Genomic DNA, 57548 nt, shown 5'->3' on the forward strand with positions numbered 1-57548 from the left:
CCGCCCCCGGCGACGTCGCCGCGCTGGCCGCCGCGCTGGGCTCGCTGCTGGACGACCCGGCCGCGCTGGCCGCCGTGCGGCGCGGCGCGCTGGCCGAGCGCGAACGACTGCGCCGCTGGCGGGCGTCCGCCACCGAGTTCTCGACGATCGTCGAAGCCCTGGCCGACGACGTGCCGGCATGAGCGATGCGATCGTCCCGGACGCCCGCTTCGCCGCCGACTGGCTCGCCCTGCGCGAACCCGCCGACCACGCCGCGCGCAGCAGTGGACTGAGCGAAGCCGCAGCGGCCCGGCTGGCCGCTGCGCCGGACGACACCCTGCGGATCGTAGATCTCGGCTGCGGCAGCGGCTCGAATCTGCGCCATCTGGCACCGCGTCTGCCCGGACCCCAGCACTGGCACCTGGTCGATCACGACGCCGATCTGCTGGCCCGCGCGGCGCGCGAGTGCGCCGACCAGCGCGATCGCTCGGGGCGCCCGGTAACGATCACCACAATCGCCGCGGACCTCGACCACGATCCGGGGGCCCTGATCGCCGAAGCGCATCTGGTGACCGCCGCGGCGCTGTTGGATCTGGTCGATGCCGACTGGCTGGATCGTCTCGCGACCGCCTGTGCCGCCCACGTCGTCCCGGCGCTGATCGCGCTCAGCGTGGACGGCGATCTGGCCTTCGAGACCGACGGCGCGCCCGAGGATGATGAAGACGACGCCTTCGTCTTCGCCCGGCTCGCCGAGCACCAGCGCCGCGACAAGGGCTTCGGCGCCGCGCTCGGCACGCAGGCGCCGGCGGCGTTCGAGCGGGCCTTCCAGCGCCACGGCTGGCACGTGGCTCCGGCTGCGACCCCCTGGCGTCTCGGCCGCGACGACGCCCGGCTCGCCGCCGCCCTGATCGACGGCTGGCGCGAGGCGGCCACCGCCCAGGCCCCGGCCCGCGCGGCCCGCATCGCCGGCTGGGCGCGGCGGCGCGCGGCGGATGTCGCCGCCGGCCGGGCATGCTGCCGCGTGGGGCACCGCGACCTGCTCGCCACGCCGCCGCGGGCCGAGCCGTGACGCCGCGCCGCGCCGCCCTGCTGCGACTGAGCGTGACCGTCATCCTGCTAGGACTCGTGGCCTGGCGGCTGGATACCGCCGAGATCGCGGCGCAACTCGGCACCATCGCACCCGGCTGGGCGCTCGCGGCACTCGCGCTGACGGTGCCTCAGGTGGTCGTCTCCGCCTGGCGCTGGCGGCTGACCGCGCACGGCATCGGCCTGGATCTGCGCCTGCCGGTGGCCGTACGCGAATACTATCTGGCGACGTTTCTCAACCAGATACTGCCCGGCGGCGTGCTGGGAGACGCCACGCGGGCCTGGCGCCACGCCCGCCACAACGACAACCGCGGCGCGGTTCACGCGGTCCTGATCGAACGCCTGTCCGGACAGCTGGCCATGCTGCTGATCGCCGCCCTCGCGGTCCTTCAGGCACGGGGGCTGCGTCAGGGCGTCGCCCGTGCCTTCGAGCAGATCGACCCCTGGGCCGCCACGGGGGGATTCATCCTACTGGCCGGCGGCGGTCTGCTCACGGCGTTCCTGGTGCGCGGTTCGCGGCGCATGGCGATTCATCTGCTGAGCCTGATCGACAGTCTCGGACGCGGACTGCTGGGACGCCGCATGGTCGCGCTGCAGCTGGCGAGCTCGCTGCTCGTGGCCGCCAGTTATGTTGGCGTGTTCGTGCTCTGTGCCCAGGCGCTGGGGCTGGATCGCGGCGCGCAGTCCCTCTGGATGCTCGCGCCGCCGGTACTGCTGGCGATGGCGATCCCGCTGTCGGTCGCCGGCTGGGGCCTGCGCGAAGGCGCCGCCGCGGTCATCTGGAGTCTGGCGGGCCTGCCGGCGCAGGAGGGCGTGGCGATCTCGATCACCTATGGCCTGATCGTGCTGGTATCCAGCCTGCCGGGGCTAGTGGTGCTTGCGCGGGGTGGCCGACGGCGGGCGGCGGCCCATGCCTAGCCGGGACCGCCGAGATCCAGATCGAACAGCGTGTCGGCATCCAGCGCATGAGTGCAGCACGGCGGCCGCAGGGCGGCATCGAGCGTCTCGATCTCGGCCAGCGTCACCGCGGGCCGGCCGGAGCCGATGACCATGGGCGCGACGACCACGTGCAGCCGATCGAGCAGCCCCGCTGCCAGAAAGCGCGAGACGGTCAGTCCGCCGCCCTCCACGAGCACCCGGCGCAGCCCGCGCGCGGCCAGCGCGGCGAGAAGCGTCGCCGGCGCCAGGGCGCCCGCCGCATCCGGCGCGACCGCCACGGTCTCCACGCCGGGGCCCCGGCATGCCCGCCGCCCCTGCGCCACCACGTGCAGCGTGGGCGCGGCACCGTCGGTGAACAGCAGCCGGTCGGGCCCGACCCGCGCGTTCGGATCGAGCACCACACGCACCGGATCGGCGCCGTCGACATGGCGGACCGTGAGGCGCGGATCGTCGGCCTGGGCGGTCCCGGCGCCGACGACCACGGCGTCCACCAGCGCCCGCAGCCGATGCAGATGCGTGCGGCTGGCCGCCCCGGTGACGTAGTGCGACGCACCGGTAATCGTGGCGATGCGCCCGTCGAGACTCTGGCCGAGCTGGCCGACGACGGTGCCGGCACGCGTGATCGGCGCAAGCGTGTCCAGCAGCGCAGCGGCTTCGGGCTCGACCGCCCCGTCGGCCCGCCAGCGGCCGTCGGCGTCGATCGTGACCGCGGGCGTCATCCCATCGCCGCGGCCCGTGCATGCATCGCGAAGCGATCGCCATGCGTAGTCGATATCGATTGCCGTCATCGGAGCCTCCGGAGTGCGCATCGTTTCCGGCGCAACACGGATAGCCGCCGCGGGCGCCGGGCATCACCCTATCCCAAAAGCCGGCTCGACGAACCCGACCGGCATTGTGTTCTTGATCCAACGGCGTGCATTTGGTCGCGTCGATCAAGCGAGGTCACATGCGACAGATAGAACGTTCGATCTTCGACCTGCGCCGCGGTGTGCCGGTGCTCGTGCGCGGCCGCGACCGCGACACGCTCGTCGCACCGCTCGAGGGGCTGACCGACGAGACGCTCACGCGCCTGCGGGCGACCACCGGCAACCCGCCGGCGCTCGTGGTCACCCGCCACCGGCTCGAGCGCATGGGCATCGAGATCGCCGCGGATGCCGCGCGGCTGTCGCTGGCGGACGGCGACAGCGCGCAGACCGTCGTCGCCTGGGCCTGCGCGCGCCACGTCGAGCACAGCCCGCACCAGCGGCCGACGGACGTCGACCGGGAATCGCACGCCGCGCTCGCGCTCATGCGCCGCGGTCTGCTGATCCCCGCCGCCGTGACCGCGACGATCGACGCCTCGCGGCGCGAGGCCGTGCAGAAGCTGATCGACGACCAGACGCTGCTCGCCATCGACGTCGACCGCATCGAGGCCTACGAGTCGAGTGCGACCCACTTCCTGCGCCGGATCAGCGCGGCGGACGTACCGCTGGCCGACGCCGAGAAGAGCCGCTTCGTGCTCTTTCGCGAGGCCGACGGCGTGCGCGAGCACATCGCCATCGTCATCGGCGAGCCGGAATCCTGGCGCACGGCGGTGCCGGTGCGGCTGCATTCGGCCTGCCTGACCGGCGACCTGTTCGGCAGCCTGCGCTGCGACTGTGGCGAGCAGCTGCGCTCGAGCGTGGCCGCCATCGCCGAGCGCGGCGGCGGCGTGCTGCTCTACCTCGCTCAGGAAGGCCGCGGCATCGGCCTGGCCAACAAGCTGCGCGCCTACAGCCTGCAGGACGACGGCCTGGACACGGTCGACGCCGACCAGGTGCTGGGTTTCGGCGACGACGAGCGCGACTACAACGTCGCCCTGGAGATGCTCGCCCAGCTCGAGATCCGGCGCATCGAACTGCTCACCAACAATCCGGCCAAGATCGCGGCGATGAGCGGCGGCGGGATCGCCGTGGTCCAGCGCAGCGGCGTCTACGGCCGCCTCACGGCCCAGAACGAGCGCTATCTGACCGCCAAGGCGGCGCGTTCCGGCCACTGGCTCGACAACGTGCTCGGCAAGCCGTCCGCGGATGTGGCGATGAACGGCAAGGGCTAGTGTCCTGTTCCCGCACGTAACCTCCCACGACGGGCGGCGTTGCGAAACCGCTCCTTATGTCCCGATACGGCCTGGTTCCGCGCCTCGCCCGCCACGCCGACGGCACATACTCGTCGAGGTAAGAGACTCACGAGACAGGGCACTAGACGACGACGCACGCGGCGCGGCTTACGGCATCGAGCGCAGTCGCGACAGATCGAAGGCTGCGGCGTCGCGCAGCACGGCCGCGGTGCGCTCGGCGATGTGCGCGCACAGGGCCGCGCCGCGCTCGGCGTCGGCCAGGGTGGCGTCGCCGGCCACGCCGCTGGGATGCAGATCCTGGGCCATCCAGGCGAAGGCGGCCTCGCCCTCGGGGGCGATCGTGCGCCCGGCGTCCGCCAGCTCGCGACCGAGGGGCCGCGCATCCGCGACGTGTGCCGTGCGAATGTGCTCCGGTGCCAGATGGGCCATGAGCGCGGTTTCCAGCGCCCCGCCGTGCACGCCGTGGGCGAGTTCCGCCGCCGGCAGCGCCTCGGCCGCGGGGGCGAAACGGAAATAGCTGGCCTTGACCACGAGCATGGCGTGCGCGGCACGCAGCTTCAGCGCGGCCAGATCCATCACGGCCTTGTTGCCGCCGTGGCTGTTGAATAGCACCAGCCGGCGTATCCCCGCGCGGGCCAGATCCGCGCCGACCGACTCGAGCGTGGCGATGACCTGTTCGGCCGCCAGACTCAGGGTGCCCGGATAGGCGCTGTGCTCCAGGCTCGCGGCCGGCGCCAGCGTCGGCAGGATCAGCAGATCGCGCGCGTCGGGCAGCGGCGTCTCGCGCAATGTGTCGCAGGCCGCGGCCAGCAGGCCCTCGCCGATGATCGTGTCGGTGCCCAGCGGCAGGTGGGCGCCGTGCTGCTCGACCGCGGCCAAGGGCCAGACGGCGACCGGATCGCCGGCGGCGACGTTGGCGAGCTCGGGCCCGGTCAGGTCCGCCCAGCGATGGATCGCACCCACGTCGGCGCTAGCCTTCGCCCGGTTGGCGGCCCATCAGGTGAAACGCGTCGTTCGGCCGCATGGCGGTGACATGGGCCATCCGGTTGGACAGGGCGAAGAACGCCGCCACGGCGCCGATGTCCCAGATGTCCTCGTCGGAGAAGCCGTGCGCGCGCAGCGTCTCGCGCTCGGCCTCGCCCACGGTGTGTGAGGCGGTGGCGACCTGTACGGCAAAATCCAGCATCGCGCGCTGACGCGCGCTGATGTCGGCGTGGCGATAGTCGACCGCGAGCTGATCGGCGATCAGCGGATCGCCCTCGCGGATGCGCAGGATCGCGCCGTGGGCGACCACGCAGTACAGGCAGTGATTGATGCCCGAGGTGGCGACCACGATCATCTCGCGCTCGCCCTTGGTCAGCCCCGATTCCTTTTCCATCAGGGCGTCGTGATAGGCGAAGAAGGCGCGGAACTCGGCCGGCCGATGGGCCAGCACCCAGAACACGTTGGGCACGAAGCCGGCCTTGTCCTGCACGGCGAGGATTCGTTCGCGGATGTCCTCGGGCAGCTCGGCCTCGTCGGGCACCTCGAACGCGCTGATGGGCGCATCGGACACGGGCATCTCCTGATGGATGAACAGCGCGACGATAGCAGCGCCGGGCGCGAACGTCTCGTCAGGCGCCGGGGTCGTCGTCCCGCGGCTGCGGATCGCGCACGAAGCCGAGCGCGGCCGGCAGCGCGTCACGATCGCAGCGGTGCACGGCCAGCGCGCGGCCGAACGCGTCCAGCGTGAGATCGGTGGCGGTGCCGCCGGGGGCTTCGAGCGCCGCTTCGAGCGCGGCGTCGTCGACCGCCTCGCCCCGATGGCGCAGACGCTCGAGCACCCAAGCCAGATCGGCGCTATCGATCAGCGCCGCACCGTCCGGGCTGTCGAGCACCGCGGCGCTGTCCTCGTCCAGATAGAGCGCGCGCGCATCGGTGACCGGCGTGCCGGTGTGGTCGACCAGGCCGTCGTCGGCCTGGACGCGCGCGACGCGGGGCGCGTAGTCCAGCGCGACATAGCCGCGCTGCGGCCCGTTCTGGAAGAACCAGCGGCCGTGCGCATCGACGGCGTAATTGCGCGAGATGGTCTCCACGATGCGGGGATGGGTGATGCGCTCGCCCTGAATCAGCCAGTGGCCGCGGCGGCTCAGGCCCAGCCAGCCGAACAGCGCCGGCACATCCGGCCATTTCGCCAGCGCGCGTCGAACCCATTCGTCCATGTCGTCGTCCCGTATGAAATCGTCGGCGCCGACGATGATACCCCTGCGGAGCGCTGGAACCGATCGCGATCCGCGCTCGTTGGATGACCATGACCGGGACGGCCGTTCGAGCATGATCATGGGAGCGCGCTATGCCCAGTCCCGGAGCCCGAATCGGATCATTCGACGCCCTGCGCGGGCTCGCGGCCTGCAACGTGGTGATCGGCCGTTTACCGCTCGTGCTGCACGGCGCCGGGCATCCGCCCTATCCGGCGGGCACGAAGCGGGCCTCGCCTGTCTCGGCCACGCGCCACTCAGCATCCTCTGGAGCGGCCCGCGGCGGTGGTACCGTTCTTCGTCCTCAGCGGATTCGTGCTTCAGTTGATGCTCGAAGGCGGGCGACTGACCTATGGCGCCTATGCGGCCAGGCGCATCCTGCGTTTCTATCTGCCCTATATCGTGGCCGTCGAACTCGGGATCGCCGGGCAGCAGTGGCGGTACGGCGGCGATCTGGCCGGGCTGGGCGACTGGATCAACAGGTTCTGGACCGACGATCCGGGGCCCCGCGCCATGCTCGGCCACTTCACCGTCATCGGTGCCTTCGACTCCTCGACCTACGACTTCGCGATCTGGACGCTGGTGCACGAGATGCGCATCTCGCTGCTGTTCCCGCTGGTCTTCCTGATGATCCGATGTCTGCGCTGGCGGACGGTGCTGGGCGGTTTCGGGCTCGCCAGTCTCATCATGGCGAGGCTGCGCATCGGCGTTTTCTCCGGTCACGACGAACTCGCCGGCTTGGCTCGCGACGGCGGTTACACGGCCTATGTGTTCACCGTGCACCATCTCCTCGCATTCGCCATCGGCGGCCCGCTCGCCGATCGGCGTGAACGCCTGGCCGCGATCCAGGCCGGGCTGCCGGCGCGCACGCGGGCGCTCCTGCTCGCTCTGGGGCTGACGCTCGACATCTATGGGGCGAGGCGATAGAGGTCACCGGCACGCGCGGGATGATGGCCGGCGAGTGACTTCTGAGACGCGGGGCGTCGCTGCTGCCGATCGCGGCCGCCTGCGAGCCGCCGCTGGCACGCGCCCCGCTGCATTACCCGAGCCGTGCCGCCTGCAGTCGCGATGTGTTCTCTCCGCTGATGCTTCTGGCGACGCTTCATGCCGGCCACACGCACATCGCCCTCGGCTGGCTCCCGGCCCTGACATTCATTGCCGGCTCCGTCGGCGCCGATCTCGCGCAACACTGCATCGAGCGCTTCGCTGTCGGGTTCACGAACGCGGCCGGACGCGCACTCGCGTCACCGCGGAGGCAGGCCGGCACGGCCCGCACCGGCCTGCCGGCGCCGGCCCGAGCGCGGCACTCGGCCCGCACAGCCGGAGCCTCCGGTATCGTCGGATCGCTGATTCATCGCTCCAGTGCGCATGTACGACTACATCCTCATCGGCGGCGGCATCGTGGGCCTGGCCACCGCGCGCCGCCTGAAGCAGACCGAACCGCAGGCCCGGATCCTGCTGCTGGAAAAGGAGGCCGGGCTCAACCGCCACCAGACCGGGCACAACTCCGGCGTCATCCACGCCGGGGTCTACTACGCGCCGGGCTCGCTCAAGGCGCGCTTCTGCATCGCCGGCAACCGAGCCACGCGGGCGCTCTGCGCGGACCACGACATTCCCTTCGAGGTCCGCGGCAAACTGATCGTGGCCGCCGACGCCTCCGAACGCGCCGGCCTGGCCCGGCTGTTCGATCGCATCGGCGAGAACGGCCTGACGCGCACCTGGCTCGAGGCTGATGCGCTGGCCGAGCGCGAGCCGGCGGTGCGCGGCGTCGCCGCGGTGCACGTGCCCGACAGCGGCATCGTCGATTATCGTGCGGTCGGTGCCGCGCTGGCCCGCGAGTTCACCGATGCCGGCGGCGAGATCCGCTGCGGCACGGCCGTGACCGGTCTCGCGGAATACGCCAGCGAAGTGGTGGTGGAAACCGACGCGGGCGCCTTCCACACCCGACAGCTCGTGGCCTGCGCCGGGCTGATGGCCGATCGCGTCGTGGCGATGCTCGGCATCGAGCCGGATTTCCGCATCTGCCCGTTCCGCGGCGAGTACTACCGGCTGGCGGCGGCGCGCGGCGACATCGTCCGCCATCTGATCTACCCCGTGCCGGATCCGGCGATGCCGTTTCTGGGCGTGCACCTCACGCCGATGATCGACGGCTCGATCACGGTGGGCCCCAACGCCGTGCTGGCGCTGGCCCGCGAGGGCTATCGCAAGACCGACGTCGATCTGCGTGAGGTCGCGGCCCTGCTCGCCTTCCCCGGCGTCCGGCGCATGCTCGGCGCACATCTGCGCCCCGGTCTGGCGGAGATGCGCGAGTCGCTGTCCAAGCACGCCTATCTCGCGGCGGTCCGGCGCTACTGTCCGTCGCTGACGCGCGCCGATCTCGAACCCCACCCGGCGGGCGTCCGGGCCCAGGCGGTCAGCCGCGACGGCACGCTCGTGGGCGATTTCCTGTTCGTGGACACGCCGCGCACGCTGCACGTGGCCAACGCGCCCTCGCCGGCGGCCACCTCGGCCCTGCCGATCGCCGAGCACATCGTCACGCGCCTGGCGTCCGCCCGCGATGCCGGGTAGCCGCCTTTTCCGGTCGCCCACGATCGGTCATGATGACGTTCGACACCCCGCGCGCGACGCCCCATGTCCGAGCAGACCTATTTCTACGAACCGGCCGGCGGCCACGGCCTCCCGCACGATCCGTTCAACGCGCTGGTCGCACCCCGGCCGATCGGCTGGATCTCGTCCTGCAACGAGCACGGCACGCTCAACCTCGCGCCGTACAGCTTCTTCAACGCCTTCAACTACACGCCGCCGATCGTCGGCTTCGCCAGCGTGGGCTACAAGGACAGCGTGTCGAACATCGAACGCACCGGCGTGTTCGGCTGGAATCTGGCCACCCGGCCGCTGGCCGAGGCCATGAACGCCAGCTGTGCGTCGGTCGAACCCGATGTCGACGAATTCGCGCTGGCCGGGCTCACGCCCGAACCCTCGCGGGTGATCGCGGCACCCCGGGTGGCCGAATCGCCGGTGTCGTTCGAGTGCCGGCTGAGCCAGCTGCTGCGCCTGACCGGCGCCGACGGCGAGGCCACCGACACCTGGCTGGTGCTGGGCGAGGTCGTGGGCGTGCACATCGCCCGGCATCTCCTCGTGGACGGCGTCTACGACACGGCCGCCGCCGAGCCGATCCTGCGCGCCGGCGGTCCGGCGGACTATTTCGCGGTCACACCGGACAACCGCTTTCGAATGTACCGCCCGGGTTGAGCCGCGCCCGCCGGCGCGATCCTCCGGCTACGAATCGTCACGCGCCTGGAGACGCTGGAGTACCGGCGCGCACTGATTCTCGTCGGCGGCGGTCGGCGAGACGAGCGCCAGCAGCGCGGCCGCCGGCGTGGCCACCGCGCCGAGGGCGATCGCGGCGGCGGCGCGGGCGACCAGCGGCGCCGCCTCGACGCCCGGCGCTGGATCGGCGTAGGTACCGCGCACGTACAGCGGCGAGCGCAGCGTCAGCAGCCGCGCGCCCTTGCTTTCGGGCGCGATCTTGAGATCCAGGCTCTCGTCGGCGAAGTGGGTCGTGCCGGTGACGTTGATCACGGCATTCTCGGTATCGAAGACGAACACGGTCGGCCGCACCCGCCCGTCGTCGACGATCAGATCGGCGGCCGCGCAGTTGATGCGCACGGGCTCGTCGCCGAACAGTTCGCCCACCACGTAGTTGCCGACGTTGAGCCCGGCCAGCTCCATGAGGTTACGGCTGATCCAGCCGCGGTCGAGGAGGACGGTCAGGCGACCGTTGCTGTCGGCCAGGAGATCGGCCACCGAGTCGCCCGAGCCCGACAGCGTCGCATCGCCGTTGATCTGGCCGAGGCTGCCCTCCAGCGCCTCGACCGCGGGCATGATCTCGTCGAGCCGCAGCCGCCGCGCGTGCATATCGACCCGCCCCACCATCGGGTCCGTTCGGCCTGTCAGTCGGAGCGTGGTGTTGAGCTCGCCGCCGGCCACGCCGAAGCGCAGCGGATCGATCAGCAGTTCGCCGTCGTCCAGCACCAGATGGGCGTGGATGTCGGACAGCGGCAGCGTGTCGCCGTGCTGGATGCTTTTCGCCGTGAACCTCACGTCGGCATCCATCCGCGACCAGGCCTCGGTGTCGAAGCGCTCGACCGGCAGCACCCTGCCCGCGGGCTGGCGTGTGTCTTCGCCGCGGTCGGCCTTGTGCGCGTTGGAATCGGCGCCGATCAGCGGCGCCAGATCGGAGAACCGCAGCCGGTTGGAAACGAGTTCGCCGCTCAGTTTGGGCCGCGGCGCGGCCTGCGTGTAGACGAGCGTGCCGCGGATGTCGCTGTCGCCGATCCGGCCGTTGAAATCCCGGTAACTGAAACGTGAGCCCTTGACCGTGTCGAAGCGCGCCGACAGATGGCCGTCGGTCGCGTAGGCGGGTGTAGCCGGCAGCGTGACACCGGTCAGCCGCTCGAGATTGTCGAGGCTCTCGCCGGAAAACGAGACGTCGAGGTCCGCGCCGCCGAGGTCCAGCGGTCTGACCAGCGCGCCGGCCACCTGCACGCGCGTGCTGCCCGAGCGCACGTCGGCCTGGATCGGGAACGGCCGGTCGCCGCCGCGCAACGCGAGCATCCCGCCCATCCGGCCCGTGCCGGACAGCGGCGCCCCCTTGTAGCGACCCTCGACCCGGACCCCGAAGACGTAGTCTCCGGCGGCCGGGTCACCGTCGCCGTCGCCGCCGGCGATCTGGGCGAACGGCACCGGCTTGCCGAGCGGGTCGATCGTCACGGTGAAGTCGGCGTCGAGCACGGCGTCGTCGTAGGTCACCGTGCCTTCGTCGAACACGAGCTCGTCGATGACCACGGTCCAGCTCGACGGCTCGGTGTCTTCCGGATCGCTCGCGGATTCGTCGGAACCGAGGTCGAAGGTCCAGTTGTCGCGCCCGTCGGCCAGCCGCACCAGGCCGGCATCGGGCCTATGCACCGCGATGCGCTGAATCGACACGCGCCGGGAGAGCAGCCCGAGAGGCGCCAGCCACACGTCGACGCGCTGCACATGCGCCATGTGGTCGGCCTCCACATGGTCGGGATTGCCGACCACGACGTCCCCGGCGTACACATGCGGCCACGGGATCCAGCCGCGCCAGCCCGACGGCGACTCGGGACGCGACCAGTCGAGCCCGAGCTCGCCGCGGATCTCGAACGGCCGCTGGATGGCGGCGGAGACCTGACGATTGACGGTCGGCTTGAGCAGGTTCCAGTCGAACAGCGACACGAAGACCACCAGCACGACGATCAGCCCGACGAGAACTGCCAAGGCCCCGATCGCGATACGCGGCGTGCGCTTCATCCAGACTCCCGGCAACGAGGCCCGTGGGACGGCGATAGCCGCGATTATGCGCCGAAACGCGCGCCGAATCGCGGGCTACGTCGGCACCCGCGGCGCGCCTGTGCCACGCTCGGCCGTCCGCCCGTTCTCGGTTTGGCTCATGCCCGGCGGTCTCGTCGCGGAAACATGGGTCGTCGCCTGGCTTGCCATGATCTTGCCTGGCCGTCGGCTGCGCCGGAGGGCGGCCGCGCGCAGTCGGGGTCTTGCCTCGGCCCGCGATGCGACGATACAGCGGTGTCGCGGATGACCGGTGGCCGCGCTAACGAGGCGAGGTTCTGTCCCCCTGACCCCGACCGCCCGTGACGCCCGGGTTCGGTGCCGGGCCGACAAGCACGAGCGGCAGGCCGCGCGTTGGTCCGGCGGCGTGCCATATCGCCGGAACGCGGGTCGGGTCGAGCGAACGGCAGCGGTCGCGACGTGGCGCGGCCCCAGACCGCGGCAGTGTCAACGGCGATAACGCACGAGCGCCGGCGGCCGGTCCGGTCGCACCCGGACCGGTCGAGCGCTTGAAGCGGCCCGCGCCCGCCCCGACCATTGGGTCACCAACCGCCACGACCGGCGCCATCGCGCGGTCGCCTCACTTCACCAGGAGCCGTATCCATGGCGAGCGACAAGAGCATTCTGACCGAAGACTCGATGGACTTTCTCGAGCGTTATCTCAACAACGCCGCGCCGACCGGCTACGAGTCCGGCGGTCAGAAGCTGTGGATGGACTATCTTCGGCCCTACGTCGACGAGTTCATCACCGATACCTACGGCTCGGCCGTGGGCGTGATCAATCCGGACGCCGAATACAAGGTGGTCATCGAGGGCCACGCCGACGAGATCTCCTGGTACGTCAACCACATCACCGACAACGGCCTGATCTACGTCATCCGCAACGGCGGCTCGGATCACCAGATCGCGACATCCAAGCGGGTCAATGTCCATACCGACAAGGGCCTCGTCGAGGGCGTGTTCGGCTGGCCGGCGATCCACACCCGCAATCCGGCCAAGGAGAAGGCGCCGCTCAAGGACAATATCTTCGTCGACGTCGGCGCGAAGGACAAAGCCGAGGTCGAGGCCATGGGCGTGCACCCCGGCTGCGTGATCACCTATCCCGACGAGTTCTTCGTGCTCAACGGCGACAAGTTCGTCTGCCGCGCCATCGACAACCGGATCGGCGGCTTCATGGTCGCCGAGGTCGCACGTCTGTTCCACGAATCCGGCAAGCGGCCGGACTTCGGCCTGTACGTGGTCAACTCGGTGCAGGAGGAGGTCGGTCTCAAGGGCGCGGGCATGATCGCCGAGCGCCTGCGCCCGGACGTGGCGATCGTCACCGACGTCACCCACGACACGACCACGCCGATGATCGACCAGAAGGCCCACGGGACCACGCGCATCGGCGAGGGCCCGGTGATCGCCTACGCGCCCGCGGTCCAGAACCGGCTGCGCGAGCACATCGTCGCCGCCGCCCAGCGCCGCGAGATTCCGTTCCAGCGCCAGGCCCGGGCGCCGGCCACGGGTACCGACACCGACGCCTTCGCCTACAGCCACCAGGGCGTGGCCTCGGCGCTGATCGCACTGTCGCTGCGCTACATGCACACGACGGTGGAGATGGTGCACCGGCAGGACGTCGAGAACGTGATCCGGCTCATCCACGAATCGGTGAAGACGATCGAAACCGGGCACCGCTTCAGCTACTTCGACTGACGTCGGGCCCGATCCCGACCCCTGTGTCGTACACTCGAGGCGTGGACGCCGGTAGCGCGTCCACGCCGCGACACTTCGATCGGGAGCCGTCATGATCGGAAGCCTGGCCGCCCTGCTGGCCTTCCAGCTCGCCGGGGAGATCCTCGTTCGCCTGACCGGCCTGCCGCTGCCCGGCCCCGTGCTCGGCATGCTGCTGCTGTTCGCCGCCCTGCTGGCGCGGGGCCGCACGCCGGCGGTCTTCGCCGAGACGACGCACGGGCTGCTGGCCTATCTGGGCCTGCTGTTCGTACCCGCCGGGGTGGGCATCATCAGCCACCTCGACCGGGTCGCCGGCGAGTGGCTGGGCATCGCCGTGACCCTGCTCGCCAGCACCGCCCTGGCGCTGGTCGCGACCGCCTTCACCCTGCGTTACATGCTCCGGCGCCAGGGGGACTAGCGCATGGATCGCATCACCCGCGTCTGGGTCTATCTGGCCGAAACGCCGCTGCTCTGGCTGGCGCTGACGGTGGGCGTGTTCTGGCTGGCCCAGCAGATCTATCACAACACCCGCGGGTTCGCGCTGCTCAATCCGGTGCTGGTGAGCATCGGGGTACTGGTCGGCCTGCTCACGATCACGGACACATCCTATGCCGTCTACTTCGACGGCGCCCAGTTCATCCATTTTCTGCTCGGCCCGGCCACGGTCGCGCTCGCCGAGCCGCTGGCCGGGCAGGCCGCGGAGCTGCGCCGGGCGTGGTTGCCGATCGTGGTCGCGCTGTCGGCGGGCTCGCTGACCGCCATCGTCTCGGCGATGGCGATCGGCTGGGCCGTGGGCCTCACGCCCGAGACCCTTCTATCGATGCTGCCGAAGTCGGTGACCACGCCGATCGCCATGGCGGTCGCCGAGGAAGTCGGCGGCCTGCCCTCGCTGACCGCGGTTCTGGTCATCCTCACCGGCATCACCGGCGCGGTGATCGGCATCCCGCTGCTCCGCGTGCTGGGCCTGCGCGACCCGTTGGCCAAGGGCTTCGCCATGGGCGTGGCCGCGCACGGCATCGGCACCGCGCGGGCCTTCGAGCACAGCGAGCGGGCCGGCGCCTTCTCCGGGCTCGGCATGGGGCTGAACGGCGCACTGACGGCGATCCTCGTGCCGCTGCTGGTGTGGCTGCTGGGTTTCTGACCCGGGCATCGCCCCAGTTGTACTTCGGGGGCGCCGTCTCTATTTTCCTCTTAAAGCCGGAAACGTCCGACGGAGACCCCTCACGCGATGTCGTCACACGATCTGGATGCCTGGATGTGGGCCGATGCGGTCAAGCGCCTCGAGCGCGCCGAAGGCCTGCAGCGACGCTTTTTCAAACCCGCCGGCCCGCGTCCGCCGCGACAGTGGGAACCGCCGGTGGACATCTTCGAGACCGACGAAGCGGTCTGGGTCGTCATCGCCCTGCCCGGCGTGTCGTCCAGCCGCCTCACCGAGCTGGAGGTCCGGGGCGACGAGCTGCTCGTGGCCGGGGAGCGTCCGGTGCCCGCACCCGACGCGCGGGCCGCGCTGCACCGGCTGGAGATTCCGCATGGCCGCTTCGAGCGCCGCGTGGTGCTGCCCTGGCCGCGGCTGGCCCTGGCCGGCCACGAGCTCGTCGACGGCTGTCTCTACCTGACGCTGCACAAGCGCTGACACAGGCCCGTCGTGCCCCGGCCCGCGCCGTGTTTACCGCCACCCGCGCCGTACGCCACGCGCACGCCGCGGGCCGATGAACGAGGCGTGCCGTCGGCGGCGGTGCAAAGCCCATAGATCGCGCCGTCCGCGACCGCGTCCGATTACGGCGCCGCGACGAATCGAAAGCCACACCGACTGTATTCAGGACCATGAACGACGATATCGAAACCCGGAACGAACCCGAACGCCGCCCGGAGGCGGAGATCTCGACCGGCACGACGCTGGTCCACAGCGGCCGCGGCACGCCGCGTCCGGAGACGCTCTCGATCCTGCCGATGCGCGAGACCGTGCTGTTCCCGGAACTGGTGATGCCGCTGGTGCTCAATGCGCCGGCCTCCATCGAGGCCGCCCAGTCCGCCATGCGCAGCGAACAGCCGGTGGGGCTGCTCCTGGCCAGTCCCAACGACGAGGACGGCCACGACAGCGACATCCGCGACTCGCTCTACCGTGTCGGCACCGCCGTGAACATCCTGCGCTACGTCACCGGTCAGGACGGCCAGCATCATCTCGTCTGCCAGGGTCTGGCGCGCTTCCGCGTGCGCGAGTTCATCGAGGACGACGATGGCCGGCTGAGCGCCCGCGTGAGCTGGATCGACGAACCGGAGGCCGAGGGCGACAAGCACATAGACGCCCGCATGAACCACCTGCGCAACCGCGCGCTGGAAGCCATCGAGCTGATGTCTCAGCCCTCGCGCGAGCTGGCCCAGGCCATCCAGTCGATCACCTCCGCGGCTCTGCTGGCCGACGCCACCGCCGGCTATCTCGGCCTCAAGCCGAAGGAGAAACAGCAGATTCTGGAAGCGGTCGAACTGGAGCCGCGGCTGGAACTGGTGCAGTCGTTCCTGGACTACCGCGTGGAGGTCATGCAGCTGTCCGCGGACATCAACCAGCAGACCCAGCAGCGCATGTCCGAGCATCAGCGCAAGGCGATGCTGCGCGAACAGATGCGCTCGATCCAGCGCGAGCTCGGCGAGGACGAATCCGTCGCGGAAGAAGTCGAGCGTCTGCGCGAGCAGCTGGACGAGGCGCATCTGCCCGAGGAGGCCCGACAGCAGACCGACCGCGAATTGAAGCGCCTCGAGCGCATGTCGGACGCCTCGGCCGAATACTCGATGGTGCGGACCTATCTCGAACTCATGGCCGAGCTGCCCTGGGGCAAGCTCTCCGAGGACCGCATCGACATCGGCGAATCGCGCACGATTCTGGACGATGACCACTACGGCCTCGACAAGATCAAGCGCCGCATCCTCGAGCATCTGGCGGTGCACAAGCTCAACCCCGAGGGCAAGGCGCCGATCCTGTGCTTTGTCGGCCCGCCGGGCGTGGGCAAGACATCCTTGGGTCGCTCGATCGCGCGCGCGATGAACCGCGAGTTCGTGCGCGCCTCGCTCGGCGGCGTGCACGACGAGTCCGAGATCCGTGGCCATCGGCGCACCTATGTCGGCGCCATGCCGGGCACCATCATCAGCCATCTGCGCAAGGCCGGCACCCGCAACCCGGTGTTCATGCTCGACGAAATGGACAAGCTCGGCGCCTCCGCGCACGGCGACCCGGCCTCGGCCATGCTCGAGGTGCTAGATCCGTCGCAGAACGACAGCTTCAACGACCACTATCTGGGCGTGCCCTTCGACCTGTCGAAGGTGATGTTCATCGCCACCGCCAACGTGCTCGATTCGATTCCCGGCCCGCTGCGCGACCGCATGGAGGTCATCGAGGTGCCGGGCTATACGCGCGAGGAGAAACAGCAGATCGCCAGGCGCTATCTGGTCGGCCGGCAACTCGAGCAGGCCGGACTGACCCGCGAGCAATGCGATATCTCGGACGAGGCGCTCAACCGGCTCATCACCGACTACACGCGCGAGGCCGGCCTGCGCAATCTGGACCGGGAGATCGGCGCGATCGTGCGCCACGCCGCGGTGCAGGTCGCCGAGGACGAGCCCGGTCCGGGTCTCATCGAGGCCGACGATCTGGCCGATATCCTGGGCCCGCGCCGCGTCGACAACGAAGTGGCCCTGCGCACGGCGACCGCGGGCGTCGCCACCGGCCTGGCCTGGACGCCGGCCGGCGGTGACATCCTGTTCGTGGAGGCCTCGCGGGCGCCGGGCTCCGGACGGCTGACCATCACCGGCCAGCTCGGCGACGTGATGAAGGAATCCGCCCAGGCGGCGCTGAGTCTGGTCAAGGCGCGCGCCGATGACCTGAACATCGAGCAGGAACGCATCGACAAGTCGGACATCCACATCCATGTGCCGGCCGGCGCGATCAAGAAGGACGGCCCCAGCGCGGGTGTGGCGCTCTACACCGCGCTGGTCTCGCTGCTGACCGAGCGCAAGGTGCGTGCGGACGTCGCCATGACCGGCGAGATCAGCCTGCGCGGCCAGGTGCTGCCCATCGGCGGCGTCAAGGAAAAGACGCTGGCCGCACACCAGGCGGGCATCACCACGGTGATGCTGCCCGCGCGCAACGCCAAGGACGAGCACGACATCCCGGACAACGTCCGCGAGGCGCTGGACATCCGTTATATCGAGCACGTCGATCAGGCCGTTCAGATCGCGCTGGAGGCCGCCGACTGAGGATGCCCCGGCCCGGGCGGCCCGGGCGCTGCGTCACGGCCGGGGCGATGCGCTCGGCCAGGGCGCGGCCGTCGTCAGCCGTCCTCGAGGGCGCGCAGCTCGGCCTCGAGGGCGAAGACGTGCGCGTCCGTCGCACCGAGTTCGCGCAGGGCCGCGGCGAGATTCAGCAGATAGTCGCGGTTGGGCCCGCTCGGCCCTTGGGAGGCCGCGATGCGGCGCGCGATCTCGGCCACCGGCGCCGGCCCCGCGAAGGCGGCGTTGTCCTCGGTGGCGATATACACCAGGCCTTCGTCGGTGGTGCCGTCGGCGAAGGTCATCTCCGTGGCGAAGCGCAGATAGCCGTTCTTCTCGCGATGATCGAGATGCTCGAAGATCGCGGGCGTGACCCGATAGGCCATGCCGAGGCAGGTCTCGCCCGGCGCCCGCACGAGCGTGGCCACCCGGCCCGGCGCGTCCGGCGTGCCGCGATGATCGTGCGAGCCCTGCCAGAAACGCCGGACCCAGCCGGTGATCGAGGCCGGCCGCCGCTCGAGATAATCGAAGCCGGCCTTGTAGATCAGCGAGCCGTAGCCGAACAGCCACAGCTGCTCGCGGTCGGCGAAGCGCCCGGCCCGGCGGTTGGCCTCGATGGTGTTGAACGACATCGGCGCTACGGTCCTCTAGGCTGCCTGCGACGCGTCCGTGGACAGGGCACCGAAATGGCCGTAGAGGCGTGCGATCAGATCGCGCAACGGCTGGGCCTGGATGCTGACCCGGGCCTGCAGTTCGGCCACGGCATCCTCGGTCTCCAGCGCGTCGAGGTCCTCCTGGATGACGTCCAGCGCGCGGATACGCTTGAGATCGAGGCTCTCGTCCAGGTCGAACTCGATCGCGTCGTCCATCGCCAGGTTCAGGCGCACCACCTGCATGCCGGCGGCCAGATGCGCTCGGACCTCATCGCGCTGCACGTCCATCGCGGTCACGCGCACGCTGGCGCGGGCCTCGTCGGTGGATTCCAGCGCGGCCCGATCGCCCGGCGCGAATCCCGCGGGCAGGCGCTCCGGCTCGTCCAGCCAGAGGCTCATCTCGGCGGCCGGCGCGATGTTGCCGGCCGGACGCGTGACCGGCAGGCTGCCGAGCGCGTCGCGCAGGGAGCCCACGACGGTCTCCGCCCGCTTCTCCGAACTGGCATCGACCCAGACCTGATGGTTGTGCAGGTCGATGAACACGGGGGTGCGACGTGCCCGCGTGAAGGCCCGCGGCAGCAGCTCGAAGTGGGCCTGATCGCGGATATCGGCGCGTTCCCGGCGGCTGACCTTGCGGCCCTCGCCGGCCTCGATGCGGTCGACGCGTTCGTCCACCTCGGCGGCCAGAACCGCACCCGGCAGCACGCGGCTGATCTCCTGATGCAGACAGATCGCCACACCGTCGACCACGTGCACCATCGCCACATCGCCCTTGACCGGCGGCACGAATCCCTGGGTCCCCGTGGACTGGGCGGCGCATTCCGGGCAGAGCGCGTCGGTCAGCTTCGTCTCTAGTTCGGCGGGGCTCCAGGCGAAGGGTTCGGAACCCAGAAAGACGCAGAGATTTCGTATCCACATAACTGATCGACCTGTTGTTTTCGGACGGGACGGGAGCGACCGGATGAATTCGGCGGACGCCGGAGCGCGGGTGCGTCGGCGGACAGTACCCAACCGTCCGACCCAACTCAAGACACCGGCCCGCAAGGCGGTTGCGGCTGTCGCCGGCGGACCGCCTGTGGCACTATCGCGCGCTCCCGCCGGCCCGCGGCGCGACGACATAAGCAAAGACACAAGCGTTCTTTGAACGCCGCGCGCGGCGCCCGCAGCCTGTAACGTTCACCATCCTTGCACCATCGCCCGTCATGACCCGACTCGTTCCGTCGACGCTGCTGATCGCCACCCTCGCGCTGTTCGCGCTCGCCGGCCCGTCGGCCCACGCCGCCGAGGACGTGACCGCCGAGATCGGCTACATGCCCATTCTGCCGGACGCCCAGCTGTTCGTCGGCCTGGAGGACGGCTCCATCGCCGAGGCCGGCATCGACGCGCGGACGGTGTCCTTCCAGAACGGGCCCGCCATGGTCCAGGCCCTGGCCTCGGGCCAGCTCGACATCGCCTATTTCGGCATCGGCCCGGCGATGGTCGCGCGCGGCAAGGGGGCGGACATCAAGATGGTCGCCTCCAACATCATCGAGCAGATCAGCTTCATCGCGCTCGGCGAGCTGGCGCCCTACTTCGAGGACGGCGAGGCGGCCACGGCGTTCGCCCGCTTCGCCGAGGATACCGGCCGGCCGGCGAAGATCTCGACCTTCCCGCGCGGCTCGGTGCCCCAGACCGTGCTCGACTACTGGCTCGATCGCCGGCTTGAGGTCGACCGCGACGATATCCGCGTGATCGCCCAGGGCACGTCCCAGGTCCAGCAGTCGCTGCTCACCGGCGCGGTCGACGGCGCGGCCATCCTCGAGCCGGTGGTTTCCATCGTGCTGGCTCGTCGCGACGACGCCCGCGTGGTCGCCGGCGGCGAGCGCATGTTCCCCGGCCAGCCCGGCGCCGTGGTCGCCGTGCGCGAAGCCTTCATCGAGGCCCATCCCGAGGTCGTGGAACGGCTGGTGGCCGCGCACGCCGCGGCCACCGAGAAACTGCGCGCCGGCGACGACGCCGCGGTCGCGGCCGTCGCCGAGTATGTCGGCGGCGGCCGGCTGCCGGAGGCGGTGGTACGGCGTGTCATCGAACGCTCGCACGACAACTTCGTCGCCGACCCGAACCGCATCATCGACGGCACCCGGCGCATGCGCGATTTCCAGGCCGATCAGGGCACGCTCGCGGCCGAGCTGGACATCGACGACCTCTTCGAGACGCGTTTCTTCGACGCGCTGGACACCGACACGGACGACGACTGACCGGTGGCCAGCGGCGGGAACAGCGGTGATGCGCGCGGCAGCCGGGCGCTGTTGCGCATCGGCCTCGGCGCGCTGGGCGTGGCCGCCTTCGTGGCCCTCTGGGACGCCGCCTACGTGTTCAACTGGGCGCCCCGCGGCACCCTGCCCGATCCGTTCGCGGTGCCCGGCGCGCTGCTTGCCGAGTGGCGCAACGACCGCCTGTTGCCGGCCGTCGGCTCCAGCCTCGTGCACTACGTCTGGGGCTTGGGCGTGGGCACCGTCCTCGGCTTCGGCGTCGGCCTGCTGTCGGCGACCTCTAGGGTCTTCGACGATGCCCACTACATGCTCGCGCGCATTCTGCGGCCGATTCCGCCGCTGGCATGGGTCGTCTTCGCCATCGCCTGGTTCCAGGTGAGCCATGCGGGTGCGGCGTTCGTGATCTCGATCGGCGTGTTCTGGGTCAACTACTTCGCAACCGCCGCCGGCGTACGCGACGTCGATCCGCGCTATTACGAACTGGCCCGCGCCTTCGGCCACGGCGGCTTCATCAAGCGTGTCGGCAGCGTTACCCTGCCCGGTGCGGCGCCCGGGATTCTTTCGGGGATGCGCACCGGCGTCGGCCAGGCCTGGATGACGCTGATCGCCGCCGAACTGCTGGGCGTGCCGGGCATGGGCCAGGAAATGAACGCCGCCGCGGGCGTGGGCGCCTACGACGCGGTGGTCGTCTACATGCTGGCGATATCGCTGATCTACACGCTTTCCGACGGCGTGTTCGCGCTGATCGAGAAGCGGCTGCTGCGGTGGCGCCCGTGAGCGCGCCGGTGCTCGAGGTCCGCGACCTGGCCTATCGCTTTCCGGGCGCCGAGGCGCCGGTGTTCGAAGGCCTGGACTTCACCATCGGCGCCGGCGAATTCGTCGCACTGGTCGGCGGCTCCGGCGTGGGCAAGTCGACCGTGCTGCGCAACGTTGCCGGGCTGATCCGGCCCAGTAGCGGCAAAACGGCCTCGCCGCAGGCCGCCGAGCGTGGCACCCGCGACACGGCGTTCGTCTTTCAGGACACTCGCCTGCTGCCCTGGCGGCGCATCCGCGCCAACGTCGGCTACGGCCTGGCCGGGCTGGGGCTGTCGCGGTCCGACAAACGCGCGCGGATCGACGAGGTGCTCACGCTGATCGGCATGCGCGACTTCGGCCCGCGCTGGCCGCATGCCGTGTCCGGCGGCCAGGCCCAGCGCGTCGGGCTGGCCCGCGCGCTGGCGGTGCATCCGCGGCTGCTGCTCATGGACGAGCCGTTCTCGGCCGTCGATGCCCTGACCCGCCAGCGCCTCCAGGACGAGCTGCTGGACATCTGGCGCCGGCTGCGCATGGCGGTGCTGTTCGTCACCCACGACATCGCCGAGGCGGTCTACCTCGCCGACCGCGTCTGCGTGCTGCGCGGCGCGCCAGCAGGCATCGTCTTCGACGAAGCGGTGCCGGCGGCGCGCCCACGCCGGCGCAACGATCCCGACCTCCAGGCCTTCGCCGCGCGCGTGGCCGACCATCTGTGAGCCGCCCATGAACGACGACCGCCTGCGCGTGGTCATCCACGCCGCCGACGCCGAGTCACTCGCCCGTGCCCGCAGCAACGCGGCCAATCTGCAGGCCGACGTCGCCGACGCGGAGATCGAGATCGTGATCAACGCCGCCGCGGTGGCCGCCGCGATCCGGGCTCCGCATGCCACCGACGCCCACCTGCGCGTCTGCGAAAACACCCTACGTAACAAGGACCTGACCGCGCCCGCCGAGTGGCTGCGGGTGCCGGCGGCGATCACGCATCTGGCGCGCCGGCAGCAGGCTGGCTGGGCCTACGTCCGGGCCTGATCGCGCACCGCGGCCAGTCGCGTCGCGCTCAGTCCGGGCAGCACCTCGACCGCGGGCCGGGCGTGGAAATAGCCCTGCTGGAGCGTGATGCCGCGGCTGTACAGCCAGCGCGCCTCGCCCAGCGTCTCCACGCCCTCCGCCACGAGCCGGATATCCAGCCGTTCGGCCAGTGGCACGAGACTCTCGAGGATGGCCTGCCGTCGCGGCGACTCGGACACGTCGCGGATCAGCTGGCGGTCGATCTTGACCACATCCGGATGCAGATCGACCAGCAGATCGAGATTGGCGTAGCCGCCGCCAAAGTCGTCGATGGCGGTGGAGAACCCCATCGCGTTGTAGGCTTCGACGATATTGCGCAGATGGCCACGATCACGCACGTACTCGGTCTCGGTGACCTCGAACATGATTCGATCGAGCGGGAAACCCAGCGTCTGCGCCACGTCCAGCGTGGCCTGGATACAGGCGTCGGGTTCATAGACCGCGTTGGGCAGGAAATTGATCGACAGCAGCTGCCCGCACGACAGGCCGTGGGCGATCTCGATCGCGCGCACGCGACAGGCCTGGTCGAACCTGTAAAGCGTGCCCGGCGTGACCCACGACAGAATCTCGCCGGCGGATTCGCCGTCGATGCCGCGCACGAGCGCCTCGTAGGCAAAGGGCGCCCCGCTCGCCACGTCGACGATCGGCTGGAAGGCCATGGTGAAATCGAAATCGAGCGCGCCGTCACAACGTCGGCAACCCTCGTCCTCGGTTCGCAGGCATCGGGCCATGGGATGAATGCGGTGTGGTGGACGTCATAGGCGGTATCGGCCGTTCGCGGCGATCCGTGAGCGACGTGACACGAAAAAACCGGCGGCCACGCGCGCCGGTCGCCGATAACGCCCGAACGGACGCCCGCACCCAGTCCATCAGCCCAGAGAACCATCGCAAGGGGCGGCGATATTCCGCCTCCCGGCCAGACCGGCTCCCGCCCCATAAGATGAATGCATCGCCATACAATCTGGGCTGCCAGCGTGCTGCACGGGTCCTTAGAGGCGCCTCACCCGTCGTCGAGACCGCTTACCGGCATGCCCACTGCCAGCCGTCCGCCACGCGCAACGGCCGCGCGGACGCCGCCGATGCCGCGCAGCGCGCTGCGCATATCGACACCCAGCCGACGTCCGAGATAGCCGCAGGGTGGACAGGTCGAGCGCACGACGACGTGTACCGCGCCGATCACCAGCGTACGGCCGCGGTGCGCCCGCAGATCGAGCCCGGCGATGACGAGATTGCGACGCAGGTCACCCGCACCCACCCACGCGCGCCGGCCGCCCGCAGCCGCGCGTTGCATCGCTCGACCGCGGCGGCGTCGATGAGCGACAGCTCGCGCGCACCGGCGAACAGACCCGCACGCGCCGAGAACGTGCCGGTGCCGTGGTAATAGCGATCCCCGGCCAGACCGCGGCCGACCACGGCCGTCGCGGCGTCGCGGGCCACGGGCGGCGCACCGCGCTCCGGGGCGATGAAAATGCCGACCAGCCGGCCGACATCCTTCGGCTCCCGGCCGGTATCGATATCGTGCATACCCCTCCATGCTAGCGCCGCCGATCGGCGCGCGCGCTTGAGCCGGCGGGGCAACCCTGCTGTGATGCGCACATGAACGGGTCCACAGCAGCGCACGCCATGGCCGGGCCGGCATGACACTGCGCAACATCGACGCGCTGTTCCACGGTCGCGACGTGGCAGTGCTGGGTTCGCCGGAAGACGACGCCCAGCGCCAGCTCGTGGCCAACATCGAGGCCTGCCTGCCGGCCGAGCGGCTCCGTTACGACCTCCCGAAGGCCGGCACCGGGGACGACGACGGCCTCGATCTCGCGGTGATCCTGTCCGACGCCTGGGCCCAGCCCCGCACCGTGGACGCGCTCGGCGCCGCGGGCTGCCGGGCGCTGCTCTGGGCCGCGGCGGAGCGCGTGCCCACCCGGGCGCTGCAGGCCGCGCGGCCCTACAACCTGCGCGTGCTCGGCGGCCGCTCGGCGGGTGTGTTCGACACCAAGGCCGGGCTCAACGTCAGCACCCTGGCGCTGGAGCCGCGCGCCGGCCGCGTGGCGCTGATCACCCAGTCGCAGTCGCTGGCCGCCGCCGCGCTGGACTGGGCGCTGGGCCGCAACATCGGGTTCTCCTGGATGGCCTGCTCCGGCTCCGAGGCCGACATCGACGCCGCGGACCTGCTCGACTACGCCGCGCTGGACCCCCAGACCCGCGCGGTCGTGCTCCAGATCGGACGCATCCGGTCGCCGCGCAAGTTCATGTCAGCGGCGCGCGCGGCCGCCCGCGTCAAACCCGTGCTGGTGCTGCAGACGCGGCGCGCCGTCGAGGGCGGCCCCCAGGGCCCCGACCGGGCGCGCTCGGCCGCCTTCGCCCGCGCCGGCCTGGTCGAATGCGAGAATCTCGGTGGCCTGTTCGACGGCCTGGCCGCGCTCGAACTGCTGCCCGCGGTGACCAACAGTCGCGTCGCGGTCCTGGGCAACGGCGCCGGCGCCTGCGCCCTGGGCACCGACGCCCTGTATCGCCAGGGGCTCACGCCGGCGCGCCTGAACAGCGCGCCGCGTCAGCGCATCACCGAGGCCGCACCGACCGCCAACGACACCGGCCTGGCGATCGACCTCGGCCGCGCCGACATCGAGACCACGCTCGCGGCCCTGCGCGCCGCGGCCGCCGACGACAACGCCGACGCCCTGCTGTTCGTGCACAGCCCGGTCGCCGGGCAGCCGCACGAACCCATGGTGGCGGCGATCGCCGATGCCGAGATCAGCCCGCGGCTGATGACGGTCTGGCTCGGTCTGCACACCGCACAGCCGGCCCGGCGGGCCAGCGCACTCGCCCGGCTGGCGACCTTCGCCTCCGCCGACGAGGCCGTGCGCGCGGTGCGCTATCGCGCCCAGTACCGCTTCACCCAGGAGCTGCTCACGGCGACACCGCCGCCCGACCCCTCGGTGACCGCGGACGTGGACCGACAGCGCGAGCGTCTCGCCCTGCTGACCGCCGACAACGTGGAGTGGCTGTCCACCGACGAGACCCTGCATCTGCTCACCGCCTACGGCATCAGCGGCCAGACCGAAGCGCCGGCCGCGCTGCAGATCCACATCCGCGCGACCCGCCACGCCGAGCTGGGCATGGTGCTGAGCGTGGCCGACGAAAGCGTCGGCCTCGCCCCGGCGTACGGCTTTCCGCCGCTGGACACCCTGCTGGCGCGGCGCATGCTGGAGACCGCCAGCGCCGGGCGCCTGCTGGGCCCGCGTGCCGCGGTCGACGCGCTGGCACGGGCGCTGGTGCGCATCGGCAAGCTGGTGGCCGATCTGCCGCAGGTCGCACGCATCGACCTGCGCCTGGCCGCCGGCGCGCAGGGCCGGCTGCACGCGCCCACCGACAGCCTGATCGAACTCACCCGGACCCCGCTGCCCGAACGCGACCGGCTGGCGATGTCGCCCTATCCGGCGCGCATGCGTCACATCGTCACGCTCAAGGGCGACGTGCGTTACATCGTGCGCGCCATCCGGCCCTCCGACGAGCCGGCCGTGCTCGATCTGCTGGAAAGCCTCAGTCCGGAGGAGATCCGCCTGCGGTTCTTCAACTACATCCGCCACTTCTCGCACGACATGGCCGCCCGCATCACCCAGGTCGACTACGACCGCGAGGTCTCGCTGGTGGTGAGCACCGTCAACGACCCCGAGGCCCTCGCCGGCATGGGCACCATCATCGCCGACCCCGACGGTCACGAGGCCGAATTCGCGATTCTCGTGCACCGCAGCCACACCGGCCGCGGGCTGGGACGGCATCTGCTCGACTGCCTGCTCCGCCAGGCCGGCGCCCGCGGCATCGACATCGTCTACGGCGATGTCCTCGCCCAGAACAAGCCGATGCTCGCGCTCTCCCGCGATCTGGGCTTCAAGGTGCGGCGCTCGCTCGACGACCCCGGCAGCGTCCGCGTCGAGATTCCGGTGCCGGACTACACCCGCCGCATCGCCTGATCCGCACCTCGCCGGAATGCTGTTAGGATCGGTCTGCATTCGACAATCCGTGACCATGGCCTGCTGCTGCAACGAAAACGATGCCGACATCGCCGCGCTCCGGCGTAACCAGGCGCGCGTGCTCTGGGCGGTGCTCGCGCTCAACGTCGTCATGTTCGTCGGCGAATTCACCGCGGGCTGGCTGGCACAATCCACCGCCCTGCTGGCCGACTCGCTGGACATGCTGGGCGATTCGCTGGTCTACGCCCTGAGCCTGTTCGTGATCGATCGCGGTGGCCGCGCCAAGGCCGGCGCGGCCGGCTTCAAGGGCAGCATCATGCTCGCCTTCGGCCTGATCGTGGCCGCGGACGTGCTCTACAAGGCGTTTCACGGCGCAGCGCCCGTCTCCGCGATCATGGCTGTCGCGGGCACGCTGGCGCTGATCGGCAATATGACCTGCCTGATCCTGCTCACGCGTCACCGCGGCGACGACGTGAACATGGGCTCGGCCTGGATCTGCTCGCGCAACGATCTGATCGCCAACAGCGGCGTCATCCTCGCCGCCGGGCTGGTCGCGCTCACCCAGAGCGTCTGGCCGGACATCATCATCGGCGGCGTAATCGCGGCCGTTTTTCTGCGCTCGTCGATCGGCGTGCTCGCAGACGCGTTCGCCCACTGGCGCCAGGCCGGCGACACGCGCGATGTCGGCCGCGCACCCGGCCCCGGCTGATCGGCCGCCGGCCTCTCCGCGCGCACCCGGCGGAACCGGGCACCCGTGGGCCGAAGACGAGCGCCGAACGTCCGTGTAACGCGAACGCGGGTCGCCGGCCTACGGCAGCCGAATCCGGGCCGAGTTGCCGCGCCAAAAGCGCGTGTTGCGGCCCGACGCGTTCCCGCCGGCGATCATCGCCGGGCCGACGGTCTGCAGCCGGTGCGGAGGACAGGTGGAAACCCACGACGTGCGGCGGGTCTCGTCGACTGGTGCCCCGGGCAGGATTATTCGCGGCTGCGCCACTCACCCTCCGGGCCCGCGCACAAGGCGCGGTTCGGTCCGCTGCGCGGACCGTCGAACCTGACTTGTCAATGTCGCAGGTTCGAATGCTTGTTCGAAAAACCACAGGAAAGCGTCGGCTCCCGCCGACCCTTTCCTGTGGTGCCCCGGGCAGGATTCGAACCTGCGACCTGCCGCTTAGGAGGCGGCTGCTCTATCCTGCTGAGCTACCGGGGCTGCGACGGGCGTAGCCTACCGCAGCCGTGTTGATAACTCGACCGTCGAGGGCACCGCGGACGTGGCGTATGCTCCGGCACGACTTCAACAGGGGCCAAGGCATGAGCGACAGCGACGCGCACCTCGACAGCCACCTGCGCATCGGCGGCACGCGGGCGATGATCGGCGGCGCGCGCATCGCGCTGCTCGAGCAGATCGCGGCGACCGGGTCGATCTCGGCCGCGGCGAAGGCTGCGGGTCTGAGCTACAAGGCGGCCTGGGATGCCGTCGCGGCGATGAACAATCTGGCCGACACCGCACTGGTCGAGCGCGTCACCGGCGGGGTCGGCGGCGGCGGCAGTCGGCTCACCGAGCGGGGCGCGCGGCTCGTACGGACCTATCGCGCCGCGGAAGCCGAACAGGCACGCTTCATGGCGCGTCTTAACCGCCGTGTACGACACCTGACCGACGACATGGACCTAATGGGACGGCTCGCCATGACCACCAGCGCTCGCAATCAGCTTTTCGGGCACGTGGAACAGATCACGCACGGCCGGGTCAACACCGAGGTCGAGGTTGGCCTGCGCGGTGGTGACCGGCTCGCCGCCATAGTCACCCGGACGAGCGCGGACAATCTCGGACTCGAGATCGGCGTGCCGATCACGGCGCTCGTCAAGGCGTCGTGGGTGATCGTCGCCGCGGGCGACCTCTCGAATGCACGGCTGTCCGCGCGCAATCGCCTCGCCGGCACCGTCGCGAGCGTGACCACCGACGACGTCAGCGGCGAGATCGTGATTCGCCTGCCGGGCGGCATGACGCTCGCCGCGACCGTCACCCGCGACTCGTCCGACACGCTCGACCTCGAGGCCGGCGATACCGCCACCGCCCTGTTCAAGGCCTCGAGTGTGATCCTCGCCCAGGGCGACTGACGCCCGCCCGCCCCCGCTGCCGCGCATCCCGACTCTCGCGCGGCACACCACAGGACCGTCGCCCAACCGGCGCTAAACGGGTCGGCCGATATCGCCGAATGTCTTCGCCCATCGGCGCAAAATGTTGCGCCGCACCACTTGAAAGACAGACATTCGGCGCTAGTATCCGTGGCAGACACGCAATACGACTTTCGTATAACGCCGGCCAAGCGGCCGATGGGCCGAAGGTCGAGGGAGCAAGAACATGCCACATCGCAGTCTCATCCGGATCGGCACGTTTGCCGTCGTCGCCGCACTTGCCGGGTTTTCCGGTACCGGTTTCGCGCAGTCCAACGCACTGCGGGCGCTCGACAACACCCAGGCCGAAACGAGTGCCGCCGGGCGCGCGGCAAGCCATCCGATGGCCGAGGAGCTGGCCGCATCGATCGATGCCTACAATCGCAACGCCGGCGCGGATAAAGTGACCGGCGACAGGGACGCCGACGCGGCGGCCGCTATTCTCCAGAACAACGGCGAAGCCCGCCAGCTTGCCCATGAGCTGGACGAATACAACGCGCGCGCCGGCAACAGCCTCGTACCCGATACGCGAGTAACGGATAACGCGGACGGCCACGCCCCCTACGAGACCGCCGACGCCCTGGCCACACGCCTGACCCGCTACAACGAGACCGGCGGCAGCCTGGCGCATCGCGGCCAGTGAGCCCTTCCGGGGGCGCGGACGATCCGCGCCCCCGACGTGTTCCACGTCGCCGTCCGGCCACAGGCAACCTCGTGGTGGCCGGCACCTCAAGTCACCATGGGCCACCCGCTTCAGGCATCATCGCGGGTGCATAACAACAAATGGAGACACATCATGCTCAATCCCAAGGCCTTATGCCGCGCCCGCGTCGGTCCGACACTCGGCGTCGCGCTGATCGGCCTGTCCGGCATGCCCGTCGCGGCTCTCGCGGATGATACAGCCGCCCGGACGAGTGACCAGACGAGCCAGCTATCGGAGGAAGTCGAGCGCTTCAATGAAAGCGGTGGCGCCCTCGAGCCGGGCCGAAACGCCGAGCCGCAGCCGGACGCCGCCGAAGAGATGCGGCAACAGGGCGGCACTGCTGGCAGCGAGACGGCAGAGAACCTCTCGGAAGAGATCGACGCCTATAACAGCAGCGGGGGCTCGATGGAGGCCACCGACCCCGCGCGCGTCGGTACCGAGGACAGCGCCGACGCCACGGTATCGACCGGCGGTCACCCGGATCACTCCAAGGCCGAGGAGCTTTCGAAAGAACTGGAGCGGCACAACAAGAACCGCTGACACCCGCACGGCGATTGGCCGGTCGACCACCGCGGGCGACCGGCCGCGCCCCGGGCCGAGGTGCCACGATCTTCCGGTGGCCCTTCGACCACACGATACGTTCGTTCCCGCATTCGCGCCGCGATGCTCTGTCGATCGCGACCAATATGACGCGCGCACGTCAAGACAACGATGCGCCCACCGCTCGCCGCGGGTGCGACCCGCGTGCCGCACGAGCGATCCCGCCCGGCTATGCCCCCGGGCCAGCCGGCTTCACGGGGCGAGCGTGAGACGATCCCGCGGATCAGGCCGACGTCCGGAGACATGCTCGACGACGGCCACGTTGCGCCCGACGAGCTGTGTGACGCGCACACGACCGTCCTCGGCCCCGGGGTTCCATGCCACGGGCCGCCCGCCGGGCGCACGCACCACCGACCCCTCGCCGTGGACGATCAGCGTGTCACCGACCGTCAGCCCGGACTCGCGGCCCGCGCTGACGTACATGTCCTCGTCCTCGGTGAGCGCGAAGGTGTGGGTGAACCAGGGCGCGATCGCCAGGCGATCCGCCGCAAGATCGAGCAGATGCTCGCTCCAGACGGCGACATCGCTGCCGGGCGCGCCCGCCTCGTCCGCATCGGCTCGGTCGAATTCGAGCGTTGTCGACGACGTGTCGTATTCGACGCCGAAATCGGTGTCCAGCATCCGCGTTTCGACCGAGGCCGAGCCGGCACGACTCTGACCCGGGTCGAGAACGACCAGCAGACGCACGCCGGGGAAGATCGACAGCAGTTTCGGGCATTCCTGTGCGGTATCGGCCGGGCAGGCATCCGTTCCGGCCACGGCGTCGTCCAACTCACCGGGTTTGACCAGCGCGATGCCGTGATCGGCGGCGCGACGGTCGAGTGCGTTGATGAGCCGGTAGGCGGCCAGCGACCCGCGGGACTCCGGCGCGATGTAGACCCCGATCCGCGGCTGCATGCCCGTGGCTGCGGCGGCATCGATCGCGTGCGAGGAATCGGACGAAGCCGCCGCGACCGTGGCGGCGCCGCGCCGAGCGGACCGCTGGCTCGCAGCGGTCTGTTCATCGGCCTCGGCAGCGTCTGAACGCGCTCGCGCGATCCAGCGCTCCCAGAAGGGCGTTTCCCAATCCGTCGACTCGTAGCCGAACGCGGCATCCGAATCCGCAAGCGCCATGCGGCCGTCATCGGCCGCCACCCGCTCGTCCGGGCCGCTGGCACAGCCCGCCGCCAGACCCGCACCGGCGAGCACCAGCAGGCCGCACCATCCTCTAGCCATTCGCTTCAAAACATCGACTCCCTGCAAACGAAGACGGCCCCGCGCACGGGGCCGTCGTCCACGTTACGCCGGCTTAGAACTCGACGCCAAGATTCACGCTTCCAGCGAGTACGCGATCATCCGCGAAGCTGCCGCCGTTGGGCAGTCCGCCGAGCAGACTGTTGCCGCTGAGCATGCCGACATCGTTCTCCTCCAGCATGCCGAGCGTCGCCCAGGTGCGCACCACCTCGTTGAGCTGATAGCTCGCCTGCAGGTCGTAGACCATGCTCGAGTCGCTCCCGCCGCCGGTCCCGGCGACGTCGGGCACATCGATATCGAGCACGCCCACGGCGCCGCGCAGGGCGAATTTCGGCGTGACGTCATAGCCGACGCTGCCGATGTAGAGGGACTGATCGTAGCCCTCGCGACCCAGATAGCCGCCCATGCGATACACGCTGGTCGGATTGGCGGTGGACTCGGGGCTGGAGTTGATCAGGCTGGAGTAGGTATCGAAGCCGGAGGAGATCAGACCGCCATCACGCGCGCCCACGAACTGGGCCCGCAGCTGGAAGTCGTTCACATCCGCGCCGAGGCGGAAATAACCGGAAAGCGAATCCTCGGTGAAGTAGTCGCCATCCGCCGGCGTCTGATTCGCGTTGACGTTGCCGTTCTGGATGTAATTCCCGCCGAAGGTCACGTCCAGCGGCCCGAGCGCACCCTGCATGTAGGGCGAGAAGATGTTGACGTTCGACAGCGCATAGACGTTGCGGACAGTGCCGACCGAGCCAGGCGCCAAGATCGGGTTGCCATCGGCATCGATGCCGGTGACCGCGGGCTCATCGTCCACGAGGTCGCCGTTGTAGCTGTTGAGGTAATGCACCCAGAGCATGCCGAACGACCAGCCGCTGTCGCCCAGCGGCGCGACGAAGCCGGGAAAGATCTGGTCGCCGTTGTCCTCGTTGTAGAAGCTGTCGTTGTCCTGACGCCGATCGTAGCCGAGGATCAGGTCCACCCCGCCGAGCTTGGTCAGGAACAGCGCACGGTCACGCCGATCGTCGCAGACGAGAAAGCAGTTGTTCCAGTTGCTTTCCTGGCGGCCGACGCGGAGCAGGCCGAAGCTGAAGGGAATCTGCACGAAGCCCAGGTCCAGGCGCACGTTGTCGCCGTTATTATCGGTGTTGAACGCCTGGCTGCTGGTGGTGGTGTAGTTGCGGGCGTCGCCGCTCCAGCGGTCGCCGGCGAGTTCGACGCGGGTATGCACCTCGACGCCGGACTCCTCGTGCTTGAAATCGGCGTTGACGCGCAGGTAGTGCGCGAAGCCGTTGTCGTTCTTGTCCGGATCGGTCTGGTCGTCCAGCCGCTGGCCGTCCGCCGTGGTCGGCGCCGCCTGCGCGAACGAGTCGGACTCCACGTAGAAACCGGTCGCCCGGTAGTCGACGCCGAAGTCGGTCTGGATCTCGGCCTGGGCCACGGGCACGGCGGCCATGGCCAGCAGCGTCGCCGCCAAGCCGTTGCGGGCCAGCCGCGCGCCGTCGAACTGGCGATCGCGCGACACGATACGCCTGGTTGCATTAGTCATCGTCTGTATCCCCTCCGGTCTCGCGGCGATGCCGCCTTGTTATGTCGGGTTGTCCGCGCCCCGCACAGCGGGGTCGCAAGCGCCGTGTGCGGCGATTGCGGATCGGCGTACCCTCGAACCGAACCGCGCCCGGCCGTGGGACGGGCGGATACATCGCTGCACCGTGCGGCGATCCGCTCCTGATCGAATCGCCACTCCCTGTTTAGGGCATTTGCGCCGGCACCGCAACGATTTTTCGACACACTGTTTCACTTTTCCGACTAAGGTCTAAAGCGCGTCGCAGTCGCAACAGGAAACGGCAATCCCGCCACGCGGGCACCGCCGGGGGCCGTATATGCAAAAAAGCGTTTCGCAAACCGTACGATAGCGCGCCCGCGGGGTGTCCTGCGCACGGCCGCCCCCCGCCGCTCACACGCACGCGTATCGAGGCCCGCCGAGTCCCGCCACGCCGCGAATCGGCCTGCCGCGCCCGCAGTCGCGCGGCATGCGCAGACCCGCCGACGCCGATCGCAGGCGATTCCGCCACCAGACCCACCGGCTCGCAACATGACCCGGCACCCGCGCTAGACTCGGGCCTCGCCGCGGCCGCTGCCATCGATACAGTTCGTCATGTTCTATCTCTATCACCACAACGATCTGGGTCGGCTGGCCGAGCTGCTCGGGGCCCTGCGCCTGGCGCGCCCGGCCTCGCCGCTGGCCACCGATACGCTGCTCGCGCCCAATCAGGGCATCGGCCGCTGGCTGGCGATCCAACTCGCCGAAAGCGAGGGTATCGCCGCCAATCTGGATGTCGAGCTGCCCGGCGGCTGGATCTGGAAACTGCTGCGCGAGGTCGAGCCGGCCGCGCCGCGCGGCCAGCACTTCGAGGCGGACTGCCTGCCCTGGCATCTGTATGCCGCGCTGCCCGCGATGGCGCGCGAGATTCCGGCCGTCGCCGACTATCTCGGCGAACCGGTCGACGAAGTGCGCCGCTACCAGCTCGCGCGCCAGCTCGCCGACGTGTTCGACAAGTACCTCGTCTATCGCGCCGACATGCTCGCGCGCTGGGAGGCCGGCGACACGCCCGCCACGAATCCGGGTCGCTGGCAGGCCCAGGTCTGGCGCTGGCTCACCCAGCCACAGCGCCTGGGGCGTACCCATCGCGCCCGCGTGCTCACCGACTTCATCCAGCGCCTGTCGCACGACACCGCCCTGCAGGCGCGCGTGACCGCCTGGTGCCCCGCCCAGTTGTACTGCTTCGGGCTGGTCGCGCTCGCGCCCGATCACCTGCGCCTGCTGTATGCGCTGGCCGAGCATATCGACGTGCATTTCCTGCTGCCGAACCCGAGCGAGGCCTACTGGGGCGACATCACGGCCGGGCGCCTGAGCCTCGAGCTGCCCGCGTCGGAAGACGCCGACGCGAATGCCCTGCTGCCAGGCGAAGCCGCGGTCGAAGCCGGCCACCCGCTGCTCGGCGCGCTCGGACGCATGGCCCGCGACACCCTGCGCGTGCTCTATTCCGACGAGTTCACCGGCATGATCGAGCCCGAACTCGGCGCGCTCATGGCCTACGACATCCCCGCCCGCGACACCCTGCTGCACCGCATCCAGGCCGATATCGTCGAGCTCGACTGCAGCGACCCGCCCCAGGGCATGGCCGACGACGACACCTCGCTGGAGGTGCACGCCTGCCACAGCCCGCTGCGCGAGATTCAGGTCCTGCAGGATCAGCTCCTCGACCGGCTGGCCGCGGACGACCGGCGCGTCGCCGCCGGCGAGATCGCGGCCGACGAGCGCCTCGCCCCGCGCGACATCATCGTGATGCTGCCGGACGTCGCCGCCTACGCGCCGGCGATCGAGGCCGTGTTCGGCGGCGCGCCGGCCGATCGCTACCTGCCGTTCGGCCTCGCCGACCGCGCGCGCTCGGCTGCGCACCCGATCGTGACCTGCGTCACGGCCCTGCTCGATCTGCCGCTGTGGCGCTGGGAGGCGAGCGCGCTGCTCGACCTGCTCGCCGTGCCCGCGGTCATGCGTCGTTTCGGCCTGTCCGCAGGCGAGCTGGACGCGATCACCGACTGGGTCGGCGCCGCCGGCATCCGCTGGGGGCGCAACGCGCGCCACCGCGCCGATCTCGGCGCCGGCGCCTTCGAGCAGAACAGCTGGCGCTTCGGCCTGGACCGGCTGCTGCTCGGCGTGGCCCAGGCCGACGACGAAACGCTGACCGACGGCGTCGCGCCCTGGTCGGACCTGGAAGGCGGCATCACCGCCGCGCTCGGCAAGCTCTGGCGCTTCGAGCAGACCCTGGCGGAGACCGCCGATACGCTCGCACAGGCGGCCGAGCCCGGCGTCTGGCAGACGCGGCTCAACCAGCTCGTCGATCGGCTCGTGGCACCCGCGCCGGACGCGCCCGACGAGCAGCGCGCCGTCGACGGCCTGCGCAAGCTGTTCGCCCAGTTCGAGGCCGCAGAAAGCTGCACCAGCGAGATCCCGCTCAGCCCGGCGCGCGATACGGACCCGACGCGACCGGACCGCACGATCTCCTGGGCCGCGGTGCGCGACATGCTGCGCGCCTCACTGGAAACCGCCAGCGAGCGTCAGCCGTTTCTGGCCGGCGGTATCACCTTCTGCGGCATGGTGCCGCTGCGCGCGGTGCCGTTTCGCATGGTCTGCGTGCTGGGCATGAACGACGACGCCTTTCCCCGCCAGGACCACGGGCGCGCGTTCAACGTGATGTTCCAGAACCCGCGCCTGGGCGATCGCAATATCCGCGACGACGACCGCCTGCTGTTCCTGCAGGCGCTGACCGCCGCGCGCGACGTCTTCTATATCAGCCATATCGGCCAGGACGTTCACACCGGCGAGGCGCTGCCGCCCTCGCCGATCGTCGGCGAGACGCTGGAATTCATCCATCGCCATTATTTTCGCGACTGGGACAGCAAGGCCTTTCGCCGCCGGCTCATCCACGAGCAGCCGATGCAGCCGTTCTCGGTGCGCTATTTCTCGCCGGTCGAGCCCGACCCCCGCGTGTTCACCTTCGCCGGCGACTGGCGCGATGCCACCCGCGCGGCGGTCGGCGCCCGCGCGCAGCGCACGCCGCTGCTCGACGACAGCCGCGCACCTCGGCACGAGGCCATCGAAGCGATCGATCTCGACGGCCTCAAGCGCTTCTTCGACCACCCGCCGCGGGCGTTCTTTCGCGAACGCGTGAAGCTCGATCTGGAGATCGAGGACCGCCGCGTCGACGACGCCGAACCGATCGCGCTCGACCCGCTGGCGGCATCCGCCCTCCGCCAGCGCCTGTTTGACAGCGCCCGAGCCGCCGAGCATGCCGAGATCGACCCCGCGCCCAGCGATCTCGAACGCGCCCGCGGTACCCTGCCCCCGGCGCCGCTGGCCGACCCCAACTACGCCGCCGAAGCCGAGGCCGTGAACGCCCTGCTGCCGATCGCGCAGGCCTGGCAGGCCGAGGGGACGCCGGACACGGTCGACATCCAGCTCGACGATATCGCCGGGCTGCGGGTGACCGGGCGCGTCGGCCAGCTCTGGCCGGGCGCGCTGCGGCGCCTGCGCACCGGCAAGCTCAAGGCGCGATTCCGGCTGCGCTACTGGATCGACTATCTCGCCGTGGTCGCCGCCGGCCACGACGTGACGCTGGAGCTGGCCGGCTTTTCGCCCAAGCCGAAGGACATGTCGCTCGCCCGCTACGTCGCGGCCGTGGACGCGGCCACGGCGCGCGCCGAACTCGCCGAGCTCGTACGCCTGTATCTCGCCGGCCAGGAACAGCCGCTGGCCTATCACCCGGACCTGGACGACGCCTACGATCCGGAGCAGAACAAGGCCTTCGAGAACGTCTCCTTCCGCTTCAAGCCCGGCGCGCACGTGCCGCACCACCTCACGCGCGATCCCTATTTCGCGCTGCTGCTCGGCGACGCCGACGCCCCACTGGGCGACAACGAAACCGACAGCCCCTTCATCCAGGCGATCGAGGCGGTCTCCGGGCCGATGAACGCCCACCTGTGCCCGCCGCCGGATGACCCGGCCGCGGCCAAGGGCTGACCGGCACGGCGGCGTCCGCCCGCGCCGCCTCGCCGCCGAACGCCGCTGCCATGACATCGCCTCCGGCGCCGATGGGAGCGCCCGGAACACGGCGGGCCACGGGCGTGGCTACGGCGCGTCACGCAACGCTGCCCGGCGCCCGCTCGGTCGCAGCGAGCGGGTGCGGGCCGCGTCGATACGTGGATCGCACGGGCGTCCGACCGCGCCTGACGCTCGCCCCTGCTCGGGCGAGATCGACAGGCCACTTTGCAAGGCCGCGCGAAGGCGCTAGTTTGCGCCGCTGATCATTCACCGCGCCCGCCGCCGGAAGGCGGCGCAACGCACCGTAAGGACCCGGGACCGCCGCATGCGACTGTTCCTGTTCATTCTCGTTGTCCTGGCCGGGCTGACGCTATGCGGCGCCAGCCTGCTCCCGCTGATCGACAGCGACCGCTGGTGGGTGCGCTTCGCCGATTTTCCGCGTCTGCAGCTGGCGATCCTTCTCGGCGCGCTCGTTCTCGTCTCCATGACCTTTCTGCGGCGTTACCCGAAGACGGCGGCCAGCCTGATCGTGGCCATGCTGATCGTGATCGTGCATCACGCCGTCGTGCTCTGGCCCTATCGGCCGACCGGCAGCCGCTTGGCGCAGCAGAACTGTCCGAGCGAGGGGCGGCTGTCGGTGATGGTCGCCAACGTGCAGCTCAGCAACAATCCGAACGGCCGCCTGCTCGAACAGGTTCACCGGGCGCGGCCGGACGTGCTCCTGATCCTGGAGGCCAACGACGACTGGACCGAAGCGCTCGCGCCACTGGCCGAGACCATGCCCCACCGGCAAATCCACACCACGGGCTCGTACTTCGGCATCGCGCTCTACTCGCGCCTGCCGCTGGTCTCGCCCGAGGTGCGCTATCTGGCCGGGCAGAACACCCCGCAGATCGTCACCGGGCTGGAGCTGCGCACGGGCGAGGTGGTGGATTTTCTCGGCGTGCATCCGCGCCCGCCGCATCCCTCGCAGTCCGCGCTCGGGCGCGACGCGGTGCTGCTCAAGGCCGGCCTGCTGCTGCGCGACGCCGACCGCCCCGGCGTGATCGCGGGCGATCTGAACGCCACGCCGTGGGAGAGCGCGGTCGGCGACATGCAGCGTCTCGCGCGGCTGGTCGACCCGCGGGCGGGCTACGGTTACCTGCCCACCTACGACGCCAATTCCTGGTGGATGGCCTGGCCGCTGGATCATGTGTTCTACGAAAGCGGCTTCGCGGCCACGCGACTGGCGCTGGGCGAGCGCTTCGGCTCCGATCACTATCCCTATATCGCCCGCCTGTGTCGCGTCGAACCCGGCCGCAGCGACCCGCCGGGCACCGCCGATCCGAAGCTCGTCGAGCAGGCGCGCAGCGTCATTCAGCGGGCGCGTCGCCAGGCGGACAAGCAGCGCGCGGACGACGGCGCGGGCTGATCCGCACCGGGCGCCGGGTCGCGAACTGACCCGAGCGCCGCGCTAGACTGGCGGCCACGCGTACGCCAGCGATCGACACGATGCCCTGCAGCCAACCCGCTCCATTGCTCCAGCCTCCGGTCGTGCCCGCCCGTCGCGCCGGAGGCCGTTCGACAGTCCGACCGACTCGCGACGGCGCCTCGTCCGCGCCCGTGGTCCGTTCCGCATGAGCGACGCGCCGCACAACCGCGACTTCGACACCGCCACCCTGCCGCTGCGCGGGCTGCGGCTGATCGAGGCGAGCGCGGGCACCGGCAAGACCTTCAGCCTCGCCGGGCTTTATCTGCGCCTGATCGTCGAACAGGGCGCGAGCGTGCGCGACATCCTGGTGATGACCTTCACCCGCGCGGCCACCCAGGAACTGCGCGAACGCATCCGCGCGCGCCTGGCCGACGCCGCGCGCATCGCCCACGCGCCCGAACACGCCCGCCCCGGCAACGCCGAGCACGCCTTCACCGTGCGCATCCTCGCGCACAGCGACGAAGCGCGCGCGGCGCTGGCGCGCCGGCTGGCCGACGCCGCCGCCCGCGTGGACGAGGCGACGATCGTCACCATCCACGGCTTCGCCCAGCGTGCCGCCACCGAGAACGCCTTCGAATCCGCGCTCGCCTTCGACCGCGGCGAGGCCATCGACGACCCCAGCGTCTACCGCCAGGCCGCGACCGACTACTGGCGCGAGCACGTCTTCGGCGCCGCCGAGGCCGGCGACGTGCTCGCCCTATGGCCGAACCCGAACGCGCTCTACGCCGAGATCGCGCCGGTGCTGGTCCGTCCGCACGTCCGGCTCGCGGGCATCGACCATACGCGTCTGGCCGAACTGCAGACCGAGCTCGCGCGCACCTGGCCGGGCAGCGCCGAGCCGCTGGCCGCGGCCCTTGCGGAGGCCTTCGCCGCCGACGCCCTGCTCAAGAGCGGCGCCCTCTACAGGGCGTTGAGCGCGGCCGACGACATCGCCGAGCTCGTCGCCGATCTCGATGCCCGCATCACAGCGGCCATCGCCCACGAGCGCGTGCCCGCGCTGCCCGGCTGGCTGGCCGCGCTCGCCGACCCCGCGCGCCAGTTCAAGAAGACGCCGAAAAGCGCGAAAGCCTACGCCGAGCCGCTGGCCGATCTCGCCGCACTGCCCGTACTCGCCGAGCTGCAGCCGCTGGCCCGGCTGGTTGCGATCGAGCGGGCGGTCGCGGCGGTGCGCAGCCTCGCCGCCGCGCGCAAGATCGAGCGCCGGCAATACAGCTTCGACGATCTGATCGCCGCCCTGCATGCCGCACTCACCGCGCCCGAGACCGGCGCGCGTCTGGCCGCCGCACTCCACGCGCGCTGGCCCTATGCGCTGGTCGACGAATTCCAGGACACCGATCCGCTGCAGTACGCCAGCCTGCAGCGCATCTATCTGGAGGCGCCCGAGGGCGGGCCGCGCGAACACGGCGCGCTGCTGCTCATCGGCGATCCGAAACAGGCGATCTACGGCTTTCGCGGCGGCGATATCTATGCCTATCTCGCCGCTGCCCGGGCCGCGGACGAGGCGCGCTATACGCTGACCACGAACTTTCGTTCCACCCAGGGCGTGCTCGACGTCATCGAAGCGCTCTACAAGCTGCCCGAAGACAACCCCTTCCTGGTCGAGGCCATCGACTTCCCGCACGTCAAAGCCGGACGCACCGAGGGCGACCGGCGCCTGGTCGACGCCGACGGCCGTGAGCTGCCCGCGCTCGACGTCTGGAACCTGCACGGCGGCAAGGCCAGCAAGGGCGAGGACCGCCCGCTGCTGATCGCGCATACGGTCGCCGCCATCGGCCGGCTGCTGGACGGCGGCGCGCGGTGGCAACAGGCCGACGGCGGCCACGCGCCGCTCGCCCCGCGCGACATCGCGGTGCTGGTGAACAACAACTTCGAGGCCACCGCCCTGCAGGCCGAGCTCGCCCAGCACGGCATCATGGCCGTCTGCCAGCATCGGGATTCGGTGTTCGCCAGCGACGAGGCCGCCGATCTGCGTCTGATCCTGCGCGCCATTGCCCTGCCCGACGACGCCATGGCCGTACGCGCGGCCCAGCCGAGCGCACTGATCGGCAAGCGCCTCGCGGCGCTGATCGCACTCGCCGACGACGACCACGCCATGCAGCAGGCCATCGAGCGCTTCCACGCCCTGCACGAAAGCTGGCGCCGGCGCGGCGTGCTGAGCGCGCTGGAGGAGCTGTTCGTGGCCGCCGCCCCCGGCCTGCTCGCGCTCACCGACGGCGAGCGGCGCATGAGCAACTATCTGCAGCTCGGCGAGCTGCTGGCCACGGCCGAGGCCGAATGCTTCGGCATGGCCAGCGTCGTTCGCTGGCTGGACGACCATATCGCCGCCGCGGCCGACGGCACGAGCATGGCCGAGGACGCCAGCCAGCTGCGCCTGGAATCCGACGCGGATCTGGTGCGCATCACCACCGTGCACGCCGCCAAGGGCCTGCAGTACCCGATCGTGTTCATGCCGTTCGCGCTGTGGCTCGGCGCGCCCAGCTCGAAGAATCCGCCCGACAAGCCGCCGCTGATCTTTCACGACGACGCCGGGCGCGCGCGTATCGATCTCGTCGGCGACGACGAGGCGAACAAGACGCAGGCCGTGCTCGAAGCCCGCTCCGAGGCCCTGCGCCTGCTCTATGTGGCCCTCACCCGCGCCGAGCAGGCGCTCGTGGTGGGCTGGCGCGACGCGAAGGCCTCCCAGGACAGCGCGCTCGCCAACCTGCTCGCCCGCGACGGCGGCGCGGCCGACGACGCCCTCGCGCGGCTCGCGCAGGCGCATCCGGCCACGATCGCGATCACGCCCGTGGACGCCGAGCAGACCGCACCGCGCACCGCGCGCCGCCAGCCGATGGCCGCGGATACGCTCGTCGACGCGCGCAGCGACCTGCCCGCGGGGCGCCCGCGCTGGTCCACCTACAGCTTCTCGCGTCTGGCCCATGCGCCGGCCGGCGCGAAGACGCCCGACCTGCCCGAACCGGGCGCCGAGGACGAACTCGCCACCGCCCCGGCCGAAGCCGCGCCCGCCGACGACGCCGGCGAACTACCACGCCTGGACGAACGCCTGGCCGGCGTGCGCTTTGGCTCGGCCGTGCACGACGTGCTCGAAGACGCGCTCACCGACCGCGCCTACGCCCCGTGGCCGGCGCCGGGTGCCGCGCTGGGCGACGACCGGCAGCGCCTGGTCTACGACCGCCTGCGCCAGTACGGCCTCATCGCCGAGGACCGCGCCGACCCGCGCATCGCCGACACCGCCGCGCTCGTGGCGCGCACGCTGCACACGCCGCTGCCGGGCATCGGCCCGCTGGCGGGCGTCGAGCGCAGTCACCTGCTCGCGGAAATGGAGTTCATGCTGCGCCTGCGCGGCAGCCGCCTCGGCGCGCTCGTCGAAACGCTGCGCGGCGCCGGCTATCTGCCGGCCGCGCTCGGCGGCCACCCCGCGGCCACGCTCTACGGGCTGATGCAGGGCTTCATCGATCTGGTCGTGGAAGTCGACGGCGCCTACTTCATCCTCGACTACAAGACCAACCGCCTCGGCGACACGCCCGGCGCCTATCGCGACGACGCGCTCGAACGCGCGATCGCGCGCGCCCACTACGACCTGCAATACCTCATCTACACCGTCGCTCTGCACCGCCATCTGCGGCGCTGCCTGCCCGACTACGATCCGGCCACGCATCTCGGCGGCGTGCAGTATCTGTTCGTCCGGGCGATGGACGGCGAGACCACCGCCGGCGTGTTCCGCGACCGGCCGGATGTGGCCTTGATCGAGGCGTTGGACGCGTTGTTCGATGCCGAAGCCGTGGATCGGGGCGCGACGACGGCATGAGTCCGCGTGCGTACGTTGGTCGGCCTGGGGCGCAGGCCGTCAGCCGGCATTGCTGCGGCAGGGCCGGCGTCGAATTGCGACGGAACGCCCCGTGGACATCGCGCCGCGCGGCTGAGTCACAACTCGAACGGTTCGAGCCATCGGGTTTTCGGCAGTGACGAGTTTGTCGAACCTTTTGTTTCGCGCTGTTGCGCGACTCCCTTTCGTTTGCTCGTCCAAACGAAAGGAAGCAAAGGAAAAGACGCCCGGGTTGCGCGTCGGCGCGAAACGCGCCGGTGCCGTACGAGGCGCGGAGCAGGGCCTTCGCGGCGCACCCGCGATGCGACCGCCGGCGTTCGGCATGAGCCCCGAGACGACAACTCGTACGGCTCGCCCCGCCGAGGGTCGCATCCCACAGCTTCGCTGCGGGAAGACCCTGCTCCGCCTCTCGGGGCGATACTCCGATGCTCATGCCGAAGGGATGAGGCCAGAACTCACGTCGCTTTCGCGACGCTCGAACATGCTGGCCGCACCGGCGCAGTGCGCCGGACACCCTTCAGCACTGCGCTTCTCGTTCGCTCCACACGGGGCCCGAATACAGGCTCCCCGGTCCAATAAATCGAGCCTATACGGTGATTGCTCGACGCTCCGCGCAGGTGGCTTGGTGCATATCGGATTACGCCAATGGCTAATCCAACGGGTACAAAGCACGACCTTAAGCGAGCGACAGCGAAGCTTGTCTGTATTGGGCCCCTTGGGCGCAGCGCCGAGCAGCGCGGACCGCAAGCGGAAAAAGACGGCCGGATGTTTGAGCGTTAGCGAGTTTCCGGCCGTCCCGCTTGCGGTCCGCGATGGGAGGGCACCGATGCAAAGCATCGGCGCAAGACAGGGTGTCTTTTCCTTTGGTTACTTTCGTTTGGAGGGTGTAGATAAACCTAAATGGTATACTGCGACCCTTGCATAGCGTGGCATGAATGGAATGGGAACGGACGATTCTCGGTCTGAAGACGGATCTCAGCCCAAGCGTATCGGGCGTCCACCCAAGGTGGGCCCGGCAGAACAACAGGCGCTCTGCGAGATCATCGCGGAAGATCGACATGCCACCGTTCGCCAGATCACGGCACGCCTTGCCGAACGTACCGGCGTAAAGGTACACCCGCTCACACTGGGCAAGATCATCAAGCGCCTGGGCATTCGTCGTGTGCACCAGACACGCCATCTGCCCGGCCCGGCTGCGGGCTCGCGTTACGGCTACACCGAGCGTCACCGCAATGCGCCGACGCATGCACGCTATGCCAGTTCTGTGACCGATGCCGAATGGGCCGAGGTGTGTGATCTGTTCGATCCGCCGGGGCGCGGCGGTCGGCCGCCGCGACATGATCGACGCGCGATGCTTGATGCCTGTCTTTACGTAGTCCGTACGGGCTGCGCCTGGCGCATGTTGCCCACCGATTTTCCGTATTGGGATAACGTCTACAAAACGTTCCGGCGCTGGCAGTCAGCGCGCTTGTTCGAACAGATGCACGACCGATTGTTGGTGTACTGGCGTGCGCAGATGGACCGACAGGCCTCGCCAACGCGTGCCGTCATCGATTCACAGAGCAGCCGCCATTCGCCGCAGGGCGGCGAAGCGGGTTTCGACGCCAACAAAAAGATCAAGGGGCGCAAGCGCCATATGGTGACCGATACGCTGGGCCTGGTATTGGCCGTGAGCGTCAGCGCAGCTTGCGTGAGCGACCGGAACGCGCTGGCGTCCACCATGGACGCCGCCTTGGCCAAGCATCCGCAAATTACGTCGCTTTATGCTGATGGCGGCTACGCCGGCCAAATCGCCGACGCTTGGTCTTCGGCGCATGCGGTCGTTGTTTCGATCACGCCGTCGACAGCTCGTGCGTGGACGGGGCCACAAGCCGAACTGTTTGGCGCGCCGCCGACGCCACCCGGTGGCGGGCTATACAAGCGATGGGTGGTCGAGCGCACGCATGCCTGGCAGGAGCGCTTTCGCCGCTTGATCATGCATCATGATCGGCTGCCCGAAATCGGGGAAGCCTGGGTATGGCTGGCCAATGCCCGCCTGCTTTTGAACCGGCTCTTTCGATGACCGGTTTGTCTACACCCTCTTGGACAAGCAAACGAAAGTGACTCGCACATCAGTGCGACACCCCAACCCCAAATCCATCACCGCAGTGACTTCGAAGGTAACACGGCCTCAGACCGCCCGGCCTTCGACGCTTAACGCCTACCCACAACCGTCGCCAGCCGACACGCCGCAGCACGGACCGGTTGCGCCCACGACGCAACGAAGCGAACTCGACCGAGGCCGCCCATGAACGAATCCCATACGGGCGACCTGTTCGAATCCCAACCAGCCACTCCCGAAACAACGCGACGAGGCGCGCCGAACGCCGCGCCACAGCCGGAAACACTCGCACTCGCCGAAGACGCCAACCTCTCCGATCTCGACCTGGCCCTCGCCCACTGGGCCCGCCGCCACGGCGCCGACCGCCTCGTCGCCCGCGCCTTCGCGCTCGCCAGCTGGGCCGTGGCCCAGGGCCATACCTGCCTCGCGCTCGATCAGATCCCCACGGCATTGATGAGCGCCGCGAATCAGGCCGCATTGCCCGACGCACTCGCCGCCAGCGAGCTCGTAACCGTGCTCGACGGCGAAACGAACGAAGACGACATGCCAACCCGCCCGCTTATTCTCGAAGCCGGCCGGCTCTATCTGCAGCGCTATCACGCCTATGAAACGAAACTCGCCGAACGGCTGAGCGCGCTCATGGCCGCCGAGCCGAACCCGGTGAACGTGGACGCGCTCAAACCCGGCAACGGCCTGTTCGCGCCGGACGCCGCCAACCCGAACGCCACCAACTGGCAGGCCGTGGCCGCCTTCGCCGCCCTGCGCCATCACTTCACCGTGATTTCCGGCGGGCCGGGCACGGGCAAGACCTACACCATCGTGCGCCTGCTGCGCGTGCTCATCGAAGCCGCGATCGACAACGGCGACACGCCGCCGCTCATCGCCCTGGCGGCCCCCACCGGCAAGGCCGCCGCGCGCATGCTCGAGTCCGTCCGCAACGGACTGGACGACATGGGCGCGGATACGAACTTCGACAAACAGCGCGTCGAAGCACATATCCCGCAAACCGCCCGCACCCTGCATCGCCTGCTGGGCCTGACGGGTGCGACCACCCGCGCCCGCTTCAACGCCGACAACCCGCTGCCCTACGACGTGGTGATCGTCGACGAAGCCTCGATGGTGGACCTGCCGATGATGGCCAAGCTCGCGGACGCGATTCGCGACGACGCTCGGCTGATTCTGCTCGGCGACCGCTACCAACTCGCCTCGGTCGAATCCGGCTCCGTGCTCGCCGAAATCTGTGCCAACGCCGGCGTGAACCGTTTTACCGCCGGGCAACACGCCGCCGCCGGCGAACTGCTCGCGCAACCCGTGCAACCCGCCGACCACGCCCTCGCCGATCACGTCGTCACCCTGCAAACCAGCCGCCGCTTCAACGCCGACAGCACCATCGGCCGCCTCGCCGCGGCCGTAAACGCGGGCGATGTCGAGGCCGCGCAAGACCTGCTCAACGCCGACCACGACGATCTCGTCTATCACGACCGGTCGGACGCCGTCGCCATCGGCCGACTCATGGATCAGCTGGCCGGCGACTACGCCAGCCTCTGCGAAGCGACCGACCCGTCGCTCGCCCTCGCCCAGCTCGGCAAGCAATGCGTGCTCACCGCCGTGCGTAAAGGCACCGCGGGCAGCGAGACGATCAACGCCGGCATTACCGAACGCCTGGCCCGCCGCTGCGACTTCAACCCGCGCGACGCCTGGTACCACGGCCGACCCGTCATGGTTAGACGAAATGACTACAAGACCGGGCTCTATAACGGCGACGTAGGCATTGCGCTGTTAAACCGAGACGGGCAACTTAGGGTCTGGTTTGAGGGGGACAACGGCCTGCGGGCGTTCTTGCCAAGCGCACTACCCGCGCACGATTCCGTGTATGCGATGACGATCCACAAGAGCCAGGGTTCGGAGTTCGATTCCGTCACGCTTGTGTTGCCGGATTATGACGTGCCGGTTTTGGCGAGGGAGTTGTTTTATACGGGGTTAACTCGGGGGCGGGCGCGGCTAGCTGTGTATGCCGGTTCGGCTGTTCTCGCGAGGACGGTTGAGCGTCAGGTCAGTAGAGTGTCCGGGTTAGCTAACCGAACCTCCGCGACAGCTTCGAATGACCAGATCTCCGGTGCGGGAATGCACGATGCAAGACCTCACTCTTATTAACTAAAGCCGATGACTGCGGCAACTAAATCAGATTTCTAGAACACGGGGGAGAAACGTTTGAATTCCGCAAATATAAACGTAGGCGGCGAAATAGTTAGAGAGCTTTCTGAAAAAGTTCCAACACACATTTTCGCGCTCAACGAACTAATAAAAAACGCGTATGACGCATGCGCATCGCACGTAACGATCACCATCTCCACCTCAAAATCTTCCGTAACCGTCTCTGACGATGGCGAAGGGATGAGCAGAACCGATATTGACACGCTCTTCCATCTTGCGAAAAGCACAAAAACATATGGCACCACCAGAACCTGCGGGGCCACAACTCGGTACATTCAGGGCTCAAAAGGCCTAGGCTTTCTGTCGGTATTTAAATTTGGGCGCCACGTAAAATGGCAAACCTGCAACGGGAAAACCGAGTTAAAATTCTCAGTCAATTATAACGATGTTACTTCGGTTGAAAAAATTACCGACTACAATATTCCCATCAAAGAACAAAAGGGAGCCGCTCGCGGCACGACAATAGAAATCAAAGCGGACCCCAAAGATTTATCATTTTTGGTCGAATACCTTAGTGATGGCAAAAATAATCAGAAAGTGATCGGGGCATTTCTCGACGAGAACTTCACGATAAATCTAAAAGTCGACAACGGCGTTAATATCTCGACATCAGATATAGCAAAGCCAGAAAACATATTAAAAGATCGACAATCGTTTTACGTAAAATACGATTCGAAAAGCGAAAAATTAGAATTTTACCATTTAGGCAAGGTTATAAAGACACTAAATTATAAATGTGTGACCGAAAAAACTTTAGTCTCTTTAAGTGTTATAATATTCAACCTCGCCCCCAACTCAAAACTCAAAATACCTAAGTATTTCTGGCGTGAAAGCGATGACCAGCTTTCTCCGCTTGTATTTATAAACGACAACCTATTTCACAACGAAAGATTATTCGACCCTGGAATCTTCAGATCACGCAGAACGTCAGATTCAATGCCTCAAATGATCGGCTACGTTAAAATCCAGAGTAGCAGAAAAGATCTAGAGTTTAGCGCTGACCGTACCAGAATTCTCGAGACAGACTTCAAAAGAGCAATTGACTCTGACCTCAAATCTCTTAATGAATTGATACAGCCCACCGCTGCAAAGCTCCGTCGCGAAGCCAAGGAGGACAGCAAGAAAGATGAACTAGGGCCAGCCCATCCCGACTTCGCGACACCCAGCACAACAAACGAAAATCCAACTGATAAATCAGAAATTACACTAAAAGAACCTAATTTCAAGTATCCGATCCCTCAGAAAAAGTTTAACGCACGACAGCTTGTTAAAAACGCCTGCGACGCCCACGGCAACTCCATCGATCGAAACAATCTTGGCGTCGAAGTTAACGGTGAAGAGCTGTCCGACCCAAATCTAGATTCAATTACCGAAAGCTGCCGAAAAACGCTTTATTTTTATATAAGAAAACCGAATAAGGGGAGCGCATCCCGGTTCTGTACTGTTGAGTTTTATCAGCCGATGTCGTCTATTACCGGCGGCGAAGTCGAACTGAGCCTATTTTCAGTGCCCCAGAATTCTGGTTACAAAATCTCCCATCCGACAATTAGCCGAATACTCAATCAGATCGATTGCGCACATCGCAGCCCAGATCGTTACTACGAAATTATCGCGCCTGCGCTTCGCACGGTCTTCGAAATTTCCTGCAAAGCTCTTGAGTACAAATACCCAATAATCTTCAAAAACAAAATACCAAAGCTAGATAAGGTGCTTTGGCGTGTTGCGTGTCTCTTAGCGTTTGTTCTCTCAGACGTAAACGCTAATCGAAAGATCCTTACTGAGATATCTAAAGTCGTTAAGCTAGACTATTCTACTCTTCAGAACATACTTAAAACTCAATCTTTTACAAAGGCCGTAAAAGGGGCACACCTCGGAGCCCACGGGTCAACAGAGTATTTGACGGAGGAGACTATTCGAACCATCGCGTCAGCCGCTGGTTATATAGCGCTTACCGCTGATGCTATAGAACACCATGTGAGTGGAGCACTAATCAATAATGCAAATCCTCCAACTGCTGAAGAAATTCAATACCAAGCAGAGACCAGGTGAATTTTGGCCACGGTTAGTGCTTTTAAACATTAAGATATAAGTAATGGTATCCAAAATCGGCATTTTTCCACAACCCAAAAGTGAACAGTTTGAAGCGGTAGAACTCGTGAACCAAATTTACAGCGCCGCGCGTAACGAACCCAACTACTGGGATTTTCGCGGACGAGCGCGAAGAGACTATTGCCACGGGTGGATGAGCTATCCGGCGATGATGGTCCCGGAAATGCAAGGCGCGTTAATCGACTGCTTACTTAAAAGCTCTCCCAATATTAGTCGTATTTTAGATCCTTTTGTCGGGTCTGGAACGGTTTTAGGAGAAGCGATGTTGCGAGGGAAATCGTTTGTTGGGAGTGACATAAATCCCCTAGCTATACTCTGCTGTAAAGCAAAAATAGATTTTTTCGAGAAACGTTTGGTCGACAATGCGATCCTCAGGGTTGCTGGACGGCTGTCTGATCCCCGCTATGATTACAAGCTGGTAGATTTCCCGGGCGATACCAAGTGGTTCTCCCAAACAGCCTTAAAATCCCTCTCCAAAATATCGACGGCAATACGCGCGGAAAGTGAAAGTTGGATTCGAAGGTTCCTTTGGGTTTCGCTTAGCGACCTTGTCCGTTTAGCCAGCAACACGAGAAGGAGTACGTACAAACTTCACGTGAAAGCGGACCGACAAGAAATTGGCGAGGTAGGCATAACGAATCTTTTCCTTTCTAAGTGCAAAACAAATGCTGATAGAAAGGAAGTGCTTTGGCGTCAGCTCAGCGATGATGGACTCGTTAGTCAAGGCGCCCTGAATCAGCGTTATCAGCTTTCGCTTCAAGACTCCCGGGCGCTTGAAGTCGACGAGAAGGCTGACTTAGTCGTGACTTCCCCACCTTACGGCGACAATAAAACTACCGTTACCTACGGCCAGTACTCCTTTCTCCCGCTTCAATTTATAGACCTTGACGACATCGAGGCAAACTTCGACCGTAGCTTGGCTAGCCGGCAATCATCGATAGACACCGCAAGCCTAGGGGGCAGCTTGAGTGATATGTTCGAAAAGCGCGATTTTATAGCTTCTAAATCATGGGCTTTTCGTAAATCACTCTCGCAAGTGTCGGCCCAGAGCTCGTCGGGGGAAAAGCGGTTGGTGTCGTTTTTCTACGATCTCTATCAGTCGGCCCAACAAGTCCTCACAGCAGTTTCTTTGGACGGATTTTTAATGTTGACGCTCGGCAATCGTAAAATCGCTGGTATTCGGGTCCCATTAGACCGTATTGTTTGTGATTTTCTTACGTTAAATGGCGCGACAGAAATCGTAACGCTACCTCGCTCTATTCCGAATAAGCGAATGCCAGGTTCGATGTCAGAAGAAACTGTGCTAGTTATGAGAAAGCATCAGAGTGACTGAGGCTCACAAAGCCCAGTGCGGATGGCATGAAAGAGCTTAAGAAGCATAACTCGGGGTCAGATACCCTCTACCCTCTAGAGGGGCAAGAGGGTCAGCTGGATTCGAGTCCAAACTGCACCTCTTCGGCCCGCCACAGTGAAAAGCAGCGTCAGGGTCTATCTCGCATCATGGCTGACGAGGACGACATTTCAGACTCGAGCCTCCGATTGAGAATGCGGGCCGTCAGCCACAACCTCGCCACCGATTCGACTCCAGCCCGTTTCCAGATCCTCGGCTGCCTGCGCAAATCCGAAGACAGACCCGGTAGCCACGCAAATCCGCAAACACCAAAATTGTGTTGGCCGAATCTTGTATACGATTGCGTTAGGATGAAGGCAGTGCTTCGCAAAATTCATACTGTCCGCGCTGGACGGTATTACGAACGACACGTTGATTGCGGCTTAACGAATGACGGCGGTTCCCAATGTCCAAGTCAGCCAGTGATGCCCACGCCCTGAAGATCAAGACAGAGGCCCTCGCCAGTCTGGAGCCGTTGGCCGAACAACTGATGGCCCGGCATAAAGAGAATCGCCGGCTGTGGTTCCCGGGCGATTTCCTGCCTGCCAACGAGCAAATGACCGATGAGCAGGCGCGCGATATGGCGGAGTTGCCGGAGCGCGCCCGCGGCATGCCGGATGCCGTGCGCGTGGCGTTGGCGCTCAACCTGCTCACCGAGGAGGGCCTGCCGCATTTTCACCGGCTGCTGGCCGTGACGCTGGGCAGCGACAATGCCTGGTCGCGCTGGAACTATATGTGGACCGCAGAGGAGGATCGCCACGGCTGCGCCTTGCATGACTACGTGCGCGACGCCCGGCTGTTCGACATGCGCGCCTTCGAGGCGCTTCAGTATCAGTATATCGAGGCCGGCTTCGACCCGGATTCGAGTGGCGACCCCTACCAGGTGATCGCCTATACCACGCTCCAGGAACGGGCCACTCAAGCCGCGCATGCCAACACCGCGCGGGTGGCGGGCCGTCACGAGCCGATTATCCAGCGCCTGCTTGCCCATGTGGCAAACGACGAGTCGCGGCATTTTCGCTTTTACCGCGATATCTTCCGCGGCATCCTCGATATCGACTGTACCCGCGCGCTGCAGGCCGCCCTCAAGGTCGTGCCGCGGCTGGCCATGCCCGGCCATACCATTCCGGGCTACATGGAAATGGCCGAAGTGGTCGGCCGAGCTCAGATCTATGGCCCCCGCCATTACCGCAAGGTCGTGGACGAATGTCTGGACGCGTGGCAAATCAGCCAGCTCACCCCTGACGACGCCGAAGGCCGCGAAGCCCAGGACAAGCTGATGGCCGTACCCGCGCGCCTTGACCGGCTCGCCGACATCCTGGAAAAACGCACCCGAAGTAAAAGCTTCTCCTTCGACTTTATCTATGCGCGGGTAATGGAGTTGGGCTAACGGTCCTCGCAAGGAGGTCGGGTCCAGACCTTGCGTTGCCACATGTCAGTTTTTCTTCGGCGGACTGGACGCTCACTAGCGAAGCTCGCGGTCAGGTCTCGCATTGCCACATTCGCGCTAACGAACCCGCCTTGCTGAGCATTCACTGGCGGCGGCGATCAACCTGAGCGAACGCGTTCATACCGGTCTGATCTACCGGAAATCGCGACTGGCAATCATCACTGGAGCTCGCAGTCCATGACCGCAGCGGCTGGCAGTCTTCAAACTACCGACGCATAGCCCGACAACCGCAAGGCGATTGTGTCTTCGGCGCTTTCCAGCCAGACTACGTAAATCATGGATTGAATAGCCGCGCATAACGCTTATGCGCCCCGGCGCTTGCGCGAAGGTAAAGATTTGATAACAAACCAGCGTTTTTTAGCGCTTCACGTCTCGCCCCGGTGCGATCTGACGAGCCCGGTCAATAATCATGGCTGAACGTGAACAACTGGCGGCGTGGCTGACGGCCACGGCACAAGGCGACGAGCGCGCGTTCCAGCAGCTCTATGCGGCCACTTCTTCGCAACTCTATGCGCTGTTGCTGCGTATTCTGCGTAGCCCGGAGCGCGCGCAGGATGCGTTACAGGACGCCTATGTCAAGGTATGGCAGAAGGCGGACACCTATACTCCGGAACGGGGGGCGCCTTTGACGTGGCTGTTGTCTATTGCTCGCTATCGTGCACTTGACGTACTCAGGCGTAAGCGTCCCGAAGTTGCGATGCCGGAGGAGCCGGACATGATGGCTACACTGCTCGAGGATGAGCAGGCGCTTTCGCCGCTGGAAGAAAATGAGAACCAGCAGTCCCTTGACGCGATAAGGGCGTGTTTGAAGACGCTGCAGCCGCAACAGCGGGATAGCGTGCTGCTGGCCTACTATGAGGGCCTGACGCATCAAGAGCTTTCGCAGCGGCTGGACGCGCCCCTGGGTACGGTCAAGAGCTGGATTCGGCGCGGCCTGATGCGGTTGCGCGAATGCCTGTCGGAGCGTGCGTCATGACATCTCAAGAGCGTGACGACGATGTCGTACTCGAGGCGGGCGAATATGTGCTCGGTACGGCCGCGCCCGACGAGCGCGACGCCTTCGAACAGCGCCTGAAAACAGACCCGGCGGCACGCCGTGAACTCGCCTATTGGGAACGTCGGCTCGGGAGCCTGGGCCTTGGGCTCGCCCCCGTGCAGCCGCCGGCGGCGGTCTGGGACCGGGTGTCGGAGACGTTGTCGCTAGGCGATACCCGCACGGCTGCGACGCCGCGTTCGCAGGCGCCGGCCGCCAATGATTCACGATTCTGGCGTGGCGCTGCGATCGCCGCTACTTTAGTGGCGTTGGTGCTTGGCGGCATTCTGCTCTCCCAGCCCACGTATCACCATGGTTTCGGCGAACCCGACCCACCCCATGCGTATACGAGTATCGTCTACGACGACCCGACGGGCACCGGCTGGCTTGTAACCGCCTGGGCGGGTGATGACGAAATGCAGGTCGTGGCATTGGGGGACTACGAGGTGCCCGAAGGCAAGGTGTTACGTGCCTGGCTCAAGCCTGAGGAAGGTGAGCCGATGCCGCTGGGCACATGGCCGCACTCCAAGGGCGGCTATAACATGACGCTCAGTGAAGCGACCGTAAAGCGCATGGCGCCGCCGGCGAAGCTCATGGTTTCCATGGAAGACGCGGGTACGTCCGACCAAACGCGCTCTGCGCCCGCCGGCAAGCTTATGTGGAGTGCGCCCATACTCAGTCGGGCGGGCTAAAGACCCAATCCGCGCGATGCGATCAGAGAGCTCGGAGTCAGGTCTCGGAGAGATCGAGTTCTTGCATTGCCACATCGAGCGTTCGCGGCTCGTCTTGATCCTCGCCCTGTCGGCGAGCCTGATCACTCTCAGAGCATAAAAAACGCCCGGCGAACCGGGCGTTTCTCCGAGCTATCCGTCCGGCTGATCAGCCGCCGAATTTCTCGTTCTCGCCGATGTTCGGCGTTTTGTCGCTTTTGACGTTGGCCTTGGCCATTTCATAAAGCTGGAAGACCTTGCTTTCCTTGGCCGCCCAGTGTTCGCCCATCTCGATGTCGATCTCGAGCATGACGACGTCCGGGTCTTCCTTTTCCGGCAGCCAGGCGGCGACGCCCGGGTTCCAATATTTATCGATTATGTTCTGGTCGTCGGTAATACGCGCCTTGCCCGACATCGATACATACACACCCTCTTCCTGATCGGAGAAGGTCAGGCAGACATCGCTATCGCCTTTTGCTTCGAGCACTTTTTCGGTGCTGCGGCGGGTGTAGAACCAGATCGTGCCGTCGTACTCGTTCTGCACCAGATGCATGGGGCGGGCACGCGGCACGTCGTCATCCAGCGTGACGAGCATGCCGACCTGGATCTCTTTGATCAGGTTCCAGATCTTTTGCTTGTGTTCGGGGCTAGACATAGTCGTGTGATCCTTGGAGTGCGATTGAATGAGTTGAGCGTGAACTAAAGACCGGCGGACGCGGTGTTCGACTGTGGCGCACCCGGTCGAGGCGGCAAGCGATTCGGCCACCAGGCGCGATGGCCACGAGCCACCAGCCGATCAGTGGCAACGGCCTGATCCACATAACGGAAAAACCAACCGAGCGGATGCACGCGTCCTGCCCGAGTCGTCGACAGACCGGCATGAACGCCGGCCGCCGCGATCACGATGAGACGGTTTTACGCACGGGCGTGGCGACAGCGACCGCGGGGTTCAGGTGCCACAGAAGGTGCGCTGTACGACTTCGTCCGGCTTCGGCGGCCGTGCGTAGTCGGCGAGCTCGGGATGGTCGTCGAACGGACGGGCGACCACCGTGAGCAGTTCGTCCAGCGGTTGGTAATCGCCCGCCTCGGCGGCGTCGATCACCTGCTGGATACGGTGGTTGCGCGGGATATACGCCGGGTTGACCGCGCGCATGGCGGCTCGGCGTGTCGCGTCGTCGCGGGTTTCGGCGGCCAGGCGCTCACGCCAGCGCGCCGCCCAGCGGTCGAAGCCGGCCGGGTCGTTGAATAGCGTCTGTACGGCCTGGTCACGCTCGTCGGCCTCTGCACCCAAATCGGCCAGGCGCCGGAAGGTGAGCGTGAAGTCGGCGCCCTGCTCGGCCATGCACTCGAGCAGATCGTAGACGAGATCGGCGTCGCCTTCGCGGCGTTCTTGCAGGCCAATCTTGGCCGCCAGGCCGTCGTGATACGTCGTTTCGAAGCGCTCGATATAGCGTTCCAGCACCGCCTCGGCGTGGGTTATCGCGTCCTCTTTGTCGTCTGCGAGTAGCGGCACCAGGCACTCGGCGAAGCGCGCCAGGTTCCACTGGCCGATCGCCGGCTGCTGGTTGTACGCATAACGCCCGCCCTGATCGATGGAGCTGTACACGGTGGCCGGATTGTAGGCGTCCATGAACGCACAGGGGCCATAATCGAGCGTTTCGCCGGCGATGGAGACGTTGTCGGTGTTCATGACGCCGTGGATGAAGCCGACCAGCAGCCATTGCGCGATCAAGTCAGCGGTGTGTTCGGCGACTTCTTCCAGCAGGTCGAGATACGGGTTGGCCGCATCGGCGACGTGCGGATAGTGGCGCTCGATGACGTAGTCGGCGAGCGCGCGTACCGCGTCCTGGTTGCCGCGCCGGGCGAAGTATTCGAAGGTCCCGACGCGCACATGGCTGGCGGCGACGCGGGTGAGCACGCCGCCCGGCTCGGCCCGCATGCGGAATACCGATTCGCCGGTCGTGACCATCGCCAGCGCACGGGTGGTTGGAATACCCAGGCCCGCCATGCCTTCGCTGACGACGTATTCGCGTATCACCGGCCCGAGCGCGGCGCGGCCGTCGCCCCGGCTGGAAAAGGGCGTCGGGCCCGCGCCCTTGAGCTGAATATCGCGACGGGCGCCGTGGCGATCGGTGATTTCGCCCAACAGCACGGCCCGACCGTCGCCCAGCGTGGGCGCGAAGTTGCCGAACTGATGCCCGGCATAGGCCATCGCCAGCGGTTCGGCGCCTTCCGGGACGCGATTGCCGGCCAGAATCTCGACACCCGCCGGGTTTTCGAGCGCCTGCGCGTCGAGGCCGAGCTGCTCGGCCAAGGGCCGGTTGAGCCGAAGCAGACGCGGCGCCGAGACAGCGGTCGGCGTCGCGCGGGCATGGAATTCGCCCGGCAAGCGGGCGTAGGTGTTGTCGAGCGCGAGCGGCTCGGCGGTTGCGGTGTCGGTCATGGGCGATGCTCCGCGGCGAACGACGTCGCCAGCGTTGGCTCGATGAGGTTATTAAATTGATGTTGCGGGCCGTGACCGCACCGTTCAATGGCAAGCCGCAGACGCTCGGAGTCGGGTTTGGCATCGCACGTCGACTCGGGCGCATTCAATCCCGACCGGCATGGCGCGGTACGAGCAGGTAACGGCATGCCCAAGTAGAGCCTTGCCGGGTGCATCCGCTCGAGCAATCGTGCTATCAAGCCCGTGGTACGCAACAGGCTTTACAAGGATTGCTCATGTCGCTCACCCCCGAAGTCGCCGGCGTTGTCGCGAAGATGCGCGAAGCCGATATCTCCTTCGCCGATCTCGGCCTGGCCGAGGCACGCCAGTTCTATATCGAAACCCTGGCGGCGAGCGGCGGCGAACCGGTGCCGATGGGCGAGATCGTCGAGCACGAGATTACGCTCGAAGGGCGCACGCTCGCCGCGCGGCGCTATCGCCCCGAAGGCCTGGCCGCGGGCGCGGCGCCGACGCTGGTCTATTTTCACGGCGGTGGCTGGGTTCTGGGCGATCTGGAATCGCACGATCGCGTGTGTCGACAGCTGGCCCAGCGCGCCGGCTGTCAGCTCGTGGCGGTGGACTATCGCCTGGCGCCGGAGCACTGCCTGCCGGCCTCTTCGGACGACGCGATCGCGGCCTACGGGTATCTCGTCGAACATGCGGCCGAATTCGATATCGACGCGCAAAAACTCGCGGTAGGCGGCGACAGCGCGGGCGGGCATCTGTCGGCAGTGGTCGCGCTGGCGGCACGCGATGCCGGCTGGCCGCTGGCCTTGCAGGTGTTGGTCTACCCCGCCACCGACTTGCGCGAGGCCGCGGGCAAGTATCCGTCCAAGGGGCGCAACGCGAACGTGCCGCCGCTCACGGCCGAACTCATGGCCTGGTTCGGCCAGCGCAGCGTGGATGCCAATACCGACCCGCTCGACTGGCGGGTGTCGCCGATTCTGGCGGAAACGCTGGAAGGCACCGCACCCGCGCTCGTGATCACCGCCGGGGCCGATGTGCTCATGGACGAAGGTGTGCTTTACGCCGCGCGCCTGGCCGATGACGGCGTGGACGTCGACCATGCCCACTACCCGGGCGTGATTCACGGCTTCATCGAAATGCATGCCTGGCTGGCGGCGACCGGCGAGATGATGGATCGGATCGCCGCCGCGTTGCGCGCGCGTCTCGCCATCGGCCGCTAAAGCGCTGGGTCGCACGCGTTGAGGGGGTGCACGAGGACGGCGCGAGCTTGCCTCTATCAAGCCATTACTCGGGCTGTCCCGGGCTGCGTGACGCCGGCGCCGGGTCGGGCGTCTTGCGTCCCGCGATCATTTGAGCCGACAAGCACGCTACTTGCGTCGAATTCGAACCCTGCGTTGCACCTCGCCAGGCGTTAGTTCAAGGGCCGGCCCAACACGTCGAACGCGCGGCACAAAAACGGCAAACCCCGGCACCGATGCGCGTCGATATACTCGCGAGACACGCGCCCCTATCCGACCGCCGAAACCGCGCCAATGAAGTATCGCTTTGCGCCCGCTGTACTCGCGCTGACGCTCGCCGCCGGCCTGCTCGGCGGCTGCGTGAGCCTGCCCGAGGGCACGACGGCCGTCGAGCCGTTCGCGCTCGATCGCTATCTGGGCCGCTGGTACGAGATCGCGCGGCTGGATCATGGTTTCGAGGAGGGCCTGGACTGCGTGACGGCCACCTATAGCCCGCGCGACGACGGCGGTGTGCGCGTGGTCAACCGCGGCGTGGATCTTTCCGAGGAGGAAGCGAGCGAGGCGATCGGCAAGGCGTATTTCGTGGCGGGCGAAGACACGGGCCGCTTCAAGGTCAGCTTCTTCGGCCCGTTCTATGGCGGTTATAACGTGCTGGCTCTCGACGAGGACTATACGACGGCTATCGTCGGCGGCCCGAATCGGGATTATCTCTGGATTCTGGCCCGCGAGCCGACGCTGCCCGCGGCCGAACGCAGCGCGCTCGTGGCGCAGGCGGGCGCGATGGATTTCGATACGGCCGAACTCATCTATCCGAGACAGGGCGCCGCCTGCGCACCCTATC

At 67.6% G+C, this 57548-nt stretch carries 47 protein-coding genes and 1 tRNA gene (2 of these 48 cut by a window edge); 33 read left to right on the forward strand and 15 right to left on the reverse strand.

What is annotated here, in order from left to right; genetic code table 11:
• The 3 genes in view from SAOR_RS01155 to SAOR_RS01165 are tightly spaced (each overlapping or abutting the next) and all read left to right on the forward strand, a layout consistent with a single transcriptional unit that may run on beyond the window.
• Positions 1-182 carry the end of a glycosyltransferase family 4 protein gene (locus SAOR_RS01155; RefSeq protein WP_123629831.1) on the forward strand. It extends 880 nt beyond the left edge of the window, so 182 of the gene's 1062 nt are visible here — the last part of the coding sequence; its start codon lies off the left edge, out of view; it ends in the stop codon at positions 180-182.
• Positions 179-1048 (forward strand): class I SAM-dependent methyltransferase, encoded by an 870-nt coding sequence (locus SAOR_RS01160; RefSeq protein WP_185015500.1) that lies wholly within the window; start codon positions 179-181, stop codon positions 1046-1048. Before SAOR_RS01155 ends, SAOR_RS01160 begins: the two co-directional genes overlap by 4 nt.
• Positions 1045-1983 (forward strand): lysylphosphatidylglycerol synthase transmembrane domain-containing protein, encoded by a 939-nt coding sequence (locus tag SAOR_RS01165; RefSeq protein WP_221179828.1) that lies wholly within the window; start codon positions 1045-1047, stop codon positions 1981-1983. Before SAOR_RS01160 ends, SAOR_RS01165 begins: the two co-directional genes overlap by 4 nt.
• Here SAOR_RS01165 and SAOR_RS01170 read toward each other — a convergent pair.
• Entirely contained in the window at positions 1980-2723 is a 744-nt protein-coding gene (locus tag SAOR_RS01170) for a RibD family protein (RefSeq protein WP_245965360.1), read from the reverse strand. The two genes, SAOR_RS01165 and SAOR_RS01170, sit on opposite strands and share 4 nt — an antisense overlap.
• A gap of 227 nt (positions 2724-2950) precedes the next feature.
• On the opposite strand from SAOR_RS01170, the gene ribA reads away from it, so the two are divergent.
• On the forward strand, positions 2951-4078 hold the full coding sequence (ribA, locus tag SAOR_RS01175) for a GTP cyclohydrolase II RibA (protein ID WP_123629834.1): 1128 nt from the start codon (positions 2951-2953) through the stop codon (positions 4076-4078).
• A 168-nt stretch (positions 4079-4246) separates the two neighbouring features.
• Here ribA and SAOR_RS01180 read toward each other — a convergent pair whose 3' ends face one another.
• The 3 genes from SAOR_RS01180 to SAOR_RS01190 are packed head-to-tail and all read right to left on the reverse strand — an operon-like array spanning position 4247 to position 6300.
• Positions 4247-5062, reverse strand: coding sequence for a creatininase family protein (locus SAOR_RS01180; RefSeq protein WP_123629835.1), 816 nt, complete (start codon positions 5060-5062; stop codon positions 4247-4249).
• 7 nt (positions 5063-5069) lie between these two features.
• Entirely contained in the window at positions 5070-5660 is a 591-nt protein-coding gene (locus tag SAOR_RS01185) for a peroxidase-related enzyme (protein ID WP_123629836.1), read from the reverse strand.
• A gap of 52 nt (positions 5661-5712) precedes the next feature.
• Positions 5713-6300 (reverse strand): DUF2946 family protein, encoded by a 588-nt coding sequence (locus SAOR_RS01190; protein WP_123629837.1) that lies wholly within the window; start codon positions 6298-6300, stop codon positions 5713-5715.
• Between the two features lie 321 nt (positions 6301-6621).
• Between SAOR_RS01190 and SAOR_RS01195 the strand changes: the two genes are divergently transcribed.
• The 3 genes from SAOR_RS01195 to SAOR_RS01205 all read left to right on the forward strand — a co-directional run bounded on the left by SAOR_RS01195 (position 6622) and on the right by SAOR_RS01205 (position 9588).
• On the forward strand, positions 6622-7263 hold the full coding sequence (locus tag SAOR_RS01195) for an acyltransferase family protein (protein ID WP_185015501.1): 642 nt from the start codon (positions 6622-6624) through the stop codon (positions 7261-7263).
• 441 nt (positions 7264-7704) lie between these two features.
• Positions 7705-8904, forward strand: coding sequence for an L-2-hydroxyglutarate oxidase (gene lhgO / locus SAOR_RS01200; RefSeq protein WP_123629839.1), 1200 nt, complete (start codon positions 7705-7707; stop codon positions 8902-8904).
• A gap of 63 nt (positions 8905-8967) precedes the next feature.
• Positions 8968-9588, forward strand: a complete 621-nt coding sequence (locus tag SAOR_RS01205; RefSeq protein ID WP_123629840.1) for a flavin reductase family protein — start codon at positions 8968-8970, stop codon at positions 9586-9588.
• 27 nt (positions 9589-9615) lie between these two features.
• Here SAOR_RS01205 and SAOR_RS01210 read toward each other — a convergent pair whose 3' ends face one another.
• Positions 9616-11670, reverse strand: coding sequence for an AsmA family protein (locus tag SAOR_RS01210; protein ID WP_123629841.1), 2055 nt, complete (start codon positions 11668-11670; stop codon positions 9616-9618).
• Positions 11671-12309: 639 nt separating this feature from the next.
• On the opposite strand from SAOR_RS01210, the gene SAOR_RS01215 reads away from it, so the two are divergent.
• The 5 genes from SAOR_RS01215 (at position 12310) to lon (ending at position 17667) form a co-directional block, all read left to right on the forward strand.
• Positions 12310-13401 carry a M28 family peptidase gene (locus SAOR_RS01215; protein ID WP_123629842.1) on the forward strand — a complete coding sequence of 364 codons (1092 nt, stop codon included), beginning with the start codon at positions 12310-12312 and terminating at the stop codon, positions 13399-13401.
• A gap of 91 nt (positions 13402-13492) precedes the next feature.
• Complete coding sequence (locus SAOR_RS01220; protein WP_123629843.1) at positions 13493-13837, forward strand: CidA/LrgA family protein; 345 nt, start codon at positions 13493-13495, stop codon at positions 13835-13837.
• A gap of 3 nt (positions 13838-13840) precedes the next feature.
• Positions 13841-14560, forward strand: a complete 720-nt coding sequence (locus SAOR_RS01225) for an LrgB family protein (protein WP_123629844.1) — start codon at positions 13841-13843, stop codon at positions 14558-14560.
• A gap of 87 nt (positions 14561-14647) precedes the next feature.
• Positions 14648-15052: an Hsp20/alpha crystallin family protein gene (locus tag SAOR_RS01230; RefSeq protein ID WP_123629845.1), complete on the forward strand. Its 405-nt coding sequence runs from the start codon at positions 14648-14650 to the stop codon at positions 15050-15052.
• 191 nt (positions 15053-15243) lie between these two features.
• Positions 15244-17667 (forward strand): endopeptidase La, encoded by a 2424-nt coding sequence (gene lon / locus SAOR_RS01235; RefSeq protein WP_123629846.1) that lies wholly within the window; start codon positions 15244-15246, stop codon positions 17665-17667.
• 74 nt (positions 17668-17741) lie between these two features.
• On the opposite strand, the gene SAOR_RS01240 is transcribed toward lon, so the two are convergent.
• The gene (locus tag SAOR_RS01240; RefSeq protein ID WP_123629847.1) at positions 17742-18311 is read right to left on the reverse strand and encodes a gamma-glutamylcyclotransferase; all 570 of its coding nucleotides are present in this window, start codon (positions 18309-18311) and stop codon (positions 17742-17744) included.
• A gap of 15 nt (positions 18312-18326) precedes the next feature.
• Entirely contained in the window at positions 18327-19250 is a 924-nt protein-coding gene (locus SAOR_RS01245) for a recombination-associated protein RdgC (protein WP_123629848.1), read from the reverse strand.
• Positions 19251-19534: 284 nt separating this feature from the next.
• On the opposite strand from SAOR_RS01245, the gene SAOR_RS01250 reads away from it, so the two are divergent.
• From SAOR_RS01250 to SAOR_RS01265, 4 genes are read left to right on the forward strand one after another with little or no spacing between them, the layout of a single operon-like run.
• Positions 19535-20569: an ABC transporter substrate-binding protein gene (locus tag SAOR_RS01250; RefSeq protein WP_123629849.1), complete on the forward strand. Its 1035-nt coding sequence runs from the start codon at positions 19535-19537 to the stop codon at positions 20567-20569.
• Positions 20570-20626: 57 nt separating this feature from the next.
• Entirely contained in the window at positions 20627-21361 is a 735-nt protein-coding gene (locus SAOR_RS01255) for an ABC transporter permease subunit (protein ID WP_123629972.1), read from the forward strand.
• Positions 21358-22092, forward strand: a complete 735-nt coding sequence (locus SAOR_RS01260; RefSeq protein WP_245965363.1) for an ABC transporter ATP-binding protein — start codon at positions 21358-21360, stop codon at positions 22090-22092. The genes SAOR_RS01255 and SAOR_RS01260 overlap by 4 nt, the downstream gene beginning before the upstream one ends.
• A 7-nt stretch (positions 22093-22099) precedes the next feature.
• Entirely contained in the window at positions 22100-22405 is a 306-nt protein-coding gene (locus SAOR_RS01265; protein ID WP_123629851.1) for a DsrE family protein, read from the forward strand.
• On the opposite strand, the gene SAOR_RS01270 is transcribed toward SAOR_RS01265, so the two are convergent.
• From SAOR_RS01270 to SAOR_RS01280, 3 genes are all read right to left on the reverse strand, one after another.
• Positions 22390-23103: an EAL domain-containing protein gene (locus tag SAOR_RS01270; RefSeq protein ID WP_245965364.1), complete on the reverse strand. Its 714-nt coding sequence runs from the start codon at positions 23101-23103 to the stop codon at positions 22390-22392. The two genes, SAOR_RS01265 and SAOR_RS01270, sit on opposite strands and share 16 nt — an antisense overlap.
• A 341-nt stretch (positions 23104-23444) precedes the next feature.
• Positions 23445-23735 carry an MOSC domain-containing protein gene (locus SAOR_RS17375; protein WP_425472085.1) on the reverse strand — a complete coding sequence of 97 codons (291 nt, stop codon included), beginning with the start codon at positions 23733-23735 and terminating at the stop codon, positions 23445-23447.
• Positions 23621-23968: a hypothetical protein gene (locus SAOR_RS01280; protein WP_123629854.1), complete on the reverse strand. Its 348-nt coding sequence runs from the start codon at positions 23966-23968 to the stop codon at positions 23621-23623. The genes SAOR_RS17375 and SAOR_RS01280 overlap by 115 nt, the downstream gene beginning before the upstream one ends.
• A gap of 113 nt (positions 23969-24081) precedes the next feature.
• Between SAOR_RS01280 and SAOR_RS01285 the strand changes: the two genes are divergently transcribed.
• Positions 24082-26412, forward strand: coding sequence for a bifunctional acetate--CoA ligase family protein/GNAT family N-acetyltransferase (locus SAOR_RS01285; RefSeq protein WP_123629855.1), 2331 nt, complete (start codon positions 24082-24084; stop codon positions 26410-26412).
• Between the two features lie 55 nt (positions 26413-26467).
• Positions 26468-27121 (forward strand): cation efflux transmembrane domain-containing protein, encoded by a 654-nt coding sequence (locus SAOR_RS01290; RefSeq protein WP_123629973.1) that lies wholly within the window; start codon positions 26468-26470, stop codon positions 27119-27121.
• Between the two features lie 421 nt (positions 27122-27542).
• Here SAOR_RS01290 and SAOR_RS01295 read toward each other — a convergent pair.
• Positions 27543-27619 (reverse strand) — tRNA-Arg (locus SAOR_RS01295).
• Between the two features lie 101 nt (positions 27620-27720).
• Here SAOR_RS01295 and SAOR_RS01300 point away from each other — a divergent pair.
• The 3 genes from SAOR_RS01300 to SAOR_RS01310 all read left to right on the forward strand — a co-directional run bounded on the left by SAOR_RS01300 (position 27721) and on the right by SAOR_RS01310 (position 29827).
• Entirely contained in the window at positions 27721-28527 is an 807-nt protein-coding gene (locus tag SAOR_RS01300) for a TOBE domain-containing protein (RefSeq protein ID WP_123629856.1), read from the forward strand.
• A 244-nt stretch (positions 28528-28771) separates the two neighbouring features.
• Positions 28772-29227: a hypothetical protein gene (locus tag SAOR_RS01305; protein WP_123629857.1), complete on the forward strand. Its 456-nt coding sequence runs from the start codon at positions 28772-28774 to the stop codon at positions 29225-29227.
• A 153-nt stretch (positions 29228-29380) separates the two neighbouring features.
• Complete coding sequence (locus SAOR_RS01310) at positions 29381-29827, forward strand: hypothetical protein (RefSeq protein ID WP_123629858.1); 447 nt, start codon at positions 29381-29383, stop codon at positions 29825-29827.
• Between the two features lie 252 nt (positions 29828-30079).
• Here the strand turns inward: SAOR_RS01310 and SAOR_RS01315 are convergent, their stop codons facing one another.
• Positions 30080-31102 (reverse strand): hypothetical protein, encoded by a 1023-nt coding sequence (locus SAOR_RS01315; RefSeq protein WP_123629859.1) that lies wholly within the window; start codon positions 31100-31102, stop codon positions 30080-30082.
• Between the two features lie 73 nt (positions 31103-31175).
• On the reverse strand, positions 31176-32660 hold the full coding sequence (locus SAOR_RS01320; protein WP_185015502.1) for a hypothetical protein: 1485 nt from the start codon (positions 32658-32660) through the stop codon (positions 31176-31178).
• A 609-nt stretch (positions 32661-33269) separates the two neighbouring features.
• Between SAOR_RS01320 and recC the strand changes: the two genes are divergently transcribed.
• The 10 genes from recC to SAOR_RS01370 all read left to right on the forward strand — a co-directional run bounded on the left by recC (position 33270) and on the right by SAOR_RS01370 (position 53002).
• Positions 33270-36695: an exodeoxyribonuclease V subunit gamma gene (gene recC / locus SAOR_RS01325; protein ID WP_123629860.1), complete on the forward strand. Its 3426-nt coding sequence runs from the start codon at positions 33270-33272 to the stop codon at positions 36693-36695.
• A 346-nt stretch (positions 36696-37041) separates the two neighbouring features.
• Positions 37042-38127 (forward strand): endonuclease/exonuclease/phosphatase family protein, encoded by a 1086-nt coding sequence (locus SAOR_RS01330; protein ID WP_123629861.1) that lies wholly within the window; start codon positions 37042-37044, stop codon positions 38125-38127.
• A gap of 205 nt (positions 38128-38332) precedes the next feature.
• Positions 38333-41995 carry an exodeoxyribonuclease V subunit beta gene (gene recB, locus SAOR_RS01335; protein WP_123629862.1) on the forward strand — a complete coding sequence of 1221 codons (3663 nt, stop codon included), beginning with the start codon at positions 38333-38335 and terminating at the stop codon, positions 41993-41995.
• 958 nt (positions 41996-42953) lie between these two features.
• On the forward strand, positions 42954-44075 hold the full coding sequence (locus tag SAOR_RS01340) for an IS5 family transposase (protein WP_123629863.1): 1122 nt from the start codon (positions 42954-42956) through the stop codon (positions 44073-44075).
• 225 nt (positions 44076-44300) lie between these two features.
• Positions 44301-46268, forward strand: coding sequence for an exodeoxyribonuclease V subunit alpha (gene recD / locus SAOR_RS01345; RefSeq protein ID WP_123629864.1), 1968 nt, complete (start codon positions 44301-44303; stop codon positions 46266-46268).
• Positions 46269-46325: 57 nt separating this feature from the next.
• Positions 46326-48377 (forward strand): ATP-binding protein, encoded by a 2052-nt coding sequence (locus SAOR_RS01350; protein WP_123629865.1) that lies wholly within the window; start codon positions 46326-46328, stop codon positions 48375-48377.
• 43 nt (positions 48378-48420) lie between these two features.
• Complete coding sequence (locus tag SAOR_RS01355; protein ID WP_123629866.1) at positions 48421-49770, forward strand: DNA adenine methylase; 1350 nt, start codon at positions 48421-48423, stop codon at positions 49768-49770.
• A gap of 463 nt (positions 49771-50233) precedes the next feature.
• Positions 50234-51217, forward strand: a complete 984-nt coding sequence (locus tag SAOR_RS01360; protein ID WP_123629867.1) for an acyl-ACP desaturase — start codon at positions 50234-50236, stop codon at positions 51215-51217.
• 469 nt (positions 51218-51686) lie between these two features.
• The gene (locus tag SAOR_RS01365; protein ID WP_123629868.1) at positions 51687-52253 is read left to right on the forward strand and encodes a sigma-70 family RNA polymerase sigma factor; all 567 of its coding nucleotides are present in this window, start codon (positions 51687-51689) and stop codon (positions 52251-52253) included.
• Positions 52250-53002, forward strand: coding sequence for an anti-sigma factor (locus tag SAOR_RS01370; protein ID WP_185015503.1), 753 nt, complete (start codon positions 52250-52252; stop codon positions 53000-53002). Before SAOR_RS01365 ends, SAOR_RS01370 begins: the two co-directional genes overlap by 4 nt.
• 187 nt (positions 53003-53189) lie before the next feature.
• On the opposite strand, the gene SAOR_RS01375 is transcribed toward SAOR_RS01370, so the two are convergent.
• Both SAOR_RS01375 and SAOR_RS01380 read right to left on the reverse strand, forming a co-directional pair.
• Positions 53190-53675, reverse strand: a complete 486-nt coding sequence (locus SAOR_RS01375; protein ID WP_123629870.1) for a pyridoxamine 5'-phosphate oxidase family protein — start codon at positions 53673-53675, stop codon at positions 53190-53192.
• A 294-nt stretch (positions 53676-53969) separates the two neighbouring features.
• Positions 53970-55463, reverse strand: coding sequence for a protein adenylyltransferase SelO (locus SAOR_RS01380; RefSeq protein ID WP_123629871.1), 1494 nt, complete (start codon positions 55461-55463; stop codon positions 53970-53972).
• A gap of 275 nt (positions 55464-55738) precedes the next feature.
• Between SAOR_RS01380 and SAOR_RS01385 the strand changes: the two genes are divergently transcribed.
• The gene (locus SAOR_RS01385; RefSeq protein WP_123629872.1) at positions 55739-56689 is read left to right on the forward strand and encodes an alpha/beta hydrolase; all 951 of its coding nucleotides are present in this window, start codon (positions 55739-55741) and stop codon (positions 56687-56689) included.
• Positions 56690-57001: 312 nt separating this feature from the next.
• Positions 57002-57548 carry the 5' portion of a lipocalin family protein gene (locus tag SAOR_RS01390; protein ID WP_123629873.1) on the forward strand. 11 nt of this gene lie beyond the right edge of the window, so 547 of the gene's 558 nt are visible here — the first part of the coding sequence; it begins with the start codon at positions 57002-57004; its stop codon lies off the right edge, out of view.

Source organism: Salinisphaera orenii subsp. orenii MK-B5 (assembly GCF_003788635.1).
Lineage (GTDB): Bacteria > Pseudomonadota > Gammaproteobacteria > Nevskiales > Salinisphaeraceae > Salinisphaera > Salinisphaera orenii.

Coding starts and splice junctions, on each gene's coding strand:
- SAOR_RS01160 (WP_185015500.1), top strand. CDS start 179: ATGAGCGATGCGATCGTCCCGGACGCCCGCTTCGCCGCCGACTGGCTC.
- SAOR_RS01170 (WP_245965360.1), bottom strand. CDS start 2,723: ATGACGCCCGCGGTCACGATCGACGCCGACGGCCGCTGGCGGGCCGAC.
- ribA (WP_123629834.1), top strand. CDS start 2,951: ATGCGACAGATAGAACGTTCGATCTTCGACCTGCGCCGCGGTGTGCCG.
- SAOR_RS01185 (WP_123629836.1), bottom strand. CDS start 5,660: ATGCCCGTGTCCGATGCGCCCATCAGCGCGTTCGAGGTGCCCGACGAG.
- SAOR_RS01190 (WP_123629837.1), bottom strand. CDS start 6,300: ATGGACGAATGGGTTCGACGCGCGCTGGCGAAATGGCCGGATGTGCCG.
- lhgO (WP_123629839.1), top strand. CDS start 7,705: ATGTACGACTACATCCTCATCGGCGGCGGCATCGTGGGCCTGGCCACC.
- SAOR_RS01205 (WP_123629840.1), top strand. CDS start 8,968: ATGTCCGAGCAGACCTATTTCTACGAACCGGCCGGCGGCCACGGCCTC.
- SAOR_RS01210 (WP_123629841.1), bottom strand. CDS start 11,670: ATGAAGCGCACGCCGCGTATCGCGATCGGGGCCTTGGCAGTTCTCGTC.
- SAOR_RS01215 (WP_123629842.1), top strand. CDS start 12,310: ATGGCGAGCGACAAGAGCATTCTGACCGAAGACTCGATGGACTTTCTC.
- SAOR_RS01220 (WP_123629843.1), top strand. CDS start 13,493: ATGATCGGAAGCCTGGCCGCCCTGCTGGCCTTCCAGCTCGCCGGGGAG.
- SAOR_RS01225 (WP_123629844.1), top strand. CDS start 13,841: ATGGATCGCATCACCCGCGTCTGGGTCTATCTGGCCGAAACGCCGCTG.
- SAOR_RS01230 (WP_123629845.1), top strand. CDS start 14,648: ATGTCGTCACACGATCTGGATGCCTGGATGTGGGCCGATGCGGTCAAG.
- lon (WP_123629846.1), top strand. CDS start 15,244: ATGAACGACGATATCGAAACCCGGAACGAACCCGAACGCCGCCCGGAG.
- SAOR_RS01240 (WP_123629847.1), bottom strand. CDS start 18,311: ATGTCGTTCAACACCATCGAGGCCAACCGCCGGGCCGGGCGCTTCGCC.
- SAOR_RS01245 (WP_123629848.1), bottom strand. CDS start 19,250: ATGTGGATACGAAATCTCTGCGTCTTTCTGGGTTCCGAACCCTTCGCC.
- SAOR_RS01250 (WP_123629849.1), top strand. CDS start 19,535: ATGACCCGACTCGTTCCGTCGACGCTGCTGATCGCCACCCTCGCGCTG.
- SAOR_RS01265 (WP_123629851.1), top strand. CDS start 22,100: ATGAACGACGACCGCCTGCGCGTGGTCATCCACGCCGCCGACGCCGAG.
- SAOR_RS01270 (WP_245965364.1), bottom strand. CDS start 23,103: ATGGCCTTCCAGCCGATCGTCGACGTGGCGAGCGGGGCGCCCTTTGCC.
- SAOR_RS17375 (WP_425472085.1), bottom strand. CDS start 23,735: ATGCAACGCGCGGCTGCGGGCGGCCGGCGCGCGTGGGTGGGTGCGGGT.
- SAOR_RS01280 (WP_123629854.1), bottom strand. CDS start 23,968: ATGCACGATATCGATACCGGCCGGGAGCCGAAGGATGTCGGCCGGCTG.
- SAOR_RS01285 (WP_123629855.1), top strand. CDS start 24,082: ATGACACTGCGCAACATCGACGCGCTGTTCCACGGTCGCGACGTGGCA.
- SAOR_RS01290 (WP_123629973.1), top strand. CDS start 26,468: ATGGCCTGCTGCTGCAACGAAAACGATGCCGACATCGCCGCGCTCCGG.
- SAOR_RS01300 (WP_123629856.1), top strand. CDS start 27,721: ATGAGCGACAGCGACGCGCACCTCGACAGCCACCTGCGCATCGGCGGC.
- SAOR_RS01305 (WP_123629857.1), top strand. CDS start 28,772: ATGCCACATCGCAGTCTCATCCGGATCGGCACGTTTGCCGTCGTCGCC.
- SAOR_RS01310 (WP_123629858.1), top strand. CDS start 29,381: ATGCTCAATCCCAAGGCCTTATGCCGCGCCCGCGTCGGTCCGACACTC.
- SAOR_RS01315 (WP_123629859.1), bottom strand. CDS start 31,102: ATGGCTAGAGGATGGTGCGGCCTGCTGGTGCTCGCCGGTGCGGGTCTG.
- SAOR_RS01320 (WP_185015502.1), bottom strand. CDS start 32,660: ATGACTAATGCAACCAGGCGTATCGTGTCGCGCGATCGCCAGTTCGAC.
- recC (WP_123629860.1), top strand. CDS start 33,270: ATGTTCTATCTCTATCACCACAACGATCTGGGTCGGCTGGCCGAGCTG.
- SAOR_RS01330 (WP_123629861.1), top strand. CDS start 37,042: ATGCGACTGTTCCTGTTCATTCTCGTTGTCCTGGCCGGGCTGACGCTA.
- recB (WP_123629862.1), top strand. CDS start 38,333: ATGAGCGACGCGCCGCACAACCGCGACTTCGACACCGCCACCCTGCCG.
- SAOR_RS01340 (WP_123629863.1), top strand. CDS start 42,954: ATGGGAACGGACGATTCTCGGTCTGAAGACGGATCTCAGCCCAAGCGT.
- recD (WP_123629864.1), top strand. CDS start 44,301: ATGAACGAATCCCATACGGGCGACCTGTTCGAATCCCAACCAGCCACT.
- SAOR_RS01355 (WP_123629866.1), top strand. CDS start 48,421: ATGGTATCCAAAATCGGCATTTTTCCACAACCCAAAAGTGAACAGTTT.
- SAOR_RS01360 (WP_123629867.1), top strand. CDS start 50,234: ATGTCCAAGTCAGCCAGTGATGCCCACGCCCTGAAGATCAAGACAGAG.
- SAOR_RS01365 (WP_123629868.1), top strand. CDS start 51,687: ATGGCTGAACGTGAACAACTGGCGGCGTGGCTGACGGCCACGGCACAA.
- SAOR_RS01370 (WP_185015503.1), top strand. CDS start 52,250: ATGACATCTCAAGAGCGTGACGACGATGTCGTACTCGAGGCGGGCGAA.
- SAOR_RS01375 (WP_123629870.1), bottom strand. CDS start 53,675: ATGTCTAGCCCCGAACACAAGCAAAAGATCTGGAACCTGATCAAAGAG.
- SAOR_RS01380 (WP_123629871.1), bottom strand. CDS start 55,463: ATGACCGACACCGCAACCGCCGAGCCGCTCGCGCTCGACAACACCTAC.
- SAOR_RS01385 (WP_123629872.1), top strand. CDS start 55,739: ATGTCGCTCACCCCCGAAGTCGCCGGCGTTGTCGCGAAGATGCGCGAA.